The following is a 57,047-nucleotide window of genomic DNA, read 5'->3' on the forward strand; positions in this document are numbered from 1 at the left end:
TGGCCGGGGCAGTCGACGTGCGCATAGTGACGGTTCGGCGTCTCATACTCGACGTGAGCCGTCGAAATGGTGATGCCGCGTGCCTTTTCTTCCGGCGCAGCGTCGATCTGGTCATACGCCTTGAACTCACCGAAGTACTTCGTGATCGCTGCCGTCAGAGACGTCTTGCCGTGGTCAACGTGGCCGATCGTGCCAATGTTGACGTGCGGCTTGTTGCGCTCAAACTTACTCTTTGCCATTTGAATGCTTCCTGTGGACGTAAAATGGGTGACCCCGGCGAACCGGTTTAGTGCCGCCGTTTAAGGCTTTCGGCGAAATTGCGCAAGACTTAATTGCAGACGCCATTCTTGGCGTGCCAGCGCATATGGGAGATAATTCGCAACCCGCAAGGCGATTCGCCCGCACTCTCCCGAAAACGCCTGAAATCCAAGGCAAAATCGAGAGGTATTGCCGCTTCCGGCTTTATTGAGGCAGGTGCGGACCGGTGCTTCCGCGAGCGATGCCCGGATGCCTTGCAATACCGGCGGCGCAATGCCTGCCAACAAGATTAGCTTACATTTTACCAATTGATTTCACGGAACGGGAAAACTTTCATGATATCCCTCTAATATACGGAGGGACACTCAATGCAATCGGAGAGCTATAGCAACCACTATTCGGCATTCACGGAAGACCATCGTGCGTTCGGCTATCCGCGTGACGACGACGATACGGATACGAACACGAGCGTCAAAAGGAACACGGGCCAGTCGTCGGTCTTCATCGCCGGCATTGCCATAGGGGTGCTCGGCTACTGGATGATCGGCAATTTCATGAACCTCGTTTTCGAGTTCTGAAAGCCGGCGCGATCCTGCGATGATATCGGAGAAGCTGGAGCGGGTAGCGGGAATCGAACCCGCGTATTCAGCTTGGAAGGCTGCTGCTCTACCATTGAGCTATACCCGCGGGGTTGGTCCGATCCAATGACGAATGGTGGAGAGAGTTGGATTTGAACCAACGTAGGCTGAGCCAACGGATTTACAGTCCGTCCCCTTTAACCACTCGGGCATCTCTCCAGTTTTTCGTCCGGATCTTGAAGACCAAGTTTGTCAGACATTGAAGCGTTGCCGCCCGTCGTCTGCGCCGCGTATATGACCGGACGATTTCAGTCTGTCAACACGATGACAATGGAAAAGACAGGAAAAATTTCATCGCCTGTTGAAAGCCGGCACATGAAAGAAAGCCTATGCGGCAACAGGCGCCATCGTTATAAAGCCGCATGAGCAAAGATAACAAATCCGGCGACAAGCCCGCCACCGACAAGTCCGCAAAGGACACGCATTACGCAACATTGCGGCGCGCGCATCGCGACGGCAAGCGCGAACGCGGTGAAATCCCGACACCCGCGCCACAGAAACGCAAGCGTGGCGGAGACGACTGGAAACCGCCCGCATTGGCTCCCGACCAGGTCTTCCTCTACGGCCTTCATACCGTTCGCGCCGCGCTCGAAAACCCTGAACGCAGGAACATCAAGCTGTCGGTGACACAGAATGCTCTGGCACGGCTGGAGATCGATCCGGATACGATCGGCATCCCGCTCGAAATGGTTTCTCCTCAAGATATCGACAAGGTGCTCGGCCCGGAGGCGATCCATCAGGGGGTAATGCTCGAAACGCGCCCCCTGCCCGTCCGACGGTTGGAAGCACTGAAGAATAGCCCATTGCTTCTCGTGCTCGATCAGGTGACCGATCCGCACAATGTCGGCGCCATCATGCGTTCGGCCGTCGCCTTCAATGCAGGCGCCGTTATCACCACCCAGAGACACAGCCCCACCGAATCGGGCGTGCTCGCCAAATCGGCTTCCGGCGCGCTGGAGCTCATACCTTATATACAGATCACCAATCTCTCGGATGCGCTCGGCGAGTTGCACAAGCTCGGCTTCTTCACGATCGGGCTCGATTCGGAAGGACCGGCAGCGCTAGAAGGCACTTTTTCGGGCGACAGAATCGCGCTGGTTCTCGGCTCGGAAGGTAAGGGCCTGCGGCAGAAGACGCGGGAGACGGTCAACGCGCTCGCACGGCTCGATATGCCCGGCGCCATCAAATCGCTGAACGTATCGAATGCCGCGGCGATTGCCCTTTATGCGGCAAGGCTGCACGTGAAAGCGTAGGCGGCAGCCGACAGGTTTCCGTTGTATCACGCGCAGTCAATTGAGAGCGGAGGCCTGCTTGGCGGGCCATCGCGGTTGAACACCTGCCCTCATGGTCCATATTGGGCCTTGGAAAGAGCGCGCCGGTCGCTAAGATCGGCGACGCATTTTACCCTCGGGGCGTCGGTAAAAAGGAAATCCGCATTATGGCATTTCGACCGCTGATCTTCGGCGTTCTCTTCATCGCGGTCTTCGTCATGGTCATTTTGAGCATCATCTGGGTGGACAAGTCGCACCCTATCCGCCAACCTGATCCCCTGGCGCCATCAACGACGCCATCCAATCCTCCTCCATCCGTGCAATAGCAGATCCGGAACCGGTAAAGCGGTCAGACGTTAATCCCCGCAGACAAACAGGGATTCAATGTCTATGCGCCTGATGATTGCCGTCGTTGTCGTCATGATTGCCTCCGTTCTCAGCATCGCAATGATGTCACCGTCCGGTGCGGGGCAGACCGGCAATGGTACGAAGATCGAATCGAGCGTGAACGAACCCGCGCAAAAGTGACTGCGCATCGTCTCATCGGACAAGGCGCAGACAATGCGTCTGAACCGATCAAGCAAAAATCCCGCCGCGAGAAATTGCGGCGGGATTTTTCTGGAGCTGGAATTACTTTCTCGGTTAGCGATCAGCTCCGGTAGAGCCAATAGGGTCCACCATGGTGGCGCCGCCACTCGTGACGCTCGCGCCAACGCTCTTCCCGCCATGGGTTCCAGCGGCGTTCATAGCCCCAGGCCGGGCGCCAGTAGCGACGCTCACGCCACTCACGGCGCTCTCGCCAGTCACGGCGATCGCCCCAATCGCGATCACCCCGATCGCGGTCACCCCAATCCCGATCGCCGCCGCGGACCTGGATAATATCGCCCTGTTGAGCGACTGCCGAACGCTCGAGAGGGATGGCCGCAGCCGGAGCTACAGCGGAAAACAAAGTACCGGCCGAAAGGGCGGCTGCTAGGAGAAGACTGGAGATCCTCATGGCTCACTTCCTCGTTTCTGATGAAGCGAGAATGGCCTGATGTCCCTGAATTGCTGCTGAAGCGAGCCTTCAGTCTCCGTTCATGTAGTGGAATGGCCTTTTAAAGCTGGTGCCCCCGCGCTTGTTTATTGATAGGCCGCTGTTAGAAGCTGTTGAAGCGAAATGGAGCGGTCATTTTGCGCCACGCCCCTTGCCTATGTCCGGTATAGCGACATTTTCCATTCCGGTGCGTTGTCAGGGAAGGTAATCATGAAGAGTAGATTCCGGACACTCATAGTTAGCGCCGCACTGATCGGCGTGAGCATACTCGCTTCGTCCTGCACGACACACCCGGCTACAAATCGCCCCGATTTCCAATATCAGCCCAGGACTTCCGTCAATCCCGCCTGCGCCCACGGGTTCAGGCCCACCAACGCGCTGTCTTGCAGCTACTGAAGTGTTCCAGTCGCATCGCGAAACTTGACGCCAGTACCGTTTCCGTTCGAATCGATAAAGCAGGGCCACCTGCGACGACATCCCTCGTTCCTGAGGAATCACAGCTGCATCGGCAAAAGCCCGGAAAACACGGTAACTCTCGAAATAATTTGCGCACAAAAAAACCGCCTCAGACGGGCGGCATTCTGATTAAGCGTTTGATATCGCTTGCGATTGTATGGTGCCCCCGGCAGGGTTCGAACCCGCGACCCCCTGATTACAAATCAGGTGCTCTACCAACTGAGCTACAAGGGCAATGCGTGCGAAGTAGCAGATTCTGATCTTTTGTAAAGAAAATTTGCCCTTTCCGGCTGTCCTTTGACGCTATCCACAGCGGCTGCCGATCAATGCACTGGTTGGGAAAAGCCTGCGAGGCTTGGATATGGACCTGTTGGTCCTTCGAATCGTCCGGCGATTTACGGGAGCCCAAGATCATCCGAACTTCGCCCGCAACGCAAAACGTCTTGTCGTACAAGCCCTTTATCCTTTAGCTAGAGCAGCATAACAAAGGGCATTGCATGGGCCGTTCATTTCAGACGCTTTCTTTTATCGCCTCGCCGACCACGGAAGCACTCGCCGCGCGAGACGAATTGATTCGCCTTTATGGCGACGTGCCTGCGAACGAAGCCGATGTCATCGTTGCGCTCGGCGGCGACGGCTTCATGCTTCAGACGCTGCACAGCACGATGAACAGCGGCAAACTCGTCTACGGCATGAATTGCGGCTCGGTCGGCTTTCTCATGAACGACTACAAGACTGCCGACCTGCCTGACCGCATTTGTGCCGCCGTCGAGAATGCCTTTCATCCGCTGAAGATGACGACGTCCAATGCCGACGGCAGCAAGTCCTCGGCGCTTGCAATCAACGAGGTCTATCTTTTCCGGCAATCCTATCAGGCAGCGAAGCTCAGGGTGGAAATCGACGGACACGTGCGATTGGAGGAATTGATCTGCGATGGGTTGATGGTGGCAACGCCCGCGGGCTCGACGGCCTACAATCTTTCTGCCCACGGCCCGATCCTGCCGCTTGACGCGCCTCTTCTCGCCATGACGCCCGTGAGCGCCTTCCGGCCGCGGCGCTGGCGCGGAGCGCTGCTTCCCAACCGGGTGACCGTCGACATCCATATTTTGGAAGCGGAGAAGCGGCCGGTAAATGCGGTCGCCGACAATACGGAGATCAAATCCATACTCCAGGTGCGCATCGCCCAGTCCGAAGATATGACGGCACGCATCCTTTCCGATCCTGACCGCTCCTGGTCCGACCGGATTCTGGCAGAACAGTTCGAGGATTGAAATGATGGCGATGCGGCAAGCAGTGATAATGGCGCTCCTCGTTTCGGGATGGTCGGTCGCCGCCGAGGCGCAGACCGTTCATGACGACATTCTCCCGGCCTCGATCATCTTCGCGACCAGTACGGGCTATTGGGAAGATGACGGCAATTCGCTTCCGGTGGAACGTGCCCCGACAACCACGCAAAGCGTCAGCGCACAAAATGTGAGCGGCGGGGCTGCCAAGCCGGAGCAGCGGCACGGCTATTACAAGCTTTTTGCCGTGCGTCAGGCGGACAAGACTTCAAGGGTCTTTCTGCAGCAGATCGCGCAGATAGACGACGGACCTGCCATTCTTTCGACGGTCGAACTGCAGGAAATCAGCGATCTCAAGCCCTATATCACTGACATCCGGCCCGAAAATTCGAGCGGCTTCATCAAGGAACCTGGCCTTTTCGCCACCGTCTATCTGAAGACCGATCCGGCTGCCGAGCCCGACGGCTGGACAGTGCTGATCGACGAGTTTGGGGATATTACCGTGGAGAAGGCGACCAACTGAGGTCGCGGACTATTCATCGGGGCTAAGCCGTTAAACCTGACTTCGAGAAGGCCCACTCCACGACGAGACGCGACTGGGCGATCGGGAGACGTTCTTTCACGGAATGGACATTTCAGCGGGTATCTGAAAATAGAAAAGCCCCGTTTCCGGGGCTTCCTAGCTCAATATGATTTTTGCAGTTTAGTCGACGTCGTCGACGACCGCATCGGCTGCCCCGCTGATGCGGTGAGCGAGTGCTGCTTCCATGAACTCGTTCAGATCGCCATCGAGCACGTCATCGGGAGCGGTGCTCGCAACGCCGGTGCGCAAGTCCTTGACGAGCTGGTAGGGCTGCAGAACGTAGGAGCGGATCTGGTGGCCCCAACCGATATCCGTTTTGGAAGCGGCTTCTGCGTTGGCGGCGTCCTCGCGCTTCTTCAGCTCCGCTTCGTACATGCGGGCGCGCAGCATGTCCCAGGCCTTGGCGCGATTCTTGTGCTGCGAACGCTCCTGCTGACACTGCACGACGATGCCTGTCGGTATATGCGTGATGCGCACGGCCGAGTCTGTCGTGTTGACGTGCTGGCCGCCAGCGCCCGACGAACGGTAGGTGTCGATACGGCAATCACTTTCGTTGATCTCGATCTGGATCGAGTCATCAACGACGGGATAGACCCAAATCGACGAGAAGGACGTGTGGCGGCGCGCATTGCTGTCGTAAGGCGAGATGCGCACCAGACGGTGCACGCCAGATTCGGTCTTCAGCCAGCCATAGGCGTTGTGGCCCTTTACGAGCAGCGTTGCGGACTTGATGCCGGCCTCTTCGCCGTCATGCACTTCCAAAAGCTCGACCTTGAAGCGCTGGCGCTCGGCCCAGCGAGTGTACATGCGCAGAAGCATGTTCGCCCAGTCCTGGCTTTCCGTGCCGCCTGCGCCGGAATGGACTTCCAGATAGGTGTCGTTGCCATCGGCTTCGCCTGACAGCATGGCTTCGACCTGTCGCCGGGCCGCCTCGGCCTGCAGGCTTTTCAGCGCGGCCTCAGCTTCCTTGACGATGCTTTCGTCGCCTTCTTCTTCCCCGAGATCGATGAGCTCGACATTGTCGGAAAGCTGCTGTTCCAGCGCCTTGACGCCATTGATGCCGTCATCGAGCTGCTGACGCTCGCGCATCAGCTTCTGGGCTTCCTGCGCATCGTTCCAGAGGTTGGGGTCCTCTGCCTTGTTATTCAACCAGTCCAGTCGTCTTACCGCCTGGTCCCAGTCAAAGATGCCTCCTCAGCAGGGTGATAGCCTGCTTGGTTTCATCGACTACGTTCTGGATTTCCGCTCGCATTTTCCTGCTTCTTTGCTTCGGTATTCTGTGAGTGCCGGGGTATTCTGCAAGGCTGGTGACATAGAGACGCCCGCCGCGGATGTAAAGAGCCGTGGCGGGCGCAAAGGCAATCGGTCTCGATCAGAACAGGCCGGGCGTGTTGGTCTGCACCGCCTGGTTTGCCTGGGGCGACGTACGCAGGATTTCTTCCGGCGCCATCGTGCCATCCATGCCGATGACGGAGAAGCTGTCAGCGGGACCGGTGCCCGGCTTGAAGGCTTCGATGATGGTGCCTGGCTCGCCATCGGCAGCAGCCATGCCGGTCTTGCGGTTGATCGCGATCATGTTCATGCCGGCCGGGACCACGAACTTGGATTCCGGCATGTCCTTGACGGCCGCCTGCATGAATTCATTGAAGATCGGCGCCGAGAGAACGCCGCCCGTACCGCCGCGTCCGAGCGGTGCCGGCGTATCGAAGCCGAGATAGAGGCCCGCCACCAGATCCGGCGTGAAGCCGACAAACCAGGCGTCCTTTTCATCGTTGGTCGTACCGGTCTTGCCGGCAACGTCACGGCCGGAGAGATCGACCTTGCCAGCGGCCGTACCGCGCTGGATGACACCCTGCATCATCGAGGTGATCTGGTAGGAGGTCATCGGATCGAGAACTTGTTCGCGGTTGTCGACGATGTTGGGTTCTTCCTGGTTCTGCCAGTCGCCGGCATTGCAGCCTTCGCAAAGACGCTCTTCATGCTTGAAGATCGTCTTGCCATAGCGGTCCTGGATGCGGTCGATCAGGGTCGGCTTGATCTGCTTGCCGCCATTGGCAATGACCGAATAAGCCGAGACCATGCGCAGCACCGTCGTTTCACCCGAACCGAGCGACATGGCGAGCAGCGGCGGCATCTTGTCGTAGACGCCGAAACGTTCGGCATATTCGGCAACGATGTTCATGCCGAGGTCATTGGCGAGGCGCACCGTCATCAGGTTGCGCGAATTCTCGATACCGGAGCGCAGCGTCGAGGGGCCGCCGACTTCGCCGCCGTAGTTTTCCGGCTTCCAGACCTGACCGCCCGAAACGATCTCGATCGGCGCGTCCATGATGACCGAGGCCGGCGTGTAGCCGTTGTCCATGGCAGCGGCGTAAACGAACGGCTTGAAGGAGGAACCCGGCTGGCGCATCGCCTGCGTTGCGCGGTTGAATTCCGACTGGGCATAGGAGAAGCCGCCGACCATGGCGAGAACGCGGCCGGTCTTCGGGTCCATGGCGACAAGACCACCCTGAACCTTCGGCGGCTGGCGCAGACGATAGGAGGTCGAATTGTCGCCGCCGAGGCGCTCGACGTAGACGACATCTCCGGCCGAGACGACGCCGACCGGCGACTTCGTCGTCTTGCGGTCGCCGGCGGCGGAGCGGAATGCCCACTGCATATCCTTGGCTGCAATCGAACCACGCTCGCGTTGGGCTGCGACCTTGCCGCCGCCATCCTTGGGTGGCTGAAGGCCGATATCGACGCTGTCACTGGAAACAGCGAGCACGACTGCCAGGCGCCATTCCGGCACGTCCGAGAGAGCGGGCACTTCGGCGAGCGCCGGACCCCAATCACCCGACATGCTGATCTGCTTGACCGGTCCATGGAAACCGCGACGCTCGTCGTAATTGGTCAGGCCGTCCTGCAGCGCCTTGCGCGCAAAGAGCTGCATCTGCGGATCGAGCGACGTGCGCACCGAGAGGCCGCCCTCGTACAGCGACTTCTCGCCATACTGATCGATGAGCTGGCGACGGACAGCCTCGGCGAAATAATCGGAAGCAAAAAGAGACGGTCCGCTATTGCGGGCGGTGACGCCGAGCGGCTGCTTCTTGGCATCCTCGCCGTCGCTCTGGCTCACATAACCATTCTCGACCATGCGGTCGATGACCCAGTTACGGCGCTCAAGTGCTGCATCCGGATGGCGGAAGGGATGATAATTTGCCGGCCCCTTCGGCAGCGATGCGAGATAGGCAGATTCGGCGATCGTCAGTTCGGTGACCGACTTGTTGAAATAGGTGAGCGAGGCACTGCCGATACCGTAGGAGTTCAGACCGAAAAAGATCTCGTTGAGGTAAAGCTCGAGGATCTTGTCCTTGCTGTAGGCCTGCTCGATGCGGAAGGACAGGATCGCTTCCTTGATCTTGCGGTCGATCGTCTGGTCGGAGGTCAGAAGGAAGTTCTTTGCCACCTGCTGGGTAATCGTCGATGCACCGACCGGGCGGCGGCCGGAGCCGAAATTCTGAAGGTTGACGAGGATGGCACGGCCAAGACCGGTCAGATCGACGCCGGGATGGTTGTAGAAATTCTTGTCTTCGGCCGACAGGAAAGCAGCCTTGACGCGGTCCGGGATAGCCTGGATCGGCAGGAAGAGGCGCTTTTCCTTGGCGTATTCGGCCATGAGCGCACCATTACCCGCATGGACGCGGGTGGTGACCGGCGGGGCGTAGCTGTTGAGCACAGCATAGTCAGGAAGATCCTTCGCGACATTCGCAATGTAGACGGCAACAACCGCCGCGGCGCCCAGGAACAGGACGCATGCTATCCCGAAGAAATATCCAAGAAGTCTAACCATATTTTTCAGCTACCGGTATTTCTAATCATTAGATCGGCGCAGCCGCACAATCGCACAGATCATGTCTCTTTGCACGTTGCGCGGCTTACTCCATGCGCGCTGGCGCTACAAGCCGATTTCGTCTCACTTGCGCGAAACATATAGATCGGAGTAACGGCGCGAATGTGAGCAAAATAGGGCCCGTCCTGCCACTTTCCGCTCCCCTTTCCGCAAGGGCTCCGGTTTAGGCGCGAGTGTCACTTCCAGGCAACGCCCGGTTTACCCGCCATTCGCCATCAGGCCCGTGCGGTAGCGCTTCACCGCATCGGCCAGGAGATCGGCCATCTTCAACCGCCAGGCATCATCGAGCAGGCGTTTTTCGTCTTCGACATTGGAGAGGAAGCCGAGCTCGAGCAGGATCGACGGAACGTCCGGCGCCTGCAGCACCCGAAAACCCGCGTGACGGTGCGGATTGTTGATCGTGCCAACCTGATCCTTGAAAGAGGCAAGCACGCTTTCGGCGAGCGAAATCGAAAAGGCCTGCGTCTCACGCCGCGTCAGGTCCAGCAGAATATCAGCGACCTCAGGCGGTTCGGCGGTCGTTTCCTTGCCGGCGATCTGGTCCGACAGGTTTTCGCGTTCGGCAAGATCGGCGGCGAGCTTGTCCGAAGCCTTGTCTGAAATCGTGTAGACCGTCGCGCCGCGAATATCCTTCTGCTTCAGCGTATCTGCGTGCAGCGAAATGAAAAGGCCCGCATGGTTCTGCCGGGCAATCAGCACACGCTGCGAGAGCGACAGGAATTCGTCGTCGTCGCGCGTCAGGAAAGCCTTGATGCCCGGCTCCTTGTTCAGGCGATCAGCCAGCGCCTTGGCGAAGGCAAGCGTCACCTGCTTTTCCTCTGTCTTCGTATCGACGCCGATGGCGCCCGTATCGATGCCGCCGTGGCCGGCATCGACGGCGATGACGAAATCACCGGGTGCAGCCTTTTCCGGCTGGGGAATGGCACTCGTCGTCTCCGCCGCATCCGCCTTGTCGCTCCAGGATTGGGTCTTCACAAGCTCGGCGAATTTCTGCTTGTCGATCATCTCGGCATCGAGAACGAGCCTGTGATCATTGCCGCTCTCATCCGTCTGCACCTTGGCAAGGGCGAGTTGGACCGGGCGTGCCGCCGTCAACACGATGCGGGCGCTGCCTTCATCCATGGCGCCATAACGGATGTCCTTGAAGAGGCCGCGCGCCTCGAGATCTTTGGCCGGAAAGCCGAAAGCGGTTGCCGGCAGGTCGACGACGATGCGCTCAGGATTGGCAATATAATGGACGGAAAAACGGGGCTCGCGGTCGAAATCGATGACGATGCGGGTCCTGGCATCGTCGCCAACGATACGCGCTCCGTAGGCCAGCAAGGGATTCTTCGCGTCGGCGGCACTTCCAGGAACCGCGCAAAGCATTGCGAAGCCGAAAAGCCCCGCTGCAAAACCCAATTTTCGCCCTGCGGACAACTTCGCCGCGATCCGAAACCTCTTAAACAATAGCCCGCCACACCCTATTTACTCTGCGATGGACCTTACACCGTCCCCGCTGACGCCCGCTAGAGGCGAGCGCATACGCACCGACCCATGAATCGGGATCGTTTATCCCCGACAAGTTTATGCGATACGAAATCCATCAATATTATGGCACATTTGGCTTTTCCCTTGCTATTGTGACAGAGAAAACATACAACGAATTTTAGGGTAGAAGTGTTGACGGGATAGAGTCGCCGCAAGGCAGCCAGCCGGCCCCCGGACCTGGCGCCACAACCGGTAATCGTCCGCCGTCTAACGCATTTCCACTCGAGAACTGGATCCTGATTTTCCGGCTTCGTGCTGGGATTTCATCGGTGGATCAGCCACCACGCTCTCAGGGAGCAAACTCATCGGACCCGAAACGGGTCTTTGTCATTGTCGATCACGCTTGGTTGTTGATGGTTTCGCAGCAGGTTTTATCTGAAGTGTACAGGCCCCGGAACGAAATCGTTTCGGCTGCGGTCTGGCTGCTGCCTTCTCCCTCGCACCAATCGCGACTTTCATTATCCGGCGCGGCCACGGCGGACCGCATTCTTCCTGTGTCAACAGCAGTCGGGAATGCGCTCTCGCGGCCTCGCCGAGGAGCTCAGCTTACATGGCAGACAAAATGCTTATCGATGCGTCTCACGAGGAAGAGACGCGCGTCGTTGTCGTTCGCGGGAACCGCATAGAAGAATTTGACTTCGAGTCCCAGCACAAGAAGCAAATCCGCGGCAACATCTATCTTGCAAAGGTAACGAGGGTCGAACCCTCGCTGCAGGCCGCCTTCGTCGATTACGGCGGCAACCGGCACGGCTTCCTGGCCTTCGCCGAAATCCACCCTGATTATTACCAGATACCGCTGGCAGATCGCCAGGCCCTGCTTCGCGCCGAAGCGGAGGAGCATCGCCGCGACGAAGATGTCGAGCATGTCGAGACTGCCCCGCTCGTCGATCTCTCGACCCAGGATCAGCCCGATATCGGCATCGTTCCGGTCGAGCAGCCCGAGGCGGTTGCTGCAGAAGAAGTAGCTGCGCCCGCCGAAGAGGCTGCACCCGTCGCCGAAGAAGCGCCGGCCAAGAAGCCCCGCGCCCGCCGCAGCCGCAAGAAGGCAGCCGAGCCGGTTGCAGAAGAAGCAGCGGCGCCGGAAGCATCGGTCGCCGACAACGATGACGAAGGTTCGACCGGCGGCGAGATGGCCGCGATGGTTGAAACGGACACCATCTCCGAGGATGTCGACGTTTCCAAGCGTCGTCATGACGACGACGATGATGACGACGACCATGGCGAAGAGGAAGTCATCGAATCCGTCGGCGCCGAAGACGCGATGGAAGAGGTTCCGGATCGTGTTCAGCGCAAGCCGCGCAAGCAATACCGCATCCAGGAAGTCATCAAGCGCCGCCAGATCCTGCTGGTGCAGGTCGCCAAGGAAGAGCGCGGCAACAAGGGTGCTGCCCTCACCACCTATCTCTCGCTCGCAGGCCGCTATTCGGTTCTGATGCCGAACACGGCGCGCGGCGGCGGCATTTCCCGCAAGATCACCAACCCGCAGGACCGCAAGCGGCTGAAGGAAATCGCCCGCATGCTGGAAGTGCCGCAGGGCATGGGTGTGATCCTGCGCACGGCCGGTGCCAACCGTACCAAGGTCGAGGTCAAGCGCGACTTCGAATATCTGATGCGCCTGTGGGAGAACGTCCGCACGCTGACGCTCGCCTCGACGGCTCCCTGCCTCGTCTACGAGGAAGGTTCGCTCATCAAGCGCTCGATCCGTGACCTCTACAACAAGGATATCGGCGAGATCATCGTCTCCGGCGAAGAAGGCTATCGCGAAGCGAAAGACTTCATGAAGATGCTGATGCCGAGCCACGCCAAGGTGGTTCAGCCCTATCGCGATCTCCACCCGATTTTCTCGCGCTCCGGCATCGAGGCGCAGCTCGACCGTATGCTGCAGCCGCAGGTGACGCTGAAGTCCGGCGGCTACCTGATCATGAACCAGACGGAAGCGCTGGTTTCGATCGACGTCAACTCCGGCCGTTCAACCCGTGAACACTCGATCGAGGACACGGCCCTCCAGACGAACCTCGAAGCAGCGGACGAAGTCGCCCGCCAGCTTCGTCTGCGCGACCTTGCCGGCCTGATCGTCATCGACTTCATCGACATGGAAGAGAAGCGCAACAACCGCGCTGTCGAGAAGAAGCTGAAGGAATGCCTGAAGAACGACCGCGCCCGCATCCAGGTCGGCCGTATCTCGCATTTCGGCCTTCTGGAAATGTCGCGCCAGCGCATCCGCGCTTCCGTTCTCGAATCGACGACGCAGGTCTGCTCGCATTGCGGCGGCACCGGCCACGTTCGTTCGCAGTCTTCCGTTGCGCTGCATGTGCTGCGCGGCGTCGAGGAATATCTGCTCAAGAACACGACGCACAATATCACCGTTCGCACGACGCCCGATATCGCGCTCTACCTGCTCAACCACAAGCGCCAGACGATCGTCGATTATGAAGCCCGCTTCGGTGTGGCGATCATCATCGATGCTGACGGTTCGGTCGGCGCGCAGCATTTCGCGATCGATCGCGGCGAGCCGGTCGAAAACCCTGTCAAGATCGAAAGCCTCTTCAACTTCGCAGCCATCCCCGATGACGATGATGACGATGTCGTTATCGAGCACGACGAGGAGGAAGACGAAGAGTTGGAAGAAAAGCCTGCCGCCGCCGACCGTCCTGCTGCCCGTGCAGAGGCCGAAGGCGAAGGTGGACGCAAGCGCAAGCGCCGCCGCCGTCGTCGCGGCCGCAACGGCAATGCCGAGCAGCAGGTTGCTGCAGATGCAGTTTCCGGCGAAGCTGACGATGGCGATGAGGGCGAGGACGAGGGCAGCGAGGGCGACAGTGATGCCGCCGAAGGTGCTGCGGAGGACCGCGCCGAAGGTGATGACTCCCAGCGCCGCAAGCGCCGCCGTCGCGGCAAGCGTGGCGGTCGTCGCAACCGTGGTGAGGAAGGCGCCGAGACGAGCGCTGCTTCCGAGGGCGGCGATGCCGACGAAGGCGATGATACCGCAGCCGAGGAAAGCGCGGAGACCGAAGCCGAAGTAATCGAAGTCGCTACGGTCGACGTTGTCGATGCTCAGCCGGCCATGGCGGCTATCGAAGGCAGCGAGAGCGTTGCCGAAGAGGTCAAGCCGGCACGTGGCCGTGGCCGCGGTCGCCGCAAGGCTGCTGCCGCGCCTTCGCCGGTCGAGGAGCCTGTGATCGAAGCGCCGGCTGTGGAAGCAGAAGCCGAGCCGGAAGTGACAGAAGCGTCTGCAGATCTTGCCGAGCCTGTTCAGGAAGAGGCCAAGCCGGCTCGCGCTAACCGCGGATCCAATATCTCGTCTTCCGAGCCGACGGTCACCTCGAACCGCACCGATAACGGTGAAGCCGAAGGTGAAGGCAAGCCGAAGAAGGCAGGCTGGTGGCAGCGCCGCGGCTTCTTCTGAAAGATGATTTTTGGCGATAAGTGACATGATCCGGCTGTGGCGACGCAGCCGGATTTTTTGTGCCACAGATGACGAATACTCAGCCTGTGGCCAAAGGGAAAAGGCTTAGAGTGTGCGGCCGAGCCAGACAGAGGCTTCCGATGCCGGGATGAGCGGCGGGATCAGACGCTCGAAGCCGCGGGAGGACCAGAAGCGCAGGCCGCTCTGGTTGTCGGCGTTGACGCCGAGGTGAATGCCGCGCACACCTGCCTGACGCGCTTCAGATATCCACTGCTCCAGAAGACGGCTTCCGACCCCCTGCCCCTGCAGGCGTGGCATCAGGTTCATATGGATATGAGCCGGGTAGGCCGTGACGATCTCAGCCCACGTGGTGCGCGGATGATGGATCGCAAAGCTGCGGCGCTCGTCGGCCATCCATCCAGAGGGATCGCCGGCCGGATCGGCATATTGATCGCGCAGGGCGGGCCACCAGTCACGTTCAAGGCGCGTTTCGAAGGCGGCTGTATCGTAGGTGCCGACGATGTAGCCGGCGATTCCGATCTCATCCTCTGCAACGAGGGTCGTTTGCGGGTTGAGCACGACATAGGGCGCAGAATAGATATGGCCGATCAGGCGGCCGTCACGGTAGAGGTGGCTCGCATCCTGACCGCCATTGCCGGTCGCAAGCGAAATGCCGTAGATCTGATCGAGATCGTCCCGCCGTGCGTTCCGAAACACCTGTATCAAGCCGCTGGCGGGTAAAGCAGATCGACGATGTAGCTGGCGTCGAAACGGGAATCGAGCATGCCGTAGGTCGAGCGCCAGCCGCCCGCCAGACGGGTCTCGATGAAAGCGTCGGCAATGCGCCCTGCTCCGAGCCGATAGAGCTCGGCGGCGCCGGCAACGAGCGCCAGCTGCTCGACGAGCAGGCGGGCAGCGCCCTCATCCTGTTCGCAAAGCGCGATCGCGGCGCGCAGCACATCGATCGTCTTCTTTCCGGCCGGTCCAAGATCGCGCGCAAAACCTGCAAACACCGTCTCGAACAGATCCTTGCCGCGGTTCAGCACACGCAGCACATCGAGCGCCATGACGTTGCCCGAACCTTCCCAGATCGCATTGACCGGCGCTTCGCGGTAGTGGCGGGCGATCGGGCGTTCTTCGATGTAACCGCTGCCGCCGATGCATTCCATCGCCTCGTAGATCAACGACGGGGCAATCTTGCAGCACCAGTATTTGGCGACCGGTGTCATGACGCGGGCATAGGCGGCATCTTCGGCATTGCCGCGCGCCTTGTCGAAGGCATCGGCCAGGCGGAAGGAAAGAGCTGTTGCGGCGGCAACATCGAGCGCCATGTCGGCGAGCACCCGCGTCATGATCGGCTGATTGACCAGCATCTTGCCAAAAACGCTGCGGCCGCGGGTGTGATGCACGGCTTCGGCCAGCGATGCGCGCATGATGCCCGAGGAGGCAAGCGCGCAATCGAGCCGCGTCAGCGTCACCATATCGAGGATAGTCCGGATGCCGGCATCAGGACCGCCGAGCAGGAAACCGAACGTATCGGTGAACTCCACTTCGGACGAAGCATTCGAGCGGTTGCCGACCTTGTCCTTCAGGCGCTGGAATTGCAGGCCGTTGGCGGAACCATCTTCCAGCAGCCGCGGCACCAGGAAGCAGCCCATGCCCTCCTTGGTCTGCGCCAGCATGATGAAGGCGTCGCTCATCGGCGCGGACATGAACCATTTATGGCCGGAGAGCCGGTAAATGCCTTCGCTCACTTTTTCCGCGGCGGTCTTGTTGGCGCGAACATCCGTACCGCCCTGTTTCTCCGTCATGCCCATGCCGATCGTCACGGCGGACTTCTGCATGGCCGGACGGTTCGACGAGTCATATTTGCGCGACAGGATCTTGGGCGCCCAGTCCTTCTGCACCGCAGGCGAGGCCGAGAGAGCGGCAACGGATGCGCTCGTCATCGTCAACGGGCAAAGATGGCCGGATTCAAGCTGCGCCGTCAGGTAGAAACGGGCTGCGCGAATATGGTGGGACTGATCCTTGGCCTCCGTATCGGCCTGCGGATCCCAGACGGAAGAATGCAGGCCGGATGCCATGGAACGGCGCATCAGCGCATGCCAGGCGGGGTGGAATTCGACGATATCAAGACGTTCGCCGCGCGGGCCATGGGTGCGCAGCTGTGGCGTGCCCTGGTTTGCCATGCGCGCCAGTTCCTGCGCTTCCGGCGAGGTCACGAAACGACCCATGTTTTCAAGGTCTTCACGGATGGTGCGCGGCAGCGTGGCAGTCAGATCGACGATCAGCGGATCGGATCTATAGGCATTGATTCCCGACCAGAGGCTTGGCTGGTTGAGTTCGGCGAGTTTGTCTTCAGTCCGGTTTGCGGAGGTCATTGTTCGCTTCTATTTCATGGACCCGGAAAAAGGAAACCGGAAGTTCGTGATTCGCAGATTTCTGCTCTACAGCGCCGCGCCTCTTTTCAGACGCGCAAAGGACGCTGTAGCACCTTAAATTGCTGCATAATTTTATCCATAAATCGATTCCGATTTAAGGAATCATGCAGTAGCGGGATTCGACGGAAAATGCATGGGGAACATGGGATTTGCGCACAGCACGCGCTTGCCCCTTCCCCCCGCACTCTTTATAGACCCCGCGAAGACAAGAAGAGGCAGGGTCATGGTCTTTTTCCCCCACCGCCACCTCATTGGCATCAAGGGCCTCACCGAGCAGGATATTACCTATCTTCTCGACAAGGCTGACGAAGCCGTCAAGATCAGCCGACAGAGAGAAAAAAAGACGTCGACCCTTCGGGGACTGACGCAGATCAACCTCTTCTTCGAGGCATCGACACGAACGCAAGCTTCCTTCGAACTCGCAGGCAAGCGCCTCGGCGCCGACGTGATGAACATGTCGGTCGGCAATTCCTCTGTGAAGAAGGGCGAGACGCTGATCGACACGGCGATGACGCTGAACGCGATGCGGCCGGACGTCCTGATCATCCGCCACTCCAGCGCCGGTGCCGCAGCGCTTCTCGCCCAGAAGGTTTCCTGCTCCGTCGTCAATGCCGGCGATGGCCAGCACGAGCACCCGACACAGGCGCTGCTCGACGCGCTGACGATCCGCCGCGCCAAAGGCCGGCTGTCGCGTATCATCGTGGCAATCTGCGGCGACGTCCTGCATTCACGCGTGGCGCGCTCCAACATCCTGCTTCTGAACGCCATGGGCGCCAGGGTGCGTGTTGTCGCTCCTGCCACGCTGCTGCCGGCCGGCATTGCGGAGATGGGCGTCGAGGTCTTCCATTCGATGAAGGAAGGGCTGAAGGACGCGGATGTGGTGATGATGCTGCGGCTGCAGCGCGAGCGCATGTCCGGCGCCTTCGTGCCGTCGGTGCGCGAATATTACCACTTTTACGGCCTCGACGCGGAAACGCTGAAGGCGGCGAAGGACGATGCGCTCGTCATGCATCCAGGACCGATGAACCGCGGCGTGGAAATCGCCTCCGAAGTCGCGGACGGCCCGCAGAGCGTGATTGCCGAACAGGTGGAAATGGGGGTCGCGGTGCGCATGGCTGTCATGGAGACGCTGCTGGTTTCCCAGAACCAGGGACCCCGCACCGATGGAGTGGGCGCATGAGCAATCTCGTCCTCAAGAATGTCCGCATTGTTGATCCCTCCCGAAATCTCGATGAAGTCGGCACCATCATCGTCAAGGACGGCCTGATCGTCGCAGCCGGCAAGGAGGCGCAGAACCAGGGTGCCCCCGAAGGCGCTACTGTTCGCGATTGCACCGGCTTCGTCGCCACGCCTGGCCTCGTCGACGCACGCGTCCATATCGGCGAACCGGGCGGCGAACACCGCGAGACGATCGCTTCGGCAAGCCGCGCTGCGGCAGCGGGCGGCGTGACATCCATCATCATGATGCCGGATACCCATCCCGTCATCGACGACATCGCGCTGGTCGAGTTCGTCAAGAAGACGGCGCGGGATACGGCCATAATCAATGTCTATCCGGCAGCGGCCATCACCAAGGGTCTTTCCGGCGAGGAGATGACGGAATTCGGTCTGCTGATGCAGGCGGGCGCCGTCGCCTTCACCGATGCGCATTCCAGCATCTCCGATACGCAGGTTCTGCGCCGGGTGATGACCTATGCCCGCGAATTCGGCGCCGTCATTTCCTGCGCCACGCGTGACAAATATCTTGGCGCCAACGGTGTCATGCATGAAGGCCTGCTTGCAAGCTGGCTCGGCCTCTCCGGCATTCCGAAGGAAGCGGAGGTGATCCCGCTCGAACGCGATCTGCGCATCGCCCAACTGACGCGCGGCAATTACCATGCGGCCATGATCTCCGTTCCGGAATCGGTCGAGGCGATCGAGCTTGCCCGCTCGCGCGGCGTCAAGGTCACCTGCGGTGTCTCGATCAATAATCTGGCGCTGAACGAGAACGACATCGGCGAGTACCGCACCTTCTTCAAGCTCTATCCGCCGTTGCGCTCCGAGGACGACCGGGTTGCCATGGCAGACGCGCTGGCCAGGGGAGCGATCGATATCATCGTGTCCTCGCACGATCCGCAGGATGTCGACACCAAGCGTCTGCCCTTCGGCGAAGCGGAGGATGGCGCTGTCGGGCTCGAAACCATGCTCGCGGCGGCCCTGCGCCTGTATCACAGCGAGCAGGTCAGCCTGATGCGACTGATCGATGCGATGTCGACGCGCCCGGCGCAGATCTTCGGTCTCGATGCCGGCACCCTGAAACCGGGCGCCAAGGCGGATATCGCTCTCATCGACATCGAGGAGCCTTGGCTTGTTGCCAAGGACATGCTTCTTTCCCGCTCGAAGAACACGCCTTTCGAGGATGCGCGATTCAGCGGGCGAGCGATTGCGACCTACGTCGCGGGCAAGCTGGTTTACGGATTGCAGAACTGAGGGCCGCCTTAAGGGCAGATTCTCGTCAGAAGATTGGGAAACAAAATGATATCTGATCTTGTCACCTGGCAGATTACGCTGCCTCTGGCACTTGTCGCCGTCGTGGTCGGCTACCTGCTCGGCTCCATCCCGTTCGGTCTCATCCTCACACGCGCTGCCGGCCTTGGCGACGTGCGCAGCATCGGCTCCGGCAACATCGGCGCCACGAATGTTCTGCGCACCGGCAACAAGAAGCTCGCGGCGGCGACCTTGCTGCTCGACGCGCTGAAGGCTGCCGCTGCGGCCTGGATCATGGCCTATTTCGCGGGAGAGGAAGCGGGCATCATCGCCGGTTTCTTTGCCTTCATCGGCCACCTCTTCCCGGTCTGGATCGGCTTCAAGGGCGGCAAGGGCGTCGCCACCTATATCGGCACATTGCTTGGCGTAGCACCGCTCATGGTTCTTCTCTTTGCCGCCGTCTGGCTGGTAACGGCCTTTATCAGCCGCTACTCCTCACTTTCCGCTCTGCTTGCGATGCTTGTCATTCCGGTTGCATTGTGGATATTGGGCGACGAAAAGGTTGCGGCGATCATGGCGATCATGAGCGTCATCTCCTACTGGAAGCACAAGGCCAATATCTCCCGCCTGATGAGCGGGACGGAAAGCAAGATCGGGGCTAAGGGGTAATGGACGCACGCAGCGCAAAGCCAAAAGGAATTGCGCTGACGGAGAGACAGAGGATCGCCTGGCTGCGGCTGATCCGTTCCGACAATGTCGGACCTGCAACCTTTCGCGATCTCATCAATCATTTCGGTTCGGCGGAAGCAGCACTTTCCATGTTGCCGGAGCTGTCGGCACGCGGCGGCGCGACGCGCTCGATCCGTATTGCCACTGAGGCTGAAGCATATCGCGAGCTTGAGGCGGTGCAACGCTTCGGCGCCCGCTTCGTCGGTATCGGCGAACCTGATTATCCGCAGGCACTGCGCCAGATTGACGGCGCACCGCCGCTGCTCGCGGTCAAGGGTGATCTTTCCATATTGAATAGGCCTGCGGTCGGCATCGTCGGTTCGCGCAATGCTTCCATCAGCGGCGCAAAGTTCGCGGCGATGATTGCCAGAGACTGCGGCCGGGCCGGCTATACGGTCGTCTCCGGCCTTGCGCGTGGCATCGATACGGCCGCCCACCGGGCGAGCCTCAATACCGGCACCATCGCCGCAATGGCAGGAGGGCTGGACCAGCCCTACCCGCCTGAAAATGTTGGGCTGCTGGACGAGATATGGAATGGCTATGGGCTTGCCGTCAGCGAGATGCCTTTCGGCTGGGAGCCGCGTGCGCGTGATTTCCCTCGCCGCAACCGGCTGATTGCGGGCATTTCGCTTGGCGTCGCCGTCGTGGAGGCAGCATTCCGTTCAGGTTCGCTTATCACGGCGCGGATGGCCGGCGAATTCGGGCGGCTGGTCTTTGCCGTACCGGGTTCGCCGCTCGATCCGCGCTGTCACGGCACGAATGGCCTTCTGAAGGACGGCGCGATGATCGTCACTTCGCCTGACGATGTCGTGGAAGCGCTGGCGCCGCTCGCTCAGCCCGATCTCTTTTCACTGTCGTCTGCCGAGGAACCGAAACGCGAAAGTGGCCGGATAGTGCTTCCGCCAGACGAGACGGACCGCACGCTCGTCATCGATGCGCTCGGTCCGACGCCGGTGGAGGTCGACGATATCATTCGTCACACCGGTCTTTCGGCTTCCGCAGTCTATCTTGTTCTTCTGGAGCTGGATATGGCCGGTCGGCTGCATCGCCATGCGGGCGGACAGGTTTCAATTTCCATGACCGACTGAGTTGTCATCGATGCGTGACTGCAGGTCTCCGGCTTCCACATAGGCCATTTCGATGAGATAGCAGAGCATCTCCGCATTTTCATGTTCGGCCACCTTCTGCAATTCTCGGAGCATCTGGCGGATGAAAGCGATGTTTTCGAGCGATTTGCAGCGAGCGGTGTCTTTTCCTGCAACCTTAGGCGCCATAATTGTCTCTCTGAAAACGGAGAGGGCTGCCTTACCAAAGAGCCCGAACCACACTTCAAAAACGATAGCTCAATCATCTTAAATTGCAATAGCCCATAAATCTCGCAATGGTTGTGATGCCCGGCAAAGAGGTAAAATTGAAGCAAACCTCTTGACCGGAGCGAATTCCCTGTCCATGTCGGAGGGCCGGTATTCATGTTGCAGTGCGTGTTGCGCCTGCTTCTTCGCCGGATCGACATCTTTTTTAGAGAATCATCATGAATGTTGTAGTGGTGGAATCGCCTGCCAAGGCCAAGACGATCAATAAGTATCTGGGTCCAGGATACAAAGTGCTCGCCTCTTTCGGCCATGTGCGCGATCTGCCTGCCAAGGACGGCTCCGTTCTTCCGGATCAGGATTTCGAAATGCTGTGGGAGGTGGATGGCGCCTCTTCCAAGCGCATGAAGGATATTGCCGATGCGGTGAAATCCTCCGATGCCCTGTTTCTTGCAACCGACCCTGATCGCGAAGGTGAGGCTATCTCCTGGCATGTGCTGGACCTTCTGAACAAGAAGCGGGTCATCAACGGCAAGCCGGTCAAGCGCGTCGTCTTCAACGCCATTACCAAGAAGGCCGTGCTCGATGCGATGGCCGATCCGCGCGATATCGATGTTCCGCTGGTCGATGCCTATCTGGCACGCCGCGCACTCGACTATCTTGTCGGCTTCAACCTCTCGCCGGTTCTGTGGCGCAAGCTGCCCGGCGCACGTTCGGCCGGCCGCGTGCAGTCTGTCGCTCTGCGCCTTGTCTGCGACCGTGAGTCCGAGATCGAACGTTTCATCTCGGAGGAATACTGGAATCTTTCGGCGCTCCTGAAGACGCCGCGCGGAGACGAGTTCGAAGCAAGGCTCGTTGCCGCCAATGGCAAGCGGCTGCAGCCGCGCTCGATCGGCAACGGCGAGGAGGCCGGCAAGCTGAAAGCGCTGCTGGAAGGCGCCAGCTATATCGTCGAAAGCGTCGAGGCAAAGCCCGTCAAGCGTAATCCGGCACCGCCGTTTACGACTTCGACGCTGCAGCAGGCCGCCTCTTCCAAGCTCGGCTTCTCGGCTTCGCGCACCATGCAGATTGCGCAGAAGCTTTACGAGGGCGTGGACATTGGCGGCGAGACCGTCGGTCTGATCACCTATATGCGTACAGACGGCGTGCAGATGGCGCCGGAAGCGATCGACGCGGCGCGAAGCGCCATCGGTGAACAGTTCGGCAACCGCTACCTGCCGGAAAAGGCACGTTTCTACTCGACCAAGGCGAAGAACGCCCAGGAGGCGCACGAAGCGATCCGCCCGACCGACTTCAACCGTTCGCCGGATCGCGTCCGCAAGTTCCTGGATGCCGACCAGATCCGTCTCTACGACCTGATCTGGAAGCGCGGCATTGCCAGCCAGATGGCATCGGCCGAAATCGAGCGTACGACAGCTGAAATCATTGCCGACAACAACGGCCAGAAGGCCGGCCTGCGCGCCGTCGGGTCCGTCATCCGCTTCGACGGCTTCATCGCCGCCTATACCGACCAGAAGGAAGATGGCGAGCAGAGCGACGACGCAGATGACGAGGATGGCCGCCTGCCGGAGATCAATGCACGCGAAAATCTCGCCAAGCAGAAAATCAACTCGACACAGCACTTTACCGAGCCGCCGCCGCGTTACTCCGAAGCCTCGCTCATCAAGAAGATGGAAGAGCTCGGCATCGGTCGCCCATCCACCTATGCCGCAACGCTCGCGACCTTGCGCGACCGCGACTATGTGACGATCGACAAGCGCAAGCTGATCCCGCAGGCGAAGGGGCGTCTCGTCACCGCCTTCCTCGAAAGCTTCTTCACCAAGTATGTCGAATATGACTTCACGGCGGACCTCGAGGAGAAGCTCGACCGGATCTCCGCCGGGGAACTGAACTGGAAGCAGGTTCTTCGCGATTTCTGGAAGGATTTCTTCTCGCAGATCGAAGACACCAAGGAACTGCGCGTCACCAATGTTCTGGATTCGCTCAACGAAGCCCTGGCGCCGCTGGTCTTCCCGAAGCGCGAAGACGGCAGTGATCCGCGTATCTGCCAGGTCTGCGGTACCGGCAACCTGTCGCTGAAACTCGGCAAGTACGGCGCCTTCGTCGGCTGCTCGAACTATCCGGAATGCAATTACACCCGCCAGCTTTCCTCCGAAAATGGCGGCGAGGCCGAAGGCGCGGCGCTGAATGAACCCAAGAACCTCGGCACTGACCCGACCACCGGCGAAGAACTGACGCTGCGTTCGGGCCGTTTCGGCCCCTATATCCAGCGTGGCGATGGCAAGGATGCCAAGCGCTCGTCGCTCCCCAAGGGCTGGAAGCCGGAAGATATCGACTACGAGAAGGCGATGGCGCTGATATCGCTGCCGCGTGATATCGGTAAACATCCGGAAACCGGCAAGATGATCTCTTCCGGGCTCGGCCGCTACGGACCGTTCCTGCTGCATGACGGCACCTACGCCAATCTGGAAAGCATCGAGGATGTCTTCTCGGTCGGCCTCAACCGCGCCGTGACGCTGATTGCCGAAAAGCAGGCCAAAGCGCCGGGCGGAGGCCGCGGCACTCCGGCGGCACTGAAGGAACTGGGCGATCATCCTGACGGTGGTGCGATCACCGTTCGCGACGGACGCTACGGCCCCTATGTCAACTGGGGCAAGGTCAATGCGACGCTGCCGAAGGGCAAGGATCCGCAGGCCATTACCGTCGAGGAAGCGCTGGCTCTGATTGCGGAAAAGGCCGGCAAGGCTCCCGCAGGCAAGACCAAGGCCAAAACAGCTGCGAAGGCTAAGCCAGCCGCGAAGCCGAAGGCCGCGGCGGCCGAAGCAAAGACGACAAAGACTGCCGCAAAGCCGAAAGCAACCAAGGCAAAGGCAGCGGCGAAAACGAAAAAGAGCTGAGAGTGGCGAGAGAACCGCGCGAGACTACGAGAGCCATGGGCAAGCGCCCGGGAAAATTCGGACGCGCGAGCAAGGAACCTGCGCCTGAGCCGCTGAACATTGTGCACGGCATCCTGCCGCCGCGAGACGTCATCCTGCGTTTCATCGCCGAGCATCCGCAGAAAGCCTCCAAGCGCGAGCTCGCGAAGGCCTTCGGGCTGAAGGGCGAAAGCCGCGTCGAGCTCAAGCGCCTGCTGCAGGAGCTGGAGCAGGAAGGCATGCTGCAGAAGACGCGCAAGTCGCTGATCCGGCCGGGTGCGCTGCCACCCGTCACCGTGCTCGACATCACCACGCGCGACAAGGATGGCGAGCTGATCGGCCGCCCGGCCGAGTGGCCGGAAGACCAGGGTGTGGCGCCAGCCGTTGCCATTCGCCAGCAATCGCCGGCGGGCCGTCAGGGCAAGAGCAAGGCACCGGTTGCCGGCATGGGTGACCGCATCCTTGCCAAGATATTCCCGGCAGTCGATCGTGGCGGCCCGGCCTATACCGCACGCATCATCAAGGTGATCGACAAGCGTCGGGGCGCCACCATGGGTGTCTTCAAGGACGCGCCGGGTGGTGCCGGACGCCTTCTGCCGATCGACCGGCGCGGCGAGGAAATGGTTATCGACCCCGACTACAAGGGCGATGCCAAGGACGGCGATCTCGTCGAGGTGGAAGTTGCGCGTCTCGGCCGCTTCGGCCTGGCTCGTGCCAAGGTGCTTTCTGTCATCGGCTCCGTCGGTTCGGAAAAGGCGATCTCGATGATCGCAATCCACGCGCACGGCATTCCGCATGTCTTCCCGCCGGCCGCCGTCGCAGAGGCGGATGACGCCAAGCCCGCCACGATGTCACATCGGGAAGACTGGCGTGACCTGCCGCTGATCACCATCGACCCGGCCGATGCCAAGGACCATGACGACGCCGTCTATGCCGAGGATGATCCATCGGAAGACAATGCGGGCGGCGTCATCGTCACGGTCGCGATTGCCGATGTCTCCTGGTATGTGCGGCCGAATTCGCCGCTCGACAGGGAAGCGTTGAAGCGGGGCAACTCCGTCTATTTTCCGGATCGGGTCGTGCCGATGCTGCCGGAACGAATTTCCAACGATCTCTGCTCGCTGAAGGAAGGCGTGGACCGCCCTGCCCTTGCCGTGCGCATGGTCTTCTCGAAGGACGGCCGCAAGATCGGCCATACCTTCCATCGCATCATGATGAAGAGTGCGGCGAAGCTCTCCTACCAGCAGGCACAGGCGGCAATCGACGGCAAGCCCGACGACAAGACCGGGCCGATGCTTGAGCCGATCCTCAAGCCACTCTGGCACGCCTACGAGACGATGAAGCGCGGCCGCGAACGTCGACAGCCGCTTGAGCTCGACATGCCCGAGCGCAAGATCCTGCTGAAGCCCGATGGTACCGTCGACCGGGTCCACGTGCCGCCTCGTCTCGACGCACACAAGCTGATCGAAGAGATGATGATCCAGGCGAACGTCTCGGCTGCAGAGACGCTGGAGAAAAAGCGCCAGCCGCTGATCTACCGCATCCACGATGGGCCGACGCTTGCCAAGCAGGAAGTGCTGCGCGAATTCCTCGCCACGCTCGGCATATCACTTGCCAAGGGCGGCAACATGCGCGCCAACAACTTCAACGGCATCCTCGCCAAGGCAGATGGCACGCCGCACCAGACCATGGTCAACGAAATGGTGCTGCGCTCGCAGAGTCAGGCCATCTACAGTCCCGAGAATATCGGCCACTTCGGCCTGAATCTGATGAAATACGCGCACTTCACCTCGCCGATCCGGCGCTATGCCGACCTTATCGTGCATCGCGCGCTGGTTGGCTCACTCGGCTTCGGCGAAGGCGGCATCACGCCGGAAGAGGAAGCGACGCTCGACGACATCGCCGCCGAAATCTCCACTTTCGAGCGCCGCGCCATGGCTGCCGAACGCGAGACCGTCGATCGCCTCATCGCTCATCACCTTGCCGGACGTGTCGGCCAGGAATTTGAGGGGCGCGTTTCAGGCGTTACCAAGTCAGGCCTGTTTATCCTGCTTCCGGACTATGGTGCGGACGGCTTCATCCCTATATCTACGCTCGGCACCGACTACTTCATCTATGACGAGGCACATCAGGCGTTATCAGGTGAAAAGACAGGTCTCGGCTATCGTCTCGGCGACGATGTGACCGTGCGCCTGGCCGAGGCGATCCCGCTTGCGGGCGCCCTGCGCTTCGAGATGCTGAGCGAAGGACGCAAGATGCCGACGGCTGTGCGCTCCTTCCACAAGGCAGGGAAACGCGATGCAAATCGCGCCCGCAAGAAGATCGGAACGCGTCCGCCGCGCGGGCGGCGCTAGTTCCGGAAAGGAAAGATCGTGAGCACACCGACAAACGAGGTCGTCCGCTATGGGGATACGCCCGATGTCGAGCGCCCGCTCGGACGCTCCATCATGCGCGGCCTGCTGAACCGCTGTCCGGCCTGCGGCAGCGGCAAACTGTTCCGCGCATTCCTCAAGCCGGTCGACCATTGCGCCGCCTGCGGCGAGGCAATGTATCACCAGCGCGCCGACGACCTGCCGCCCTATCTCGTCATCCTGGTGCTCGGCCACGTCGTCATTGGCGGCTTCATGCTGACTGACATGGTCTTCGTGCTGCCGGTCTGGGTGCATCTTGCCATCTGGGCACCGATCACCGTCATCACGGCGCTTGTCTCGATCCAGCCTATCAAGGGCGGCGTCATAGGCTTGCAGTGGGCGTTGAAGATGCATGGTTTCGGCGGCCATGACGATGAACCCGACGATTACGACACGCCCGGCCGCCAAGCTTGAACACCTTCACCTTCCAGACATATTTCGCGTGTAGTGGCAGCGGCCAGAGCGTCAAGGCTTGTAGCCGACTATCTGCAGAGGAAAGATACGCTCATCATTTCTTGTATGGGGAAAGCTTACACTCAAGAAATCGCCGGCGGATGCCAGAACTATTGTGAAACCCTGCCCGTCACTTGGATTTGGCATGCCTATGTCTTTCTATGTGGCACCAGACGGACGATTCGTCCGCATACTTCTCTAAGGATGGATAAATGTCTCAGCCGAGGAACGGCACACCGGGCGATGTCGAGGAAATCCATTGGCCTTCTCTGGTGGCAGCCGTCTCGTCCATCTCCGCCGTGGGCATCGCGATCGGCCTGGGACTTCCTCTGCTCAGCATCATCCTCGAAAAGCGCGGCATTTCCTCCACCCTCATCGGCCTCAATACCGCGATGGCCGGTATCGCGGCGATGGTAGCAGCGCCCATCACCACCAAGCTTGCCCACAAATACGGTGTAGCGCCGACAATGATGTGGGCGGTGCTGATCTCGGCGCTCAGCGCACTCGGTTTTTACTATGCGCAGGACTTCTGGATGTGGTTCCCGCTGCGCTTCGCCTTCCACGGCGCGACGACCACGCTTTTCATCCTCTCGGAATTCTGGATTAACGCCGCTTCACCGCCGTCCAAGCGCGGATTCGTGCTCGGCATCTATGCAACGGTCTTGTCCATCGGCTTTGCGGCGGGACCGCTGATCTTCTCGTTGCTCGGTAGTGACGGCATCCTTCCCTTCCTGGTCGGTGCCGGCGCGATCCTGCTTGCCGCCATCCCGATCTTCATCGCCCGCGATGAGAGCCCCGTTCTGGACGAGAAGCCGGAACTGCACTTCATGCGCTACGTCTTCCTGGTGCCAACCGCAACGGCCGCCGTCTTCATCTTCGGCGCGGTCGAGGCCGGCGGTCTCTCGCTCTTTCCGATCTTTGCGGTGCGCGCGCATTTCACCGAATCGCAAGCCGCCCTGCTTCTCACCATGATGGGTGTCGGCAATGTCATCTTCCAGATTCCGCTTGGCCTGCTTTCTGACCGCATAAAGGACAAGCGTCCCCTGCTGGCGCTGATGGCCCTGACCGGTTTCGTCGGCACGATGATGCTGCCGATCCTCGTCAACAACTGGCTTCTCATGGCCGGCATCCTGCTTTTCTGGGGCGGTTGCGTCTCCGGCCTCTACACTGTCGGACTCAGCCATCTCGGCTCGCGGTTGACAGGTTCGGACCTTGCGGCGGCTAATGCGGCCTTCGTTTTCTGTTATGCAGTCGGTACCGTTGCAGGCCCTCAGGTGATCGGCGCTGCAATCGACGTTGCCGGAAACAACGGTTTTGCCTATGCAATTGCCGGTTTCTTCGGGCTTTACGCCCTGCTCGCAGGCATAAGACTGCTTTTCCTCGGAAAGCGGGCTTGACTTTTCGGGCTAGATTCGTAGTTTCGCGCCAGAATTTGCCGTGGAGCCTATCCGGCTTTCCACGGCTTTCATTTTCTTAAAGGCAGGACGACCATGGCCAAGGCTACCACTATCAAGATCAAGCTTCTGTCGACGGCCGACACCGGTTTCTTCTACGTCACGACGAAGAACAGCCGTACGATGACGGACAAGATGACGAAGACCAAGTATGACCCGATCGCTAAGAAGCACGTCGAGTTCAAGGAAACCAAGATCAAGTAATCACTGATCTTACGGGTTTTGGAAAAGCGCGCGCCTTCGGGTGCGCGCTTTTTTTGTCCCGGGTTCGCCTGACATCGATGTTAGCGCAAACACGAAAAACGCCGCCCTTCCATCTTCGGGAAGTGACGGCGTTTTTTTCGAAAAGGGGGTCGGCCAGCATGCAAAACGGCACGAGGAACCGTTTAAGATTGCGTACCAGCCGACCGACCCCACGACCCAGGAGATGCGGCGGACCTGAGCATCATGGGGTATCGACAACTCCTCCACGGGAGCGTTTTTTGTTCTGAGCCGATGATTTGCTCAAAAACGAAAGAAAATCAACAAATTCTTAATGGTAAAATTTCCGAGTATGATTCTATGGTTAAAAGTCCAGTTTTGGAACGTGTAAAGAGGCACCCAATTCCGCTTTACCAAAAGGACAATATTTTAGCCTATCAAGAATATTAGAAATATATCTCAATAATACCACCGCCCCTCCCCTTACGTAAGGCGCCGGCGTTACGTTTTCTGAAATACGATTTACGGGAAGGGGTCATTCTGAAGGCAATTATAGTCCGCTCTTCTTGCGTCGTTCACGACCTCTAGCTTTTTGGATCAGCTGGCACGTGCTATCGAAAGAAACACGCTTTAAAGTCCATTTTTGGGCTAGCGGGTTGAAAAACCAACCTCTTCATTGCAGCCATCAACATTAAATATCCGTAAGGTCCAGCAGCTGCCGGTGGATAACCCAATGCGACGCATCTCGAAAAGCCGTGCCTTCAGGCGGCCGAGGCCACGACGCGGTTACGCCCGGTATTTTTCGCCTGATAGAGAGCAAGGTCCGCCTGCTTCATCAGCTGGTCGGGCGTTATGACTGAGGATATGCGCGAGGATATGCCGAAAGAGGCCGTAATATTCAGCGTTTCGCCTGAGGACTTCAACAGGAACGGGGTGCTTTCGATGGCCGCGCGCAGGCGCTCGGCAACGGCCGCGGCAACCTCCGGCGAGGTGTCGGGCATGACGACGACAAATTCCTCCCCGCCGTAACGGCAGGCGAGATCAGCGCCGCGGACGGTCGAGCGCACCCGGGTCGCGAATTCCTTCAGCACCTGATCGCCACCGTCATGGCCATAGGTATCGTTGACCTGTTTGAAGCGGTCGATATCGGTGATAAGCACCGAGAGGGGCCGGCCGCGCGCCATCGATCGATTGAAGAGCACATTGAGATGGTTGTCGAGATAACGGCGGTTGTTCAGGCCGGTCAACGGATCGGTGACGGCAAGTTCGATCGTCTGCTTGACGCTGGCGCGCAGGCGATCGTTGTAGCGCTTGCGGCGGAGCTGCGTCAGGCTGCGCGCGACCAGTTCGTTCGGATCAACAGGGCGCACAATATAGTCGTTGACGCCGAGATCGAGTGCCCGGATGACCATGTCGTCGGCGCCCTGTTCCGTGATGATCAGGATCGGCAGAAAACGGGTTCGTTCTAGCGACCGGAACTGCGAGCAGAGCCGCAGCGGGTCGTAATCGTCGAAATTGGCGTTGACGATGACGAGTTCGAAGCCGTTCTCGGCGGCTTCGAAAAGAGCGGCCTGCGGATCGGAAAGGGCAACCACATCGGCAACAGGCTTCAGCGTCTTGATGATACGCTCCTGCGAGTTGGCACGGCCATCGACCAGCAACACCTGTCCCACCTCCTCGGTGCGTCCGTCGCCGATGCGCATCAACTCATCCATGCCCATCGTATGGGCGGTCTCGGCGCGCACGCGCAGTTCGTCGCTCAGCGTCTTCAGGCGCAGCAGGCTTTTTACGCGGGAAATCAGTTGCAGATCGTTGACGGGCTTCGTCAGGAAGTCATCGGCGCCAGCTTTGAGGCCACGCACCCGGTCGGCAGGCTGGTCGAGCGCGGTGACCATGACGACGGGAATATGGTTGGTCTTCGGATTGGCTTTCAGCCGCTCGCAGACTTCGAACCCATCAATGCCAGGCATCATGATGTCGAGCAGGATGAGATCGACCTGATTGCGATCGCAAATCGCCAGTGCCTCGTGGCCGTCGGCAGCTGTCAACACGTCGAAATATTCGGCGAGCAACCGCGCTTCGAGCAGCTTCACATTTGCCGGAATATCATCAACAACCAGTATTCGCGCAGTCATGAATCTTTTCCGATGCCTCAGGCGTCGCCCAAATAAGTCTTGATCGTCTCAATAAATTTCGGAACGGAGATCGGCTTGGAGACATAGGCTTCGCAACCGCCCTGTCTGATCCGCTCCTCGTCGCCCTTCATGGCAAAGGCAGTGACGGCGATGACCGGGATCACATGCAGGTCGTCGTCTTCCTTCAGCCACTTGGTGACTTCGAGGCCGGAAACTTCCGGAAGCTGAATGTCCATCAGAATAAGATCGGGCCGATGTTTGCGCGCAAGATCAAGCGCTTCCATGCCATTGCGGGTCTGGATCGTGGTATAACCCGAGGCCTCGATAAGGTCTCGAAAGAGCTTCATGTTGAGCTCGTTATCTTCTACAATCATCACCTGTTTGGGCATGATCAGCTGTCCCTACGTCCGCTCTTGAAGCCAAATGTCCACGATAAAGACATTAGCTGACAAATGGCTCCATGAAACCGATAGTGCAAGCTACCGGTATTTGGTTGAAGAAAAGGTAACTCGACCACCGCAATGCAAAGCAATTTCAAGACTTCGAAACAACTTGCGGCGACAGCCGATCCGCAAGAAACGGCCATCGCCGTCCTTGGCTGGCTTGCAAACGACCCGGATCTCTTCGGTCGCTTCCTGGCATTGACAGGTGTCGAGCCGCAGCAAGTGCGCAACGCGATCAACGACCCCGGCTTCCTTGCCGGCATGCTCGATTTCCTCATGAACCATGAGCCGACGGCGGTCGCCTTCTGCGAGGCGACGAACACGACGCCGGAAGCGTTGACCGCGGCATGGCGCCACTTCTCGCCGCCCGGCCTCGACTCCGGGGAATACTGATCGTGAGCGCCGAACTCGACATTTCGCACATCCGCCTTGGCGACAGGCCGCTCATCGTCTGCGATGTCGATGATGTGGTGCTGCAATTTATCGATCCTTTTCAGCTCTACCTCAAAAGTCTCGGCCACGAATTCCTGCCGCGCTCCTTCCGCCTTCACGGCAACATCGTGTCGCTGGCGGATGGGCTCGCGCTTGACGATCAGCATGTCAGCCGGCTGATCCTTGATTTCTTCGAGGCCCAGGAAAGCTGGCAGACGCCTGTCGACCCGGTCGTTTCGACGCTCGAACGCCTGTCTGACGATGCCGACGTCCTGTTCCTCACCGCGATGCCGCCGCAGTTTTCCGCCCATCGCCGCCGCCTCCTCGACAGCACCGGCCTCACCTTCCCGCTGCTTGCCAGCGAACAGCCGAAGGGACCGATCGTGCAGGCGCTGCATGGCGGCCGCGACCTTCCCGTCGTGTTCATCGACGATATGGCGCGCAACCTGCATTCCGTGAAGGAGCACGTGGCAGATTGCCTGCTCATCCATCTCATGCCGGATTCGCCCGTTCACCGCTTCGCGCCGGCGGCCGCCGCCGATATCGCGCGAGCAAGAGACTGGACGCATGCCACCGAACTCATCAGCCAACATCTTACAGCGCACACGATCAGGCGTGCAAATCCAGCCGCATGAGCGGCCGGCCGTCCTTGCGCCGTGCAATCGTCTCGAAACCGGCTCTGTCGAAAATCGCCGTCGAGCCGATACAGAGTGTGACCGATTTCGACTGTTTCACCTGGTCGATCGGACAGGCTTCCAGCAATCGCGCACCCTGGCTTCGGGCGTAGTCGACGGCGCCGGCGAGCAGTCTGTGGCTCAAGCCTTTGCCGCGCAGTTTCGGCAGCAGGAAAAAGCAACTGACCGCCCAGATCGAGGGATCATGTGCATCACCCTCCTCCAACGGCCACGAGACCGTTCGTGGTGAATTGAACTGCGGCACGTCGTGGCGCGGCCCCACCTGCACCCAGGCTATCGGCTCACCCTCCGCATAACAGAGAATACCCGGCGGCGGTCCGGCCGAAATGCGCTCCTGCATGTGGGCCTTGCGCTCCGAAGGTTCCATCTTCGTGCGGACAGCATGTGGAAGGCGCAGCGCCACGCACCAGCAATTGTAGAACGCGCCCTGCGGGCCGAACAGGGTTTCGAAGTCTCCCCAGCGGCCGGCCGTGACAGGTTCGAAACGAAGATCGATATCCACGGCCAAGCTTTCCTCCCACTCTTGAGACTCAAGAGCTTAGGGCGTAGTGTTGCAATGTTCAACCTTTGTTCCAGCCATGACGCCTGCATCTGACAAGACACCCGGCTTCTGTCGCGACTGCCTTGCCGAGCAGAAGGCAGACGTGCGCCGCTGCCATGTTTGCGGCAGCCCTCGCCTCGCGCGCCACAAGGAGCTTTATGACCTGACGCTCGCGCATATCGACTGCGACGCCTTTTACGCCGCCGTGGAAAAACGCGACAATCCGGAGCTTGCCGACAAGCCCGTGATCATCGGCGGCGGCAAACGTGGCGTCGTCTCCACCGCCTGTTACATTGCCCGCATCCACGGCGTCCGCTCCGCCATGCCGATGTTCAAGGCGCTGGAAGCCTGCCCGCAGGCAATCGTCATCCGCCCCGACATGGAAAAATATGTAAAGGTCGGGCGGCAGGTCCGCGCGCTGATGCAGGAGCTGACGCCGCTTGTGCAGCCACTCTCCATCGATGAGGCCTTCCTGGAACTCGGCGGCACCGAACGGCTGCACCACGATCCTCCGGCCCGCACGCTGGCGAAGTTCGCCCGCCGCATCGAGAAGGAGATCGGTATCACCGTCTCGGTCGGGCTGTCCTATTGCAAGTTCCTCGCCAAAGTCGCGTCCGACCTGCAGAAGCCGCGCGGCTTTTCGGTCATCGGGCGCGAAGAGGCCGTGGAGTTTCTGGCGCCTCGTCCCGTGACGACCATCTGGGGCGTCGGCAAGGCTTTTGCCGCAACACTCGAAGCCGACGGTATCCGAACGATCGGCCAGCTGCAGCAGATGGAAGAGAACGATCTGATGCGCCGCTACGGCAGCATCGGCCAGCGGCTTTCCCGCCTGTCGCGCGGCGTTGACGACCGCCAAGTGCATATCAACGATGCCGCCAAGAGCGTTTCGGCCGAAACCACCTTCTTCGACGATATCTCGCGTTATGACGATCTGGTGCCGATCCTGCGCAATCTCTCGGAAAAGGTCTCGTGGCGGCTGAAGAAGAACGACATTGCCGGCCAGACCGTGGTGCTGAAAATGAAGACTGCCGATTTCAAGTCACGCACCCGCAACCGCCGCCTCGAAGACCCGACGCAGCTGGCCGACAAGATCTTCCGCACCGGGCTCGACCTTCTGGAAAAGGAAACGGACGGCACGAAATTCCGTCTGATCGGCATCGGCGTCACCGACCTCGGTGATGCCGGCCGCGCTGACCCGCCCGATCTCATCGACCAGCAGTCCGGCCGGCGCGCGGCGGCGGAGGCGGCCATGGACAAGTTGCGCGACAAATTCGGCAAGGGCACGGTTGAAACCGGCTATACTTTCGGCGGCAAGGGGAACCGATAGGCTTTGTTTGACGCATATCGTCATCGCCCCCCCTCGCATGCATGGCACAACTGGCGTTAAGCCGGTACGGTCTCCATCTCTCGCAGTGCCGCATCGCGGTTTTTCACTGCCTGGGCATAGCCGGGCTCGGTCGCGACGGCCTGCTCGTAGCTTTCCAATGCCTCAGCGTGGCGCCCCAGGCGTCGCAGGACGTTGCCGCGATTGTTGAGGGCGATGGCATGGTGTGTATCAAGCGCAATCGCCCGGTCATAGCTTCTGAGAGCCTCTTCGAAATTCGAAAGCTGCGCGAGAATATTACCGCGATTGCAATAGGCCGAGGCGGAAGCCGGTCTCACGTCGATCGCCCTGTCGACGCAGACTTTGGCTTCGTTGAAAGCGCCTTTCTGCAACAGCAATAGCGCCAGATGCTGAAGGGCATCGAAGTGATCCGGCACGACGGCAATCACTTCGCGGTAGCCAGCCTCCGCTGTGGCAAGATTACCGGCACGGTGCCGTTCGGCAGCGGCGGTGAAATGGGCGGCAGGGTCGGCGATTGGCTTTGGCGGGTGCGTCGCCTCGATCTTCGCCAGCAAAGCGGCTGCCGGCCCATAGGCGTTGTCGGCGGCAAGAATCTGCCGGCAGCAGAGTTCGGCAGCATTCGGGTTGTCGTTTCTGAGGAAATACACTGCCTGATGCATGGCTAGATCGAGCGAGTGCGGATCGAGCCGGTCGCCGATATTTTGGCCCGAAAGCGTAGAGACCTGCAGCTTCTCGACGATGTGGTGCTCGGAACCGAAGAGATCCTTGTAGCCATAGTTGCCGGTACCGAGATCGTATATCCGGTATCCGTTCTCGATGCCCCAGCGCATATTGTAGCAATGGAGCATGAAGCCGGGGCTGATTGAGTGGCGAAAGCTCAGGTCACGGCTCCCGAGGAAGCACATCATCGACTTGCGATAGGGATCCAGGAACATGATGAAGGTAGCCACCGGCTTATCCCGGTGCCAGAGGATCGGCATGAAAACCGAACCGTCCTTGATACAGGCCGGCAACATATGCCGGCTGTTGTCGAGGATGAATTTGCCGTAGCGCGGCTGGCGTTCACCCCATTGGACGTTCCACATGTCGTAGAAGATGTCGAGGTCGCGCTCCATCGTTTCCGGGTTGACATGGGTAATGCGCAGCTCGTTTTCCGGTACGATCAGATCGCGCAGCGCCTTTCGCGCATTGCGCCGCGTCTTGGGGCCGATGCGCTCGTCCAGGAAGGTTTCGAAACTCTCGCCAAGCGGCACGTAGACATAGACATCATGATCGATGTTCTCACCGTCAGCCGTGATATGCGGCCTGCGTGGAACCTTACGCTTCGAGAATTCCGAGGCAGGAAAAGCCGCCAGAAAAGCCTTCAGCCTCTCGCTGGACACATAGACATCGTCGAGATCGAGATGTTTCCACTTGAATGTCATCAGGCAATCAGCGAAGGCGGCGAGTGCTGCCTCTGCATCGTCGGAGAATGTGAGAAGGCCGTTATAGCCGGCATAGGGGGTGCCCCCCAGCCGCACGATATTGCCGAGGCCCTGCCCTTCCTCGAAATCGACATGAAGTTGAATGGGCAGGAAAGCGACATAGCGGTCGTCCTCCTTCTGTCGCTTGGCGGCAAGAACGAACCATCGCGAGCGCTGCTCCAGCCACCGGACGATCCAGTGCCAGGACAGGAAATAATGCCCTTCCGGATCGGCGGCATAGACCTCGTTCCAATTATCCTTCAGGGCATGCAGATCATCGAACGCAGAAACAATATCGACATGCATTTCCAAGTCTCCCCCAAGACTTCCGGTATTTTAGATTTGCATAAAATTGAATATCCCACAATCTTGTGATCAAAGCGCGGCCGCGTATTCAAGCCTTCGTTAAACTTCGCATGCTTAAATCCCGTCGTTTTTGTGCATGTGGTGTATTGCGTCATGTCTGTGCGTGTAGGTGTTCTTATCGGGTTGCTGTCGGCGACCGCTCTCGTCGATCCGGCTTTTGCTGCCGATGCGCGCACGCTGCAGATATTCGTGTCCAAGGATAAGCAGTCGCTGGCGGTCTATGACGGTGCGGAGGTCGTGGCGACTTCAAAGATCTCGAGCGGCAAGGACGGGCACACGACGCCGAGCGGCATCTTCTCGGTCATCGAGAAGCAGAAGTACCACGAATCCAATATCTATTCGAACGCGCCGATGCCCTTCATGCAGCGGCTGACATGGTCCGGCATTGCGCTGCACGAGTCCAACTCCGTGCCGCGCTACCCGGCCTCGCATGGCTGCGTGCGCATGCCCGGCGCCTTTGCGAAATCGCTCTACAAGATGACCGAGATGGGCGTGCCGGTCGTTATCACCGACAGCGAGCTGACACCGGAGCCTATCGACCATCCGACCCTGTTCCGCCCCGACCGGCCCGAACCGGCGCCCCTGCTTACGGACGTGGAACTGCGGCCTGCCATCGGTGATGCGAAGACGCAGGTGCAGGTCGCCATGAACGAGACGACGGCTGCCCTGCCGATACCGCAGTTTCAGCTGCAGGCACCGGCTGCCGAAACCTCGCCGATCAGCATCCTGATGACGCGCCGGACGCTGCGTGAAAATGTCGTCGATATCCAGACCCTGCTGAACCAGCTCGGCTTTGCCGCCGGCGAGCCTGACGGGCTGGCCGGTCCCGCGACCGTTCAGGCCATCAATGCTTTCAAAGCGCTGCGGCCAAAGGAATTTGCTCGTGACAAGGGCCTGATCACGGATACTCTCCTTAGGGAAGTTTACGCGGCGGCGGGTCGGGGCGAACCACCGAATGGCGTCATCATGGTGCGCAAGGATTTCAAGCCGCTCTTCGAGGCACCCATTACCATCGCCGATCCGGCCCTTGCTCTCGGCACGCATTTCTTCTCGCTGCATTCAGTCGATGAGGCAGCCGGCACGGCGGATTGGCTGGGCGTGACGCTGGAAAACAATCTTTCCCGCGAAACGGTGAAGCGGCTCGGCATCGCCAACCAGGAAAGCTCCATCATCAGCGGCCGTCCAATCGCCAGAGCACTCAGCCGCATCTCAATGTCTGCAGAGACCCGCCACCGGATCGATGCGCTGATCTCGCCCGGCTCGACGCTGACAATATCAGATACAGGGGTCGGTCCCGAAACCGGTGACGGCACGGAATTCATCACCATCACGCGCGAGAGCTGAGACCTACCAAGGCTTCTCGCTGGCACGCTCGTCGTAGCTTCGGCGGGCCGCGATGATCTTTGTCTGGTTGGTCTCGGTCCACACGACAAGCGCCTTGATCGTGTCATGCAACGTGCAACCGAGGTCCGTCAGGGCATATTCGACCCGTGGAGGCACCACGGGATAGACCGTTCGCTCGATCAGACCGTCTCGCTCGAGCTGACGCAATGTCGTCGTCAACATGCGCTGGCTGATGCCGTCGATGCTCCTGCGCAATTCAGTAAAGCGCAAAGTGCGCTTTTCCAGCAGGGCGATAACCAGCAGCGACCATTTATCGGCGATGCGATCCAGAATCTGGCGCACCTCGCACTCCTGTCGCGCATCCCATTGATGGATGTCGTAATCGCGGTCGGTGCTGCAGCAGTCACTCGGTGAGTTTGAAGTGCCTTCTTCCATGGGTTCGAACAATGCCCTACCTTTTCTTTGGTTACAATAGGGAACCGAGGATCAATATGTAACCATCTTCGCTCTTCCCTGCCCTCTACCGACAAGGAATCCATGATGTCTACAAGTCCTCCCCTGACAGCGGAGCGTGGAAGAATGAGCGCCGGTGCCGCCGGCATGCTCGCGGTACTCTGCGGAGCGATCTTCCTCGAAGGCGTCGATGCGGCCATGCTCAATGTCGCGCTGCCCTCGATCCGGGCCGATCTCGGTCTTTCGACCACGACGCTCAGCGCCGTGGTTTCTGCCTATGTGCTTGCCTATGCCGGGCTGATGCTGCTCGGCGGGCGCGTCGCGGATATGTACGGGAAGCGCAAGGTCTTCCTGACGGCGCTGACCGTCTTCCTGCTCTTCTCCGGCCTCGGAGGCTTTGCGAGCGAAGGATGGATGCTGCTGACGGCCCGCTTCGTGACGGGTGCAGCCGCCGCCTTCATGACACCTGCCGGCCTTGCACTCATCAATGGCAGTTTTCCCGAGGGACCGCAGCGCAACCGGGCGGTGCTGATCTATGCCGGCACTGCATCGGCCGGCTTCTCCCTCGGCCTCGTCATCGGCGGACTTCTATCCGCAATCGGCTGGCGATGGGTGTTCTTCGCGCCGGTGATCTTCTCCGCCATCCTGCTGGTTGCCGGTATGAAGCTGATCGCGGAGGACAAGGAGGCTACAGCCCCGCGCCAGAGGTTCGATGTTGCCGGCGCGGTCACCCTGACCGGCGCCATGCTGCTCGCCGCCTACGCGCTGACCCGGCTCGAGCATGCGACGAGCGACCTCACCTGGACACTGGCAGCAGCAGGGGCGAGTGCTGTGCTCTGGGTCGCCTTCATCCTCATCGAACGCAATTCGCGGGCGCCGCTGGTCCGCCTCGGGATCTTCCGGTCATCGGCATTGCTGCAATCCAACCTCGGAGCGATGCTCTTTACGGGCGCCTTCTTCGGCTTCCAGTTCATCGTCTCGCTCTACCTGCAGGAACTGCTCGGTTGGTCCGCCTTCGAAACCAGCCTCGCCCTCATCATCATTGGCATGGATGCCATCCTCGCACCGCTGCTGACGCCCTTGCTCGTGGAGCGCTTCGGTAACGGACGTGTCGTACTCGGCGGCTTCGCTCTTGCCGTAGCAGGCTACGCGCTCTTCCTCGACATGGGGCTCGACTGGACCTATGCGGCGATGCTGCCCTCGACAATCCTCCTCGGCCTTGCCTTCTCGCTCGGCTATGGGCCGCTGACGATCATCGCAACCGACGGCATTGCCGAAAACGAACAGGGACTGGCGAGCGGGCTGGTGAATACGTCCTTCCAGTTCGGCGCGGCACTCGGCCTTTCCGCCGTCAGCGCTGTCGGCACTCTGGCGCTCGGCGACGGCGAAAGCCCATCCGAACGGCTGGAGGCGCTGCGCACCGCACTTCTGGTGCCGGTCGGAGGCACGCTGATCGGTACGGCAATCATGGGCTTCGGCAGGTGGCGCTGCTCCGGTCTATGCTGCCGGCCGCAAGCCGGCTGACAAACTAGGGCGGCCGGCGCATGCCGGTCGCCCTTTTCATTAGACGAGTTCGACGTCGACGATGCCGGGAGCGGCCCGCAATGCGGCGGCGATCTCCGGCGTGATGCGGTATTTGTCCTGCAGTACGACTTCGACCTCGCGCTTGCCCTCCTCCTTGATCACGATGAAGGAGACCAGGCCATCGCCCCTGGCGTTCAGATGCGCAGCAACGGCGCGCAGCGGGCCGGAATCGCGCACATAGACGCGCAGCGCCTTCTGCATCTGCAGCGATTTTTCCTCCAGCGACTGGATGGTCTGCAGACGCAGGCTGACGCCTTCCGGCCGCTCTTCGCCAATAGCGGTAATGACGAAGGATTTTCCGGGCTCAAGCACGTCACGATACTGGTTCAGCATTTCGGAGAAGAGGACGGCTTCGTACTGACCCGAGGAATCCGAAAAGACGATGATGCCCATCTTGTTGCCGGTCCGCGTCTTGCGCTCCTGCTTGGAAATCACCGTCCCTGCCAAGCGCCCGTTCGCAGCACCCTGCTTCACCGCCGTGGAGAAATCCGCGAAAGTCTGCACGCGCATCTTCTGCAGGATGTTGTTGTAGCTGTCGAGCGGATGGGCAGTCAGGTAGAAGCCCAGCACCTGGAATTCCTTGAGCAGCCGCTCCGAGGCGAGCCAGGGCGAGAACGGCGGCAAGGCGATCTTTTCCGGGCCCGAAGAGAGGGCTCCGCCGAAGATATCAGACTGGCCGCTGAGCTTATTTTCCTGGGCGCGCTGCGCATAGCCGAGCACACGGTCTAGACCGGCCGAAAGCTGGGCGCGATCCAGATTGAAGCAGTCGAAGGCGCCGGCATAGATGAGGCTTTCCAGCACGCGGCGGTTTACCTGGCGCGGATCGATGCGCAAGCAGAAATCCTCGATGCTGGCAAAGGGCTTGTCGCCGCGCATTTCGACGATGTGATCGACGGCGGATTCACCGACGCCCTTGAGGGCTGCGAGCGCGTAGTAGATCCGGTTATCGCCGGTCTCGAACTGGCGGAAGGAGGTCTGGACGGAGGGCGCAATGACCTCGATGCCGAGGCGCTTGGCATCCTGGCGGAAGTCGTTGACCTTTTCGGTGTTCGACATATCGAGCGTCATCGAGGCGGCCAGGAACTCGACCGGATAATGCGCCTTCATATAGGCCGTCTGGTAGGAGACGATGGCGTAGGCGGCGGCGTGCGATTTGTTGAAGCCGTAGTTTGCGAACTTCGCCAAGAGTTCGAAGATATTGTCGGCCTGCGGCTTCGACACGCCGTTCTTGACCGCGCCGACGACGAAACGTTCGCGCTGCTGGTCCATTTCGGCCTTGATCTTCTTGCCCATGGCGCGACGCAGAAGATCGGCCTCGCCGAGCGAATAGCCCGATAGGACCTGGGCGATCTGCATCACCTGTTCCTGGTAAACGATAACGCCCTGCGTTTCCTTGAGCAGATGGTCGATCGTCGGATGGATCGATTCCAGCTCTTCCTCGCCATGCTTGCGGGCATTGTAGGTCGGGATGTTTTCCATCGGACCCGGACGATAGAGCGCGACCAGCGCGATGATATCCTCGATGCAGTCCGGCTTCATGCCGATCAGAGCCTTGCGCATGCCGGCACTTTCAACCTGGAACACGCCGACCGTTTCACCGCGCGACAGCATCTCGTAGGTCTTCTTGTCATCGAGCGGGATCTTGGCGAGATCGACCTCGATGCCGCGCTTCCTGCAGAAATCGACGGCGACCTTGAGCACGGTCAGTGTCTTCAGGCCGAGGAAGTCGAACTTCACAAGGCCGGCCTGCTCTACCCACTTCATGTTGAACTGCGTGACCGGCATATCGGAACGCGGATCGCGATACATCGGCACGAGTTTCGACAGCGGGCGATCGCCGATCACGATACCGGCGGCGTGGGTCGAGGCGTGGCGATAGAGGCCTTCGATCTTCTGGGCGATATCGAGCAGGCGGGCGACGACAGGCTCCTTGGCGGCCTCTTCCTGCAGCTTCGGCTCTTCCTCGATCGCCTTGGAAAGCGGGGTCGGGTTTGCCGGATTGTTCGGCACGAGCTTGCAGATCTTGTCGACCTGGCCGTAGGGCATTTCCAAGACGCGGCCGACGTCGCGAAGGGCGGCGCGTGCCTGCAGCGAACCGAAGGTGATGATCTGCGCCACCTGCTCGCGACCATACTTCTGTTGCACGTAGCGGATCACCTCTTCACGGCGATCCTGGCAGAAGTCGATATCGAAGTCCGGCATCGAAACGCGTTCCGGATTGAGGAAGCGCTCGAAGAGCAGTGAGAAGCGCAGCGGATCGACGTCGGTGATCGTCAGCGCATAGGCGACCAGCGAACCTGCACCCGAACCACGGCCCGGGCCGACCGGAATGTCATGCTGCTTGGCCCATTTGATGAAGTCGGCAACGATCAGGAAGTAGCCGGGGAACTTCATGCGCTCGATGACGCTGAGTTCGAATTCCAGCCGCTCGCGGTAATCCTTCTCTTCGTAACCTGCCGACATGCCAAGCTCCGCGAGGCGCATGTCGAGCCCCTCTTCCGCCTGCCGGCGAAGCTCCAGCGCCTCGGCGCGTTCGGCCTCTTCGGGATCGGCGGTGGCGCCGGTGAAGCGCGGCAGGATCGGCTTGCGGGTCTTCAGAATGAAGGAGCAGCGTCGAGCGATCTCGACCGTATTCTCCAGCGCTTCCGGCAGATCGGCGAAGAGCTTTTCCATCTCCGCGCGGCTCTTCAGGTAGTGATCCGGGGAGAGACGGAAGCGGCTGTCGTCGGAAACAATGGCATTGTGGGCGACCGCCATCAGCGCGTCGTGGGCGTCATAATCGTCGCGCGTCGGGAAGAAGGCTTCATTGGTCGCGACCAGCGGAAGATCATGCTTGTAGGCAAGGCCGATGATCTTCTGTTCGTGCCGCTTGTCGTAAGTGCCGTGCCGCTGCAGCTCGACATAAAGCCGGTCCCCGAAGATGCGCTTCAGCGTCAACAGCCGTGTCTCCGCCGCAGCGGCGTGGCCGTCCTTGAGCGGCATGTCGATCGGCCCGGTCGAGGCGCCCGTCAGCGCTATCAGGCCTTCCGTCCCGATCTCATCCAGCCATGAGGCACGGATATGTATTGTCGAACTGCCTTCGCCGCCGAGATAGGCACGGCTGACAAGATCGACCAGCCGTTCATAGCCCGCATCCGTCGCAGACAGAAGCACGATGGAAGGAAGCTTGACCAGCGCCTGCTGGCCTCCCCGCTTTTCGGTTTCGAGGCCGTCTTCCATGTCGATCGACACCTGACAGCCGATGATCGGCTGCAACCCATCATCCATCGCCTTCTGGGAAAACTCCAGGGCGACGAAGAGATTGTTGGTATCTGTGATGGCAATGGCCGGCTGATTATCGCCGGCCGCCTTGTAGAGGATCTTCTTGAGAGGCAATGCGCCTTCGAGAAGTGAATAGGCGGAATGCACCCTCAGATGGACGAAGCCCGGCGTTTCGCCGATCGCACCCTTTTCCGCATCCGCCATGACATGCCCTTCCAACTGCATCAATGAAGAATGCGCATTGTCGGCATTGAAGGCGATTCTGTCCAGAAAAAGTCCCGCTTCAGGACCGCATGGCAGCCATGCGGTCCCCTGAAATCTTACATTGCCATGACAATCAGCGAGAAGCTGGCAACGAACATTGCGATGGAGGTGAATGCTGCGATATCACGGATCATGTCAGTCATTTGGCTCTCCTTTGCTCTTATGTTTTTAATTTGTTCCATGTATGTTCTATTGTCAACAGGTTTACCCCCCGCTTCTGCGGGACATGGTTAACATCGGAGCAGAGGGACTATGGACGTTCTGGAACTCAATAGCTTCATTGTCGAAGCCAAATCGCAGACATATGTCGCCGGCGCCAAGTCGCAGCCGTCCTATCGCATCGGTGCTCACGATATCGGTTACAAGCGTGGCATCTGGCGTTATCTCGACAGCTATTTTGGCGGTACGGACTTTGCCGGCCAGGAAGTGGTGTGGCTGGAGGAAAAGCCGGTGTGGGCGATGAACTATTTCGGGCGCATCATCGAACCGGGAATCATCGACTCGACCATTGCCGGCACCGTCATCTGCGCCGCGCTGTCACAGCTCTACAGGCAAGGCCGCTTTCTCGGCGGAATAGTTCTCGATCACGCGCTGGGACACTATGTCGATAGTAGCGAAGGCGATTGCACACATTTCCGCGGCCACGAATTCATTCTCGTGGATGGTCAGAAGGCCTACGAGCTCGATTATCGCGGCGGGCTCATTATCCCCTGAGAATCAGAAATCCACGACCTTGCCGTCGGCGATCGTCACGCGTCGGTCCATACGCCGGGCGAGCTCGTGGTTGTGGGTGGCGATCAGCGCGGCAAGGCCGGACTGTCGCACCAGCGCCTCAAGAGCGTCGAAGACATAGCTGGCGGTTTCCGGGTCGAGATTGCCGGTCGGCTCGTCGGCCAGAAGCAGGCTCGGCGCATTGGCAACGGCGCGCGCGATTGCCACGCGCTGCTGTTCACCGCCGGAAAGCTCGCCCGGGCGATGCACGCCGCGATGGCCGATGCGCATGTAATCAAGAAGCATCTTTGCCCGTTCGCTCGCTTCCTTCCATGAGAGGCCGGCGATGAGCTGCGGCATCATGATGTTCTCCTGTGCAGAGAATTCCGGCAGCAGGTGATGGAACTGGTAAACAAAGCCGATCTCGCCGCGGCGGATGGCGGTGCGCTTGTCATCGGAAAGGCCATCGCAGGGGCGGCCGTTGACCACTACCTCGCCGCCGTCAGGATGCTCCAGCAGCCCTGCGACATGCAAAAGCGTCGACTTGCCGGTGCCTGACGGCGCCACCAGCGCCACCATCTCACCGCTCGACAGGGTGAAATCCGCACCCTTGAGGATGGTCAGCAGCGTTTCGCCCTGTCCGTAATGGCGCTCAACGCCCGAAAGCTTGAGAACGACGTTGCGTTTCATGAATGCGGCATTCCTTGGATTGGGCCTTGGATCGTGCATGATCTTGACTCGGGCCTTATTCGTAGCGGAGGGCCTGGACGGGGTCGAGGCGGGAGGCGCGCCAGGCCGGGAAGATCGTCGCGATGAAAGAGAGCGTCAGCGCCATGACGACGACGGAGATCGTCTCACTCACATCCATTTCCGCCGGCAGCTGGCTGAGGAAATAGAGCTGCGGATCGAAGAGCACTGTGCCCGAAACCCAGGAGAAAAACTGACGGATGGATTCGATGTTGATGCAGACGAACACGCCGAGCAGCACGCCGGCGATCGTGCCGACAATGCCGATCGCAGCCCCCGTCATGAAGAAGATGCGCATGATGGCGCCTGAACTTGCGCCCATGGTGCGCAGGATCGCGATATCGCTGCCCTTGTCCTTCACCAGCATGATGAGACCGGAGATGATGTTGAGCGCGGCGACGAGCACGATCAGCGTCAGGATCATGAACATCACGTTGCGCTCCACCTGCAAGGCGGAGAAAAAGGTCTGATTGCGCTGACGCCAGTCGGTGATGGCGATCTGCCGGCCGGCTGCTTCCTCGACTTTCGGCCTCAGATTGTCGATATCGTCGGGATTGTTGACGAAGAGCTCGATCGACTGCACCAGCCCGTCGGCATTGAAATAAAGCTGCGATTCCTCGAGCGGCATGTAGATGATCGAAGCATCATATTCCGACATGCCGATCTCGAAGATGCCGGAAATCTTGTAGGATTTGATGCGCGGATTGACGCCCATCGGCGTCACATCACCCTCCGGTGACGTGAGCGTAATCAGGTCTCCGACACGCAGTCCGAGCTGATCGGCCATACGGCTTCCGACGAGAACGCCATCGCCAGCGGCAAATCCCACCATGTCGCCGGACTTGATGTTGTCGGAAACCGTCTTCAGCTTGGTCAGGTCTTCAGCCCGCGTTCCACGCACCAGAGCACCTGTGCTGCCGCCGGTCTGCGAGGAAGCCAGCACCTGGCCTTCCACCAACGGCAGCGCCATCTTGACGCCGGGTACGGCTTCGAATTTCTTCACGAGATCGGCGTAGTCGGTGAAGGGACCGTCGACCGGCTGGATGATCATGTGGCCGTTGATGCCGAGAATACGGGAGACCAGTTCCGTGCGGAACCCGTTCATGACGGCCATGACGATGATCAGCGTCGCAACGCCCAGCATGATGCCGACGAAGGAGAAGCCGGCAATGACTGAGATGAACGCCTCCTTGCGGCGGGCGCGCAGATAGCGCCACGCCACAAGGCGTTCGAAGGTGGAAAATGGCTTGCCAGCCGGACCCAAGCCGGATTTGGAACTCCGGTCCACTGCTGCCTCTGCCATTTCGCCTCCGTCTTTCCCTAAGCCACGAACCTGTTGATCGCCGCTTCGATGGTCATCGTTTCGCGGGCGCCGGTCTTGCGGTCCTTCACTTCCACCTCGCCGTTCGCGACCGCACGCGGACCGGCAATGATCTGGTACGGCACGCCGATCAGGTCGGCGGTCGCGAATTTGGTGCCGGCACGGTCATCCGTGTCGTCATAGAGCACGTCCTTGCCCGCCTTGGTCAGCGCCGCGTAGATCAGCTCGCAGGTGCCGTCGCAGGCCTCGTCACCGGCCTTCATGTTGATGACCACGACATCGAAGGGTGCGACCGACTCCGGCCAGATGATTCCGTTCTCATCATGCGATGCTTCGATGATGGCGGGAACAAGGCGTGTCGGGCCAATACCGTAGGAACCCATGTGGACGAAGTGTTCCTTACCGTCAGGACCCTGCACCTTTGCACCCATCGGCTCGGAATACTTGGTACCGAAGTAGAAAATATGGCCGACCTCGATACCGCGTGCAGAAAGACGCTCGCCTTCAGGAATGGCGTTGAAGGCCGCCTCGTCGTGCATTTCCGAGGTCGCGGCATAAAGCGACGTCCACTTGTCGAAAACTCCCTTCAGGCCTTCGACACTGTCGAAATCGGTGCTTTCGGCGGGAATGTCGAAATTGACGAAATCCTTGTGGCAGAAAACTTCGGACTCGCCGGTATCAGCTAGAATGATGAATTCATGGCTGAGATTGCCGCCGATCGGGCCGGTATCGGCTCGCATCGGAATGGCGCGCAGGCCGAGACGATCGAAGGTGCGCAGATAGGCGGCGAACATCTTGTTGTAGGAATGTTCCGCACCTTCGCGTGTCAGGTCGAAGGAATAGGCGTCCTTCATCATGAACTCGCGTGAACGCATCGTGCCGAAGCGCGGACGGATTTCGTCACGGAACTTCAGCTGGATGTGATAGAGATTGAGGGGCAAGTCCTTGTAGGACTTGACCGAAGACCGGAAAATATCCGTGACCATTTCTTCGTTCGTTGGGCCGTAGAGCATCGGACGGTCCTGGCGGTCCTTGATGCGCAGCATCTCCTTGCCATAGGCGTCGTAACGGCCACTCTCCTGCCAGAGCTCGGCCGACTGCAACGTCGGCATCGAAAGCTCTATGGCGCCCGCGCGGTTCTGCTCTTCGCGGATGATGTTGTTGACCTTGTCCAGCACCTTCTTGCCCAGCGGCAGCCAGGAGTAGATGCCCTGCGATTGCTGGCGGATCATGCCGGCGCGCAACATCAGCCGATGGGAGACGATTTCCGCCTCCTTGGGATTTTCCTTGAGGATGGGTACGAAGAAGCGGGACAGACGCATGGCGGATTCCGGTACAGTTGAGACGCCGCTTACCCAAGCGGAATCGACGGTCTTTGTTAAAGATGGGAGCGTTCATAGCCGCTTCGCGGCGGGAAAGAAACCCGCGACCGACGTGAGCCGCCTCCCGCTGACGCATGTTAGCGCCTACAAATTCAGTAGACGTGAAAAAGCGCGTATTTATAAGGGCTTGAAGGTAAATCTTGTCAACAGAAAAATTTTGCGTGACTGTAGCAAAAATGCAAAAAAACCTAATGACAAAGCACAATCTTTGAGCTAGTTTTAGCTCACAAAACAGGCAGGAAGGTTAAATTCTTGCCGAACTCGCGGTCAAGTCTTGGGAGGATCAGATCTTAGGCGCGCTTGTCGCTGCCCCGGTAACGGTTAAGGATCACGCGATAATTAAAACAAGGCTTTTAGCCTTGTTTTTTTTTGCTTTTTCGGCTTCCCACAACTCACAAAATCAGGCCTGACTTTCGTTAGGCAAGCCCGCCTTCCGTTACGCAAGCTCTTTGCCTCACTTGCATGACGTGCGTATGACAGATTTTTCGCGGTTGCATTTACATCTGCTCAAAGATTGAGCAAAAGCCATTCCTAATAGAAGCTAGGCCCTATTTGTGGAAGCGCATCGAAGCCGAAGCCGAAATAGGTCGAACAGATATACCAGAAGCCGTAAATTGCGCCGGAAACGAGCGTCGTCAGCGAAAAGACGAAGGCCGGGCGGAAACGGGTCGGAGCGCTTGGCACGGTGCCCAGCACAACATCATTGTCCTCCGCCTGGGTGCGCAGGCCGATCGGCAGCACGGCGAAAAGCGTGATCCACCAGATGATGAAATAAACTGCGAACCCCTGGAGGAAGGCCTGAAACATTTTGGTTCCCGTCGATATGGTGCCTTGGCGGCAGGTTTTGGCTGCTTATAAGCCGGAATGGCGGCCAGTTCAAAGGGAGCAGACTGCTTAGGTCACTCTGACGCAGAGCTTCAGACCTGTTCCAGCTCGATTAACGTGCCGAAGAAGTCCTTCGGATGGAGGAAAAGCACCGGCTTGCCGTGAGCGCCGATCTTCGGCTCACCATTGCCAAGCACCCTGGCGCCGGATGCTGTGAGCCGGTCGCGGGCAGCAAGGATATCGTCTACCTCGTAGCAAATATGGTGCATGCCGCCGGAGGGGTTCTTTTCCAGGAAGGCTGCGATCGGCGAGGTCTCGCCTAGTGGTTCCAGCAGTTCCACCTTGGTGTTCGGCAGCTCGACGAAAACCACCGTGACACCATGCTCCGGCAGGGATTGCGGCTCGGAGATCGCCGCGCCCAGCGTGTCGCGATAGCTTGCAGCCGCGGTAGCCAGGTCGGGCACGGCGATGGCGATATGGTTCACCCGGCCGAGCATCACTCAGACCCTGGTGATGAAGACGGTGACGACAGGCTTCTTGCCCCAGGCATTGTTGGCAGCGGCGCGTACGGCACGGCGCGCGGCCTCCTGCACCATGTCGATATCCTTGCGGCGGGCGCGCGGAATGCTCTCGATCGCGCTGATTGCCGCATCGAAAAGGGTATCTTCCATATCCTCCCCCTCGTCGTCATAGGCAGGCAGGCCAATCGCCACGAGATCGGGCTCGCCGATAATGTCGTAGCGATTGTCGAGCACGATGCTGACGGCGACATGGCCGACATAGGCGAGCTTCTTGCGCTCGCCGATGCCCATTTCGTCGAAGTCGCCGATCAGTGACCCGTCCTTGTAGATGCGGCCATGAGGCGCTTCATCGATCACCTCGACCGGTCCTGGCGCAAGTCGCAGCACATCGCCATTGCGCACGCGCGGCACAGTCGGAATGCCGGACTGTTCTGCCAGTTCCTTGTGTGCCGTCAGATGCGTTGCCTCGCCATGCACGGGCACGACGACCTTCGGCCGCGTCCACTCGTACATCTTCTGCAACTCGTTGCGGCGCGGATGGCCTGACACATGGACCAGCGCCTCCGTGTCGGTGATGATATGGACCCCCTGCTCGACGAGGCCATTCTTGATGTCCTGGATCGCCTTCTCATTGCCGGGAATGGCGCGCGAGGAGAAGACGACGATGTCGCCGGCGGCAAAGGCTACATTGCGCATCTCATCGCGGGAAAGCTTGGCGAGGGCAGCGCGGGGCTCGCCCTGGCTGCCGGTGAGGATGACCACGACCTTGTCACGCGGGATGAAGCCGTAATCCTCCTCGGAGATGAAGGGTTTTACGCCTTCCAGCAGGCCGATATCCTGGGCAACATCGCACACGCGCTTCAGCGAGCTTCCGAGCAGCAGCACTTCACGGCCAGCGGCTTCGGCGGCTTCAGCGACAGTGCGGATACGGCCGACGTTCGAGGAGAAGGTGGTGATCGCCACACGTCCCTCGGCATTCTCGATGATCTTGCGCAGGCTTTCGGAGACATCCTTCTCCGAAGGCGAAACGCCGTCGCGCAGTGCATTGGTGGAGTCGCAGAGTAGCGCCAGCACGCCTTCATCACCCAATTGGCGGAAGCGCGTCTCGTCGGTCAGCGGCCCGAGCGAAGGTTCGTGGTCGATCTTCCAGTCGCCCGTGTGGATGACATTGCCGAGCGGCGTGCGGATCATCAGCGACATCGGCTCGGGGATCGAATGATTGACAGCCACGCCCTCGATGCTGAAGGGGCCGGCATTGATCTTGTCGCCGGCCTTGAAAATGGTCACCGGCACCTCGCCGATCGCGTCCTTCTCGAAATTGCGCTTGGCTTCCAGCAGGCCCGCCGTGAAGGGCGAGGCATAGACCGGAACATTGAGGCCCGGCCAGAGATCGGCGAGCGCTCCGTAGTGATCCTCATGAGCGTGGGTGATGATGATCGCCTTGAGGTTCTTTCGCTCATTGGCGAGGAAGCGGATATCCGGCAGGACGAGATCGACACCCGGCAGATCCGGGCCCGGAAAGGTGACGCCGCAATCCACCATGATCCACTGGCGATGATCCGCCGGGCCGTAGCCGTACAGCGCGAGATTCATGCCAATCTCTCCGACGCCGCCCAGGGGCAGAAATACCAGTTCGTCCTGTTTCGCCATAATGTTTGTTTTTTCCACTATCCAAAGAATACATCGCCGGCCGCAATCGGCATCATCCTGCCCGTGCCGGTATCGAGCATCAACAGGCCATTATCATCTATTCCGGCGAAATATCCGGAAATCGACCTGTCCGGCAGATTAACGGTTATCTTTTCGCCAATACCGCAGGCGACAGCGCGCCATCGGGCCGTGACCTCGGCAATACCTTGCCCTCCATCCCAGATATCCAGCGTCTCGGCCATGGATGCAAAGAGATGGGCGAAGAGCTCTTCGGGCGAAGCCGCACTTCCCTGATCGCGCAGGCAGGTGACGGGATAGATGGGATTGTCGGGCATGACCGATACATTGATGCCGATGCCGATCACGACGGCGTGGCGGCCGTCCGCCAGCCGTTCGCCTTCCACGAGGATGCCGCAGGTCTTCTTGCGTCCGATGAGGATATCATTCGGCCACTTCACCTCCAGCGGCTCGGCACCTGGCGGCAAGACGCGGCGGATCGCCTGGTGCACGGCAACCGCGATTGCGAGCGGCAGGGAGGCAAGACGCTCCATCGGGGCCGGATCGATGAGGAGAAGCGAGGCATAGAGATTGCCGCGCTCTGAAACCCAGGGCCGGCCCCGGCGGCCCCGGCCGCCGGTCTGTCGTTCAGCGGTCACCCAGAGCAGACCGCTGTCCCCTGCCCGAGCCCGGGCAAGGCATTCCGTGTTGGTCGACGCAGTATCCGACAAGGCCTCGTGCCTGATATCGCCGAGCGATATCCGGCGCTGCTTGTCGGAAGCCATCAGAAGAGCGTCGCCGCAGCAAGCTCGGCCGCGCCGCCGATCGGACCACCGATGAGGACATAGGCTGCAACGAAGAGGCCGGAAAGACCGAAGACGAGACGCAGCGATCCGGAGACGCGGGCGAATTCACCGGTCGCCTCATCGAACCACATCAGCTTGATGACGCGCAGGTAGTAGTAAGCGCCGACGACAGACGCAAGAACACCGATGACGGCGAGCGCATAGAGCTTGGCCTCGATGGCGGCAACGAAGACGAAGTACTTCGCGAAGAAGCCGGCAAGCGGCGGGATACCGGCAAGCGAGAACATCAGCGCGGTCAGCACCACCGCCATGAAGGGGTTCGTTGCGGACAAGCCGGCGAGATCGCTGACGTTCTCGACGACGGTGCCATCCTTGCGGCGCATCGACATGATGATCGCGAAGGAGCCGAGGGTCATGACCATGTAGATCGCCATATAGAGCATGACGCCGGTGACGCCCGTCTGGTTTCCGGCTGCGAGGCCAACCAGCGCGTACCCCATGTGACCGATCGAGGAATAGGCCATCAGTCGCTTGATGTTCTTCTGGCCGATGGCAGCGAACGAACCGAGCAGCATGGAGGCAATCGATATGAAGACGACGACCTGCTGCCAGTCGGTCAGCACCGGCTGGAAGGCGGTGATGACAATGCGGGTCATCATCGCCATCGCAGCGACCTTCGGTGCACTCGCCAGGAAGGCGGTGACCGGGGTCGGCGCGCCTTCATAAACGTCCGGCGTCCACATATGGAAGGGAACGGCAGAGATCTTGAAGGCGATGCCGGCGAGGATGAAGACGAGGCCGAAGACGAGGCCAAGCGACCGCGCGCCTTCCACTGTCAGCGCTTGGGCAACGTCAGCAAAATGCGTATGGCCGGTGAAACCGTAAACCAGCGACATGCCGTAGAGCAGCATGCCCGAGGAGAGCGCACCCAGAACGAAGTACTTCAAACCGGCCTCGGTCGACTTCAAGCTGTCGCGGTTGATCGCGGCGATGACGTAGATCGCGAGCGACTGCAGTTCCAGGCCGAGATAAAGCGCGATCAGATCGTTAGCCGAGATCATCAGCATGATGCCGAGCGTGCAGAGCACCAGGAGAACCGGGAACTCGAACTTGTCGAGCTGATTTTCCCGCGCATGACCCATCGACATGAACAGCGCCACGAGGGAGCCGATCAGTGCCAGAACCTTCATGAAGCGGGCGAAGCCGTCGGCGACATAGACCCCGCCATAGGCAAGGCCGTCACCAGGGATGAAGATCAGCCAAAGGCCAGAGATGGCAATCACGATCATTGCCAGCGTGCTGACAAGCGGACCGGACCGCTCACCCGCAAAGACGCCGATCATGAGCAGGACGAGAGCACCGATCGCGAGGATGATTTCCGGCGCGGACAGGTACAGGCTCAGGGAGATTGTTTCAGCAGTCATGTCCTAAAGTCCCGTCATTTCATGGACAGCGCAACATTCTGCGCTGCCTGCACTGCGGCCGAATAGCTGTTGATCAGATGGTCCACGGAAGCTGCGGTCGCATCAAAGACCGGAGCCGGATAGACACCGAAGAAGATGGTGAGCGCAATCATCGGGTAGAGGATGATCTGTTCACGCGGTGAAAGGTCGAGCAGAGCCTTCAGCTTTTCCTTCTCCAGCGCGCCAAAGATCACCCGGCGATAGAGCCAGAGCGCATAGGCGGCCGAAAGGATGACGCCGGTGGCGGCAAAGAGCGCAACCCAGGTATTGGCGCGGAAGACGCCGATCAGCGTCAGGAATTCGCCGATGAAGCCCGACGTGCCCGGAAGGCCGACGTTTGCCATGGTGAAGACCATGAGGGCGACGGCATATTTCGGCATGTTGTTGACCAGGCCGCCGTAGGCCGCGATCTCACGGGTGTGGGTGCGGTCATAGACGACGCCGACGCAGAGGAAGAGTGCACCAGAGACGATGCCGTGCGACAGCATCTGGAAGATCGAACCCTGCAGGCCCTGCGCGTTGGCAGCGAAGATGCCCATCGTCACGTAGCCCATGTGAGCAACCGAGGAATAGGCGATCAGCTTCTTGATGTCGTCCTGCATCATCGCGACCAGCGAAGTGTAGATGATGGCGATGACAGAGAGCGCGAAGACCAGCGGCGCGAAATGATCTGATGCGACCGGGAACATACCGATCGAGAAGCGGATCAGGCCGTAGCCACCGAGCTTCAGGAGCACGCCTGCCAGGATGACGGAGCCGGCCGTCGGCGCCTGGACGTGTGCGTCGGGGAGCCAGGTGTGGACCGGCCACATCGGCATCTTCACCGCGAAGGAGGCGAAGAAGGCAAGCCACAGCCAGGTCTGCATTGCCGGCGGGAACTTGTAGTCCAGAAGCTGGGCGATATCGGTCGTGCCGGCCTGCCAGTACATGGCCATGATGGCGAGCAACATCAGCACCGAGCCAAGCAGCGTGTAGAGGAAGAACTTGTAGCTCGCATAGACGCGGTTCGCACCACCCCAGACGCCGATGATCAGGAACATCGGGATGAGGCCGCCTTCGAAGAAGACGTAGAAGAGAACGATATCAAGCGAGACGAAGACACCAACCATCATCACTTCGAGGATGAGGAAGGCGATCATGTATTCCTTCAATCGCTTCTCGATCGAGAGCCAGCTTGCGAGCACGCAGAAGGGCATCAGGAAGGTCGAGAGGATGATGAACAGCATGGAGATGCCGTCGACGCCGACATGGTAGCCGATGCCGGTGCCGAGCCAGCTATGCTGCTCGATCATCTGGAAGCCCGGATTGGCGTTATCGAAACCGATCCAGATGAAGAGCGAGACGATGAAGGTGAAGACCGTGGTGATCAACGAGATCCACAACACGTTCTTGCGACCGTTCTCGGTTTCGCCGTTCATCAGCAACAGGAGCACCACGCCGACGAGCGGCAGGAAGGTGACCGTTGAAAGAATAGGCCAATCGGTCATCAGAAGGAACTCCCGAGCATCATCCAGGTAACGAGCGCCGCAATGCCGATCAGCATCGCGAAGGCATAGTGATAGAGGTAACCGGTCTGCAGGCGCACGACGCGATCAGTGACGTTGACCACGCGAGCAGCGACGCCGTTCGGACCGTAGGTATCGATGACACCGACGTCACCCTTCTTCCACAGGAAGTTGCCAAGCGCCTTGGCAGTGCGGACGAAGAGGAAGTCGTAGAGCTCGTCGAAGTACCATTTGTTGAGCAGGAACTGGTAAAGCACACGATGCTGCTCGGCGAGCTTGCGCGGCGTCGAGGGCGACTTGATGTACATGTACCAGGCGATCACGAAGCCGAGCAGCATGGCAATGAAGGGGCTGAGACCGACCCAGGCCGGGACGTGGTGGAACTCTTCCACCAGTTCGTTCTCGGCGCCTGTGAAAAGCGCACCCTTCCAGAACTCGGCATACTCCTCGCCGTAGAAGCGGCCTTCGAAGAGGAAGCCGGCAACAACCGCGCCGATGGCGAGGATGTAGAGCGGCACCAGCATGACCTGGGGCGATTCGTGGAAGTGATGCATGACTTCGTGGGAAGCACGCGGCTTACCGAAGAAGGTCATGAAGATCAGACGCCAGGAATAGAAGCTCGTGAAGAGAGCAGCGATGACCAGCAGCGTGAAGGCGAAGCCCGCGACCGGCGAATGCGACGCATAGGCGGCCTCGATGATGACGTCCTTGGAGAAGAAGCCGGCAAAGCCGATCGGGGTGAAGGGAATGCCGACACCGGTAATCGCCAGCGTGCCGATCATCATCATCCAGAACGTCACCTTGATGTGCGGACGCAGTCCACCCATGTAGCGCATGTCCTGCTCACCGTCGACGGCGTGGATAACCGAACCGGCGCAGAGGAAGAGCAGAGCCTTGAAGAAGGCATGCGTGAAGAGGTGGAAGATTGCCGCGCCATAGGCACCGACGCCGAGAGCGACGAACATGTAACCGAGCTGCGAGCAGGTCGAGTAAGCGATGACGCGCTTGATGTCGTTTTGCACGAGGCCGACGGTCGCCGCGAAGAATGCGGTGATCGCGCCGATGATCGTCACGACGACGAGCGCATCATGCGAGAGTTCGAAGATCGGCGACATGCGGGCGACGAGGAAGACGCCGGCGGTCACCATGGTTGCGGCATGGATGAGTGCGGAAACCGGCGTCGGGCCTTCCATGGCGTCCGGCAGCCAGGTGTGCAGCAGGAACTGCGCCGACTTACCCATCGCGCCCATGAAGAGCAGCAGGCAGGCGCCGGTCAGCGCATGAGCCTTGTCGAGATGCATGCCGAAGAGGTTCAGGATCACCTCGCCGGCTTCACCGCCGCCTTCAGCCGGAGCGAAGGTCGAAGCATTGGCGAAGATCGTGTCGAGGTTGATCGAGCCGAACAGCACAAAGACGGTGGCAATACCGAGCACGAAACCGAAGTCGCCGACACGGTTGACGATGAAGGCCTTCATTGCAGCAGCCGATGCCGAAGGCTTCTTATACCAGAAGCCGATCAGCAGATACGAGGCCAGACCAACGCCTTCCCAGCCGAAGAACATCTGGGCGAGGTTGTCGGACGTCACCAGCATGAGCATGGCGAAGGTGAAGAGCGAGAGATAGGCGAAGAAACGCGGACGGTGCGGATCGGTATGCATGTAACCGATCGAGTAGATGTGCACGAGTGTCGAAACAGTATTGACGACGATCAGCATAACCGAGGTCAGCGTATCGACGCGCAGCGACCAGGAGACGTCGATGCCACCAGACTGGATCCAGCGCAGAACCTCGACCTTGATCACGCCCTCGGGATGGCCGAGCGCAACCGTGAAGAAGACGACCCAGGACAGGATGGCGGCGATGATCATCAGGCCGCTGGTGACATATTCCGACGCCTTGGCGCCGATCGCACGGCCGAAGAGGCCAGCGATGATCGCGCCGATCAGGGGAAGGAAGACGATAGCCTTATAGAGGAACATGAGCCGCTCAGCCCTTCATCATATTGACGTCTTCGACCGCGATCGAACCGCGGTTGCGGTAGAAGACAACGAGAATTGCAAGACCGATCGCCGCTTCAGCAGCAGCAACGGTCAGAATGAACAGTGCGAACACCTGGCCGACGATGTCGTTGAGGAACGACGAGAAGGCGACCATGTTGATGTTGACCGCCAGCAGGATCAATTCGACCGACATCAGGATGACGATGATGTTCTTCCGGTTCAGGAAGATGCCGAAGATGCCGATCGTGAAGAGGATGGCGCTGACCGTGAGATAATGGGAAAGTCCGATGACCATGTTCTTTGTTCCTTGACCTCTCGGCTCAGCTTACGCCCTGGCCCGGCTTGACCTTGATCACCTCGACGGCGGTGGCAGGCGTGCGGGCAACCTGGCGGGCGATATTCTGCCGCTTGATATTGGTGCGATGCTTCAGCGTCAGCACGATCGCGCCGATCATGGCGACCAGCAGGACCAGACCGGCGATCTCGAAGAAGTAGACGTAGTTCGTATAGAGCACGTCGCCGAGTGCCGCCGTATTGGTGCGTTCGGTCAGCGCCGGGATCGGCATGGCGACGGTCTTGGCAATCTCGGGCGAGATCGCGCTGCCGCCGACGACGACGATGAGTTCGGCTGCGAGGATGAGACCGATCAGCGCGCCGATCGGCGCATATTCGAGAACACCGGCGCGAAGCTCGGTGAAGTCGATGTCAAGCATCATCACCACGAAGAGGAAGAGAACCGCGACCGCGCCCACATAGACGACGAGCAGGATCATCGCCAGGAATTCTGCACCCAGCAGCAGGAAGAGACCGGCTGCATTGAAGAACACCAGGATCAGGAACAGAACCGAGTGAACCGGGTTCTTCGCCCAGATGACCATGAACGCCGACGCTATCGCGACAAAGGCGAAAAGATAGAAAAATAGAGCCTGCAGACCCATGTTGGTGCCTTTTTCATCTTCCCCCGGGCAGCCGGGAGTTTCCCTGCCCGATAGGACTTCGCACAGCATTCGCTGGCAAAGCCCCGGTGCATGTTGACCGCGGCGGGCGTTGAGCACCCTTCCCG

General features: G+C 59.9%; 49 protein-coding genes and 3 tRNA genes. 23 read left to right on the top strand and 29 right to left on the bottom strand.

Translation table 11 applies throughout. The annotated features are described in order from the left end of the window. A partial coding sequence (locus FHT93_RS30070; protein ID WP_246781761.1) for a GTP-binding protein occupies positions 1-239 on the bottom strand: 239 nt, incomplete at its 3' end. 387 nt (positions 240-626) lie between these two features. On the opposite strand from FHT93_RS30070, the gene FHT93_RS30075 reads away from it, so the two are divergent. Beyond that, on the top strand, positions 627-836 hold the full coding sequence (locus FHT93_RS30075) for a hypothetical protein (RefSeq protein ID WP_183850899.1): 210 nt from the start codon (positions 627-629) through the stop codon (positions 834-836). A gap of 35 nt (positions 837-871) precedes the next feature. On the opposite strand, the gene FHT93_RS30080 is transcribed toward FHT93_RS30075, so the two are convergent. Together FHT93_RS30080 and FHT93_RS30085 are read right to left on the bottom strand one after the other, a co-directional pair. Then, positions 872-945: transfer RNA gene (locus tag FHT93_RS30080), tRNA-Gly, on the bottom strand. A gap of 25 nt (positions 946-970) precedes the next feature. Then, positions 971-1,055 (bottom strand) — tRNA-Tyr (locus tag FHT93_RS30085). Positions 1,056-1,258: 203 nt separating this feature from the next. Here FHT93_RS30085 and rlmB point away from each other — a divergent pair. The 3 genes from rlmB to FHT93_RS30100 all read left to right on the top strand — a co-directional run bounded on the left by rlmB (position 1,259) and on the right by FHT93_RS30100 (position 2,695). Continuing rightward, positions 1,259-2,149 (top strand): 23S rRNA (guanosine(2251)-2'-O)-methyltransferase RlmB, encoded by an 891-nt coding sequence (gene rlmB, locus FHT93_RS30090; protein WP_113014085.1) that lies wholly within the window; start codon positions 1,259-1,261, stop codon positions 2,147-2,149. A 185-nt stretch (positions 2,150-2,334) separates the two neighbouring features. Then, positions 2,335-2,493, top strand: a complete 159-nt coding sequence (locus FHT93_RS30095; RefSeq protein WP_183850901.1) for a hypothetical protein — start codon at positions 2,335-2,337, stop codon at positions 2,491-2,493. A gap of 58 nt (positions 2,494-2,551) precedes the next feature. Beyond that, the gene (locus FHT93_RS30100; protein WP_162710083.1) at positions 2,552-2,695 is read left to right on the top strand and encodes a hypothetical protein; all 144 of its coding nucleotides are present in this window, start codon (positions 2,552-2,554) and stop codon (positions 2,693-2,695) included. A gap of 121 nt (positions 2,696-2,816) precedes the next feature. Here FHT93_RS30100 and FHT93_RS30105 read toward each other — a convergent pair whose 3' ends face one another. Next, positions 2,817-3,164, bottom strand: coding sequence for a hypothetical protein (locus tag FHT93_RS30105; protein ID WP_113014083.1), 348 nt, complete (start codon positions 3,162-3,164; stop codon positions 2,817-2,819). A 653-nt stretch (positions 3,165-3,817) separates the two neighbouring features. Then, a tRNA-Thr gene (locus FHT93_RS30110) sits at positions 3,818-3,893 on the bottom strand. Between the two features lie 263 nt (positions 3,894-4,156). Here FHT93_RS30110 and FHT93_RS30115 point away from each other — a divergent pair. Both FHT93_RS30115 and FHT93_RS30120 read left to right on the top strand, forming a co-directional pair. After that, positions 4,157-4,930: an NAD kinase gene (locus tag FHT93_RS30115; protein WP_113014081.1), complete on the top strand. Its 774-nt coding sequence runs from the start codon at positions 4,157-4,159 to the stop codon at positions 4,928-4,930. 4 nt (positions 4,931-4,934) lie between these two features. Beyond that, positions 4,935-5,465, top strand: coding sequence for a hypothetical protein (locus FHT93_RS30120; protein WP_113014122.1), 531 nt, complete (start codon positions 4,935-4,937; stop codon positions 5,463-5,465). 180 nt (positions 5,466-5,645) lie between these two features. On the opposite strand, the gene prfB is transcribed toward FHT93_RS30120, so the two are convergent. The 3 genes from prfB to FHT93_RS30135 form a co-directional block, all read right to left on the bottom strand. Further along, a protein-coding gene (gene prfB / locus FHT93_RS30125; protein WP_162710085.1) for a peptide chain release factor 2 occupies positions 5,646-6,777 on the bottom strand; the annotation gives its coding sequence in 2 pieces (ribosomal slippage) (positions 5,646-6,707 and positions 6,709-6,777; 1,131 coding nt in all). A 120-nt stretch (positions 6,778-6,897) separates the two neighbouring features. Then, positions 6,898-9,357 (bottom strand): penicillin-binding protein 1A, encoded by a 2,460-nt coding sequence (locus tag FHT93_RS30130; RefSeq protein ID WP_112968090.1) that lies wholly within the window; start codon positions 9,355-9,357, stop codon positions 6,898-6,900. Between the two features lie 258 nt (positions 9,358-9,615). After that, complete coding sequence (locus FHT93_RS30135; protein WP_183850903.1) at positions 9,616-10,866, bottom strand: N-acetylmuramoyl-L-alanine amidase; 1,251 nt, start codon at positions 10,864-10,866, stop codon at positions 9,616-9,618. A 631-nt stretch (positions 10,867-11,497) separates the two neighbouring features. Here FHT93_RS30135 and FHT93_RS30140 point away from each other — a divergent pair. Next, on the top strand, positions 11,498-14,350 hold the full coding sequence (locus FHT93_RS30140) for a ribonuclease E/G (protein ID WP_183850905.1): 2,853 nt from the start codon (positions 11,498-11,500) through the stop codon (positions 14,348-14,350). Positions 14,351-14,455: 105 nt separating this feature from the next. Here the strand turns inward: FHT93_RS30140 and FHT93_RS30145 are convergent, their stop codons facing one another. Next, complete coding sequence (locus tag FHT93_RS30145; RefSeq protein WP_183851124.1) at positions 14,456-15,073, bottom strand: GNAT family N-acetyltransferase; 618 nt, start codon at positions 15,071-15,073, stop codon at positions 14,456-14,458. Then, on the bottom strand, positions 15,073-16,731 hold the full coding sequence (locus FHT93_RS30150) for an acyl-CoA dehydrogenase family protein (protein WP_183850907.1): 1,659 nt from the start codon (positions 16,729-16,731) through the stop codon (positions 15,073-15,075). The genes FHT93_RS30145 and FHT93_RS30150 overlap by 1 nt, the downstream gene beginning before the upstream one ends. A gap of 283 nt (positions 16,732-17,014) precedes the next feature. Here FHT93_RS30150 and FHT93_RS30155 point away from each other — a divergent pair, with 283 nt between their 5' ends. From FHT93_RS30155 to dprA, 4 genes are read left to right on the top strand one after another with little or no spacing between them, the layout of a single operon-like run. Then, positions 17,015-17,971, top strand: coding sequence for an aspartate carbamoyltransferase catalytic subunit (locus FHT93_RS30155; protein WP_112544507.1), 957 nt, complete (start codon positions 17,015-17,017; stop codon positions 17,969-17,971). Then, positions 17,968-19,260 (top strand): dihydroorotase, encoded by a 1,293-nt coding sequence (locus tag FHT93_RS30160; protein WP_183850908.1) that lies wholly within the window; start codon positions 17,968-17,970, stop codon positions 19,258-19,260. The genes FHT93_RS30155 and FHT93_RS30160 overlap by 4 nt, the downstream gene beginning before the upstream one ends. A gap of 45 nt (positions 19,261-19,305) precedes the next feature. Further along, a complete protein-coding gene (gene plsY, locus FHT93_RS30165) occupies positions 19,306-19,926 on the top strand; it encodes a glycerol-3-phosphate 1-O-acyltransferase PlsY (protein ID WP_183850910.1) in 621 nt (206 codons plus the stop codon). Next, positions 19,926-21,074 (top strand): DNA-processing protein DprA, encoded by a 1,149-nt coding sequence (gene dprA, locus FHT93_RS30170; protein ID WP_183850912.1) that lies wholly within the window; start codon positions 19,926-19,928, stop codon positions 21,072-21,074. Before plsY ends, dprA begins: the two co-directional genes overlap by 1 nt. Here dprA and FHT93_RS30175 read toward each other — a convergent pair. Continuing rightward, positions 21,054-21,260: a hypothetical protein gene (locus FHT93_RS30175; protein WP_113204646.1), complete on the bottom strand. Its 207-nt coding sequence runs from the start codon at positions 21,258-21,260 to the stop codon at positions 21,054-21,056. The two genes, dprA and FHT93_RS30175, sit on opposite strands and share 21 nt — an antisense overlap. A 257-nt stretch (positions 21,261-21,517) precedes the next feature. Here FHT93_RS30175 and topA point away from each other — a divergent pair, with 257 nt between their 5' ends. The 5 genes from topA to rpmG all read left to right on the top strand — a co-directional run bounded on the left by topA (position 21,518) and on the right by rpmG (position 28,733). After that, on the top strand, positions 21,518-24,193 hold the full coding sequence (gene topA, locus FHT93_RS30180; protein ID WP_113014071.1) for a type I DNA topoisomerase: 2,676 nt from the start codon (positions 21,518-21,520) through the stop codon (positions 24,191-24,193). A 2-nt stretch (positions 24,194-24,195) separates the two neighbouring features. Further along, a complete protein-coding gene (gene rnr / locus FHT93_RS30185) occupies positions 24,196-26,565 on the top strand; it encodes a ribonuclease R (RefSeq protein ID WP_113014070.1) in 2,370 nt (789 codons plus the stop codon). Positions 26,566-26,583: 18 nt separating this feature from the next. After that, on the top strand, positions 26,584-27,036 hold the full coding sequence (locus tag FHT93_RS30190; RefSeq protein WP_112544519.1) for a DUF983 domain-containing protein: 453 nt from the start codon (positions 26,584-26,586) through the stop codon (positions 27,034-27,036). 251 nt (positions 27,037-27,287) lie between these two features. After that, the gene (locus FHT93_RS30195) at positions 27,288-28,472 is read left to right on the top strand and encodes an MFS transporter (RefSeq protein WP_112544521.1); all 1,185 of its coding nucleotides are present in this window, start codon (positions 27,288-27,290) and stop codon (positions 28,470-28,472) included. Between the two features lie 93 nt (positions 28,473-28,565). After that, positions 28,566-28,733, top strand: a complete 168-nt coding sequence (gene rpmG, locus FHT93_RS30200; RefSeq protein ID WP_003587245.1) for a 50S ribosomal protein L33 — start codon at positions 28,566-28,568, stop codon at positions 28,731-28,733. A gap of 758 nt (positions 28,734-29,491) precedes the next feature. Here the strand turns inward: rpmG and FHT93_RS30205 are convergent. Together FHT93_RS30205 and FHT93_RS30210 are read right to left on the bottom strand one after the other, a co-directional pair. Continuing rightward, a complete protein-coding gene (locus FHT93_RS30205) occupies positions 29,492-30,865 on the bottom strand; it encodes a PleD family two-component system response regulator (RefSeq protein ID WP_113014069.1) in 1,374 nt (457 codons plus the stop codon). Positions 30,866-30,882: 17 nt separating this feature from the next. Continuing rightward, positions 30,883-31,254 (bottom strand): response regulator, encoded by a 372-nt coding sequence (locus FHT93_RS30210; protein WP_028754034.1) that lies wholly within the window; start codon positions 31,252-31,254, stop codon positions 30,883-30,885. 132 nt (positions 31,255-31,386) lie between these two features. Between FHT93_RS30210 and FHT93_RS30215 the strand changes: the two genes are divergently transcribed. Together FHT93_RS30215 and FHT93_RS30220 are read left to right on the top strand one after the other, a co-directional pair. Continuing rightward, complete coding sequence (locus tag FHT93_RS30215) at positions 31,387-31,701, top strand: DUF3572 domain-containing protein (protein WP_112544525.1); 315 nt, start codon at positions 31,387-31,389, stop codon at positions 31,699-31,701. Continuing rightward, the gene (locus FHT93_RS30220) at positions 31,701-32,375 is read left to right on the top strand and encodes a hypothetical protein (RefSeq protein WP_183851125.1); all 675 of its coding nucleotides are present in this window, start codon (positions 31,701-31,703) and stop codon (positions 32,373-32,375) included. The genes FHT93_RS30215 and FHT93_RS30220 overlap by 1 nt, the downstream gene beginning before the upstream one ends. Here FHT93_RS30220 and FHT93_RS30225 read toward each other — a convergent pair. After that, a complete protein-coding gene (locus tag FHT93_RS30225) occupies positions 32,350-32,937 on the bottom strand; it encodes a GNAT family N-acetyltransferase (RefSeq protein WP_183850913.1) in 588 nt (195 codons plus the stop codon). The two genes, FHT93_RS30220 and FHT93_RS30225, sit on opposite strands and share 26 nt — an antisense overlap. A 76-nt stretch (positions 32,938-33,013) precedes the next feature. Between FHT93_RS30225 and FHT93_RS30230 the strand changes: the two genes are divergently transcribed. After that, the gene (locus tag FHT93_RS30230; protein WP_183850915.1) at positions 33,014-34,303 is read left to right on the top strand and encodes a DNA polymerase IV; all 1,290 of its coding nucleotides are present in this window, start codon (positions 33,014-33,016) and stop codon (positions 34,301-34,303) included. A 56-nt stretch (positions 34,304-34,359) separates the two neighbouring features. On the opposite strand, the gene FHT93_RS30235 is transcribed toward FHT93_RS30230, so the two are convergent. After that, a complete protein-coding gene (locus tag FHT93_RS30235) occupies positions 34,360-36,090 on the bottom strand; it encodes a GNAT family N-acetyltransferase (RefSeq protein ID WP_183850916.1) in 1,731 nt (576 codons plus the stop codon). Between the two features lie 153 nt (positions 36,091-36,243). Here FHT93_RS30235 and FHT93_RS30240 point away from each other — a divergent pair, with 153 nt between their 5' ends. Next, positions 36,244-37,494 carry a L,D-transpeptidase family protein gene (locus FHT93_RS30240; protein WP_183850918.1) on the top strand — a complete coding sequence of 417 codons (1,251 nt, stop codon included), beginning with the start codon at positions 36,244-36,246 and terminating at the stop codon, positions 37,492-37,494. A gap of 3 nt (positions 37,495-37,497) precedes the next feature. Here FHT93_RS30240 and FHT93_RS30245 read toward each other — a convergent pair whose 3' ends face one another. Next, the gene (locus FHT93_RS30245; protein WP_112968083.1) at positions 37,498-37,929 is read right to left on the bottom strand and encodes a helix-turn-helix domain-containing protein; all 432 of its coding nucleotides are present in this window, start codon (positions 37,927-37,929) and stop codon (positions 37,498-37,500) included. A 144-nt stretch (positions 37,930-38,073) separates the two neighbouring features. Between FHT93_RS30245 and FHT93_RS30250 the strand changes: the two genes are divergently transcribed. Then, entirely contained in the window at positions 38,074-39,471 is a 1,398-nt protein-coding gene (locus FHT93_RS30250) for an MFS transporter (RefSeq protein ID WP_246781762.1), read from the top strand. A 39-nt stretch (positions 39,472-39,510) separates the two neighbouring features. Here the strand turns inward: FHT93_RS30250 and dnaE are convergent, their stop codons facing one another. Then, positions 39,511-42,996 carry a DNA polymerase III subunit alpha gene (gene dnaE / locus FHT93_RS30255; RefSeq protein WP_183850921.1) on the bottom strand — a complete coding sequence of 1,162 codons (3,486 nt, stop codon included), beginning with the start codon at positions 42,994-42,996 and terminating at the stop codon, positions 39,511-39,513. A gap of 312 nt (positions 42,997-43,308) precedes the next feature. Between dnaE and FHT93_RS30260 the strand changes: the two genes are divergently transcribed. Next, positions 43,309-43,770: a DUF5680 domain-containing protein gene (locus FHT93_RS30260; protein WP_183850922.1), complete on the top strand. Its 462-nt coding sequence runs from the start codon at positions 43,309-43,311 to the stop codon at positions 43,768-43,770. A 3-nt stretch (positions 43,771-43,773) separates the two neighbouring features. On the opposite strand, the gene FHT93_RS30265 is transcribed toward FHT93_RS30260, so the two are convergent. Genes FHT93_RS30265 through proS form a run of 3 tightly spaced genes read right to left on the bottom strand, consistent with a single transcriptional unit; the run spans position 43,774 to position 47,157 of the window. After that, complete coding sequence (locus FHT93_RS30265; protein ID WP_112544537.1) at positions 43,774-44,457, bottom strand: ABC transporter ATP-binding protein; 684 nt, start codon at positions 44,455-44,457, stop codon at positions 43,774-43,776. Between the two features lie 55 nt (positions 44,458-44,512). Beyond that, positions 44,513-45,817 (bottom strand): lipoprotein-releasing ABC transporter permease subunit, encoded by a 1,305-nt coding sequence (locus tag FHT93_RS30270; protein ID WP_112968079.1) that lies wholly within the window; start codon positions 45,815-45,817, stop codon positions 44,513-44,515. Positions 45,818-45,834: 17 nt separating this feature from the next. Further along, on the bottom strand, positions 45,835-47,157 hold the full coding sequence (gene proS / locus FHT93_RS30275; protein WP_112544539.1) for a proline--tRNA ligase: 1,323 nt from the start codon (positions 47,155-47,157) through the stop codon (positions 45,835-45,837). Here proS and FHT93_RS30280 point away from each other — a divergent pair. Beyond that, entirely contained in the window at positions 47,156-47,434 is a 279-nt protein-coding gene (locus FHT93_RS30280) for a hypothetical protein (RefSeq protein WP_162728507.1), read from the top strand. The genes proS and FHT93_RS30280 overlap by 2 nt on opposite strands. Before the next feature lie 314 nt (positions 47,435-47,748). Here the strand turns inward: FHT93_RS30280 and FHT93_RS30285 are convergent, their stop codons facing one another. The 9 genes from FHT93_RS30285 to FHT93_RS30325 all read right to left on the bottom strand — a co-directional run bounded on the left by FHT93_RS30285 (position 47,749) and on the right by FHT93_RS30325 (position 56,922). Continuing rightward, entirely contained in the window at positions 47,749-48,024 is a 276-nt protein-coding gene (locus FHT93_RS30285) for a DUF1467 family protein (RefSeq protein ID WP_112544541.1), read from the bottom strand. A 110-nt stretch (positions 48,025-48,134) separates the two neighbouring features. Further along, on the bottom strand, positions 48,135-48,539 hold the full coding sequence (gene mce / locus FHT93_RS30290; protein ID WP_183850924.1) for a methylmalonyl-CoA epimerase: 405 nt from the start codon (positions 48,537-48,539) through the stop codon (positions 48,135-48,137). 3 nt (positions 48,540-48,542) lie between these two features. Beyond that, positions 48,543-50,213, bottom strand: coding sequence for a ribonuclease J (locus FHT93_RS30295; RefSeq protein WP_112544542.1), 1,671 nt, complete (start codon positions 50,211-50,213; stop codon positions 48,543-48,545). A gap of 17 nt (positions 50,214-50,230) precedes the next feature. After that, complete coding sequence (locus FHT93_RS30300; RefSeq protein ID WP_113204658.1) at positions 50,231-50,995, bottom strand: biotin--[acetyl-CoA-carboxylase] ligase; 765 nt, start codon at positions 50,993-50,995, stop codon at positions 50,231-50,233. Beyond that, positions 50,995-52,440, bottom strand: a complete 1,446-nt coding sequence (gene nuoN / locus FHT93_RS30305; RefSeq protein ID WP_112544544.1) for an NADH-quinone oxidoreductase subunit NuoN — start codon at positions 52,438-52,440, stop codon at positions 50,995-50,997. The genes FHT93_RS30300 and nuoN overlap by 1 nt, the downstream gene beginning before the upstream one ends. Positions 52,441-52,454: 14 nt before the next feature. After that, on the bottom strand, positions 52,455-53,966 hold the full coding sequence (locus FHT93_RS30310; protein ID WP_112544545.1) for an NADH-quinone oxidoreductase subunit M: 1,512 nt from the start codon (positions 53,964-53,966) through the stop codon (positions 52,455-52,457). Beyond that, complete coding sequence (nuoL, locus tag FHT93_RS30315) at positions 53,966-55,963, bottom strand: NADH-quinone oxidoreductase subunit L (RefSeq protein WP_183850926.1); 1,998 nt, start codon at positions 55,961-55,963, stop codon at positions 53,966-53,968. Before nuoL ends, FHT93_RS30310 begins: the two co-directional genes overlap by 1 nt. Before the next feature lie 7 nt (positions 55,964-55,970). Continuing rightward, complete coding sequence (nuoK, locus tag FHT93_RS30320) at positions 55,971-56,279, bottom strand: NADH-quinone oxidoreductase subunit NuoK (RefSeq protein ID WP_112544547.1); 309 nt, start codon at positions 56,277-56,279, stop codon at positions 55,971-55,973. A 25-nt stretch (positions 56,280-56,304) separates the two neighbouring features. After that, a complete protein-coding gene (locus FHT93_RS30325) occupies positions 56,305-56,922 on the bottom strand; it encodes an NADH-quinone oxidoreductase subunit J (RefSeq protein WP_112544548.1) in 618 nt (205 codons plus the stop codon). Between the last annotated feature and the right edge of the window lie 125 nt (positions 56,923-57,047).

It is taken from the genome of Rhizobium sp. BK379 (assembly GCF_014193955.1).
Classification (GTDB): domain Bacteria; phylum Pseudomonadota; class Alphaproteobacteria; order Rhizobiales; family Rhizobiaceae; genus Rhizobium.

What these genes read in the sequence shown, in the direction of transcription:
- nuoN (WP_112544544.1), bottom strand. Translation starts at nt 52,440, where the DNA reads ATGACTGCTGAAACAATCTCCCTGAGCCTGTACCTGTCCGCGCCGGAA.
- nuoK (WP_112544547.1), bottom strand. Translation starts at nt 56,279, where the DNA reads ATGGTCATCGGACTTTCCCATTATCTCACGGTCAGCGCCATCCTCTTC.
- FHT93_RS30175 (WP_113204646.1), bottom strand. Translation starts at nt 21,260, where the DNA reads ATGGCGCCTAAGGTTGCAGGAAAAGACACCGCTCGCTGCAAATCGCTC.
- FHT93_RS30300 (WP_113204658.1), bottom strand. Translation starts at nt 50,995, where the DNA reads ATGGCTTCCGACAAGCAGCGCCGGATATCGCTCGGCGATATCAGGCAC.
- topA (WP_113014071.1), top strand. Translation starts at nt 21,518, where the DNA reads ATGAATGTTGTAGTGGTGGAATCGCCTGCCAAGGCCAAGACGATCAAT.
- FHT93_RS30295 (WP_112544542.1), bottom strand. Translation starts at nt 50,213, where the DNA reads ATGGCGAAACAGGACGAACTGGTATTTCTGCCCCTGGGCGGCGTCGGA.
- FHT93_RS30075 (WP_183850899.1), top strand. Translation starts at nt 627, where the DNA reads ATGCAATCGGAGAGCTATAGCAACCACTATTCGGCATTCACGGAAGAC.
- FHT93_RS30265 (WP_112544537.1), bottom strand. Translation starts at nt 44,457, where the DNA reads ATGAAACGCAACGTCGTTCTCAAGCTTTCGGGCGTTGAGCGCCATTAC.
- FHT93_RS30250 (WP_246781762.1), top strand. Translation starts at nt 38,074, where the DNA reads ATGAGCGCCGGTGCCGCCGGCATGCTCGCGGTACTCTGCGGAGCGATC.
- FHT93_RS30240 (WP_183850918.1), top strand. Translation starts at nt 36,244, where the DNA reads ATGTCTGTGCGTGTAGGTGTTCTTATCGGGTTGCTGTCGGCGACCGCT.
- FHT93_RS30130 (WP_112968090.1), bottom strand. Translation starts at nt 9,357, where the DNA reads ATGGTTAGACTTCTTGGATATTTCTTCGGGATAGCATGCGTCCTGTTC.
- FHT93_RS30195 (WP_112544521.1), top strand. Translation starts at nt 27,288, where the DNA reads ATGTCTCAGCCGAGGAACGGCACACCGGGCGATGTCGAGGAAATCCAT.
- FHT93_RS30235 (WP_183850916.1), bottom strand. Translation starts at nt 36,090, where the DNA reads ATGCATGTCGATATTGTTTCTGCGTTCGATGATCTGCATGCCCTGAAG.
- FHT93_RS30205 (WP_113014069.1), bottom strand. Translation starts at nt 30,865, where the DNA reads ATGACTGCGCGAATACTGGTTGTTGATGATATTCCGGCAAATGTGAAG.
- nuoL (WP_183850926.1), bottom strand. Translation starts at nt 55,963, where the DNA reads ATGTTCCTCTATAAGGCTATCGTCTTCCTTCCCCTGATCGGCGCGATC.
- proS (WP_112544539.1), bottom strand. Translation starts at nt 47,157, where the DNA reads ATGCGTCTGTCCCGCTTCTTCGTACCCATCCTCAAGGAAAATCCCAAG.
- FHT93_RS30215 (WP_112544525.1), top strand. Translation starts at nt 31,387, where the DNA reads ATGCAAAGCAATTTCAAGACTTCGAAACAACTTGCGGCGACAGCCGAT.
- FHT93_RS30210 (WP_028754034.1), bottom strand. Translation starts at nt 31,254, where the DNA reads ATGCCCAAACAGGTGATGATTGTAGAAGATAACGAGCTCAACATGAAG.
- FHT93_RS30150 (WP_183850907.1), bottom strand. Translation starts at nt 16,731, where the DNA reads ATGACCTCCGCAAACCGGACTGAAGACAAACTCGCCGAACTCAACCAG.
- FHT93_RS30280 (WP_162728507.1), top strand. Translation starts at nt 47,156, where the DNA reads ATGGCGGATTCCGGTACAGTTGAGACGCCGCTTACCCAAGCGGAATCG.
- FHT93_RS30095 (WP_183850901.1), top strand. Translation starts at nt 2,335, where the DNA reads ATGGCATTTCGACCGCTGATCTTCGGCGTTCTCTTCATCGCGGTCTTC.
- FHT93_RS30140 (WP_183850905.1), top strand. Translation starts at nt 11,498, where the DNA reads ATGGCAGACAAAATGCTTATCGATGCGTCTCACGAGGAAGAGACGCGC.
- FHT93_RS30325 (WP_112544548.1), bottom strand. Translation starts at nt 56,922, where the DNA reads ATGGGTCTGCAGGCTCTATTTTTCTATCTTTTCGCCTTTGTCGCGATA.
- dprA (WP_183850912.1), top strand. Translation starts at nt 19,926, where the DNA reads ATGGACGCACGCAGCGCAAAGCCAAAAGGAATTGCGCTGACGGAGAGA.
- FHT93_RS30260 (WP_183850922.1), top strand. Translation starts at nt 43,309, where the DNA reads ATGGACGTTCTGGAACTCAATAGCTTCATTGTCGAAGCCAAATCGCAG.
- dnaE (WP_183850921.1), bottom strand. Translation starts at nt 42,996, where the DNA reads ATGGCGGATGCGGAAAAGGGTGCGATCGGCGAAACGCCGGGCTTCGTC.
- FHT93_RS30285 (WP_112544541.1), bottom strand. Translation starts at nt 48,024, where the DNA reads ATGTTTCAGGCCTTCCTCCAGGGGTTCGCAGTTTATTTCATCATCTGG.
- FHT93_RS30270 (WP_112968079.1), bottom strand. Translation starts at nt 45,817, where the DNA reads ATGGCAGAGGCAGCAGTGGACCGGAGTTCCAAATCCGGCTTGGGTCCG.
- FHT93_RS30230 (WP_183850915.1), top strand. Translation starts at nt 33,014, where the DNA reads ATGACGCCTGCATCTGACAAGACACCCGGCTTCTGTCGCGACTGCCTT.
- rlmB (WP_113014085.1), top strand. Translation starts at nt 1,259, where the DNA reads ATGAGCAAAGATAACAAATCCGGCGACAAGCCCGCCACCGACAAGTCC.
- plsY (WP_183850910.1), top strand. Translation starts at nt 19,306, where the DNA reads ATGATATCTGATCTTGTCACCTGGCAGATTACGCTGCCTCTGGCACTT.
- FHT93_RS30155 (WP_112544507.1), top strand. Translation starts at nt 17,015, where the DNA reads ATGGTCTTTTTCCCCCACCGCCACCTCATTGGCATCAAGGGCCTCACC.
- mce (WP_183850924.1), bottom strand. Translation starts at nt 48,539, where the DNA reads ATGCTCGGCCGGGTGAACCATATCGCCATCGCCGTGCCCGACCTGGCT.
- FHT93_RS30160 (WP_183850908.1), top strand. Translation starts at nt 17,968, where the DNA reads ATGAGCAATCTCGTCCTCAAGAATGTCCGCATTGTTGATCCCTCCCGA.
- FHT93_RS30245 (WP_112968083.1), bottom strand. Translation starts at nt 37,929, where the DNA reads ATGGAAGAAGGCACTTCAAACTCACCGAGTGACTGCTGCAGCACCGAC.
- FHT93_RS30105 (WP_113014083.1), bottom strand. Translation starts at nt 3,164, where the DNA reads ATGAGGATCTCCAGTCTTCTCCTAGCAGCCGCCCTTTCGGCCGGTACT.
- rpmG (WP_003587245.1), top strand. Translation starts at nt 28,566, where the DNA reads ATGGCCAAGGCTACCACTATCAAGATCAAGCTTCTGTCGACGGCCGAC.
- FHT93_RS30120 (WP_113014122.1), top strand. Translation starts at nt 4,935, where the DNA reads ATGGCGATGCGGCAAGCAGTGATAATGGCGCTCCTCGTTTCGGGATGG.
- FHT93_RS30115 (WP_113014081.1), top strand. Translation starts at nt 4,157, where the DNA reads ATGGGCCGTTCATTTCAGACGCTTTCTTTTATCGCCTCGCCGACCACG.
- FHT93_RS30100 (WP_162710083.1), top strand. Translation starts at nt 2,552, where the DNA reads ATGTCTATGCGCCTGATGATTGCCGTCGTTGTCGTCATGATTGCCTCC.
- FHT93_RS30310 (WP_112544545.1), bottom strand. Translation starts at nt 53,966, where the DNA reads ATGACCGATTGGCCTATTCTTTCAACGGTCACCTTCCTGCCGCTCGTC.